At 71.6% G+C, this 55370-nt stretch carries 57 protein-coding genes (2 of these 57 running past the window's edge); 28 read left to right on the top strand and 29 right to left on the bottom strand.

Going from position 1 to position 55370, the window contains the following annotated elements; all coding sequences use genetic code 11:
* The 3 genes from AB0D85_RS16670 to AB0D85_RS16680 all read left to right on the top strand — a co-directional run.
* Nucleotides 1–558, top strand: the final stretch of a protein-coding gene (locus AB0D85_RS16670; protein WP_362320051.1) for a hypothetical protein. It extends 963 nt beyond the left edge of the window; the window shows 558 of its 1521 coding nt (coding positions 964–1521); the start codon falls outside the window, past its left edge; its stop codon occupies nt 556–558.
* 43 nt (nt 559–601) lie between these two features.
* Complete coding sequence (locus AB0D85_RS16675; RefSeq protein ID WP_362320053.1) at nt 602–2239, top strand: serine/threonine-protein kinase; 1638 nt, start codon at nt 602–604, stop codon at nt 2237–2239.
* Nucleotides 2240–2307: 68 nt separating this feature from the next.
* Entirely contained in the window at nt 2308–2742 is a 435-nt protein-coding gene (locus AB0D85_RS16680) for an amino acid transporter (RefSeq protein ID WP_362320056.1), read from the top strand.
* On the opposite strand, the gene AB0D85_RS16685 is transcribed toward AB0D85_RS16680, so the two are convergent.
* A complete protein-coding gene (locus tag AB0D85_RS16685; RefSeq protein ID WP_362320059.1) occupies nt 2714–3091 on the bottom strand; it encodes a VOC family protein in 378 nt (125 codons plus the stop codon). The genes AB0D85_RS16680 and AB0D85_RS16685 overlap by 29 nt on opposite strands.
* Nucleotides 3092–3484: 393 nt before the next feature.
* Here AB0D85_RS16685 and AB0D85_RS16690 point away from each other — a divergent pair, with 393 nt between their 5' ends.
* A complete protein-coding gene (locus tag AB0D85_RS16690; protein ID WP_362320062.1) occupies nt 3485–5089 on the top strand; it encodes an MFS transporter in 1605 nt (534 codons plus the stop codon).
* Between the two features lie 87 nt (nt 5090–5176).
* Here AB0D85_RS16690 and gap read toward each other — a convergent pair whose 3' ends face one another.
* From gap to AB0D85_RS16705, 3 genes are all read right to left on the bottom strand, one after another.
* The gene (gene gap, locus AB0D85_RS16695; protein WP_362320066.1) at nt 5177–6172 is read right to left on the bottom strand and encodes a type I glyceraldehyde-3-phosphate dehydrogenase; all 996 of its coding nucleotides are present in this window, start codon (nt 6170–6172) and stop codon (nt 5177–5179) included.
* A gap of 115 nt (nt 6173–6287) precedes the next feature.
* On the bottom strand, nt 6288–7244 hold the full coding sequence (locus AB0D85_RS16700; RefSeq protein WP_362320068.1) for a helix-turn-helix domain-containing protein: 957 nt from the start codon (nt 7242–7244) through the stop codon (nt 6288–6290).
* 245 nt (nt 7245–7489) lie between these two features.
* Nucleotides 7490–8224, bottom strand: a complete 735-nt coding sequence (locus tag AB0D85_RS16705; protein WP_362320070.1) for a class I SAM-dependent methyltransferase — start codon at nt 8222–8224, stop codon at nt 7490–7492.
* 345 nt (nt 8225–8569) lie between these two features.
* Here AB0D85_RS16705 and AB0D85_RS16710 point away from each other — a divergent pair, with 345 nt between their 5' ends.
* Nucleotides 8570–10135, top strand: a complete 1566-nt coding sequence (locus AB0D85_RS16710) for an FAD-dependent monooxygenase (protein WP_362320072.1) — start codon at nt 8570–8572, stop codon at nt 10133–10135.
* A gap of 32 nt (nt 10136–10167) precedes the next feature.
* Here AB0D85_RS16710 and AB0D85_RS16715 read toward each other — a convergent pair whose 3' ends face one another.
* A complete protein-coding gene (locus AB0D85_RS16715; RefSeq protein WP_362320384.1) occupies nt 10168–11172 on the bottom strand; it encodes a LacI family DNA-binding transcriptional regulator in 1005 nt (334 codons plus the stop codon).
* A 358-nt stretch (nt 11173–11530) separates the two neighbouring features.
* Between AB0D85_RS16715 and AB0D85_RS16720 the strand changes: the two genes are divergently transcribed.
* Nucleotides 11531–12589, top strand: a complete 1059-nt coding sequence (locus tag AB0D85_RS16720) for a cellulase family glycosylhydrolase (RefSeq protein ID WP_362320075.1) — start codon at nt 11531–11533, stop codon at nt 12587–12589.
* A 53-nt stretch (nt 12590–12642) separates the two neighbouring features.
* Here the strand turns inward: AB0D85_RS16720 and AB0D85_RS16725 are convergent, their stop codons facing one another.
* The 4 genes from AB0D85_RS16725 to paaI all read right to left on the bottom strand — a co-directional run bounded on the left by AB0D85_RS16725 (nt 12643) and on the right by paaI (nt 15834).
* Entirely contained in the window at nt 12643–13218 is a 576-nt protein-coding gene (locus tag AB0D85_RS16725) for a DUF5701 family protein (protein WP_362320078.1), read from the bottom strand.
* A 283-nt stretch (nt 13219–13501) separates the two neighbouring features.
* Entirely contained in the window at nt 13502–14017 is a 516-nt protein-coding gene (locus AB0D85_RS16730; RefSeq protein ID WP_362320081.1) for a GNAT family N-acetyltransferase, read from the bottom strand.
* A 42-nt stretch (nt 14018–14059) separates the two neighbouring features.
* Entirely contained in the window at nt 14060–15406 is a 1347-nt protein-coding gene (gene paaK, locus AB0D85_RS16735; RefSeq protein ID WP_362320084.1) for a phenylacetate--CoA ligase PaaK, read from the bottom strand.
* Nucleotides 15403–15834, bottom strand: coding sequence for a hydroxyphenylacetyl-CoA thioesterase PaaI (gene paaI, locus AB0D85_RS16740; RefSeq protein ID WP_362320087.1), 432 nt, complete (start codon nt 15832–15834; stop codon nt 15403–15405). The genes paaK and paaI overlap by 4 nt, the downstream gene beginning before the upstream one ends.
* Nucleotides 15835–16123: 289 nt before the next feature.
* Between paaI and paaA the strand changes: the two genes are divergently transcribed.
* The 6 genes from paaA (at nt 16124) to AB0D85_RS16770 (ending at nt 20669) form a co-directional block, all read left to right on the top strand.
* Nucleotides 16124–17095, top strand: a complete 972-nt coding sequence (paaA, locus tag AB0D85_RS16745) for a 1,2-phenylacetyl-CoA epoxidase subunit PaaA (RefSeq protein ID WP_362320090.1) — start codon at nt 16124–16126, stop codon at nt 17093–17095.
* Nucleotides 17092–17382 (top strand): 1,2-phenylacetyl-CoA epoxidase subunit PaaB, encoded by a 291-nt coding sequence (gene paaB / locus AB0D85_RS16750; RefSeq protein WP_362320093.1) that lies wholly within the window; start codon nt 17092–17094, stop codon nt 17380–17382. Before paaA ends, paaB begins: the two co-directional genes overlap by 4 nt.
* A gap of 9 nt (nt 17383–17391) precedes the next feature.
* The gene (gene paaC / locus AB0D85_RS16755) at nt 17392–18225 is read left to right on the top strand and encodes a 1,2-phenylacetyl-CoA epoxidase subunit PaaC (protein WP_362320096.1); all 834 of its coding nucleotides are present in this window, start codon (nt 17392–17394) and stop codon (nt 18223–18225) included.
* Nucleotides 18219–18737 carry a 1,2-phenylacetyl-CoA epoxidase subunit PaaD gene (gene paaD / locus AB0D85_RS16760; RefSeq protein ID WP_362320099.1) on the top strand — a complete coding sequence of 173 codons (519 nt, stop codon included), beginning with the start codon at nt 18219–18221 and terminating at the stop codon, nt 18735–18737. Before paaC ends, paaD begins: the two co-directional genes overlap by 7 nt.
* Before the next feature lie 11 nt (nt 18738–18748).
* Nucleotides 18749–19849 carry a 1,2-phenylacetyl-CoA epoxidase subunit PaaE gene (gene paaE, locus AB0D85_RS16765; RefSeq protein ID WP_362320386.1) on the top strand — a complete coding sequence of 367 codons (1101 nt, stop codon included), beginning with the start codon at nt 18749–18751 and terminating at the stop codon, nt 19847–19849.
* Between the two features lie 121 nt (nt 19850–19970).
* On the top strand, nt 19971–20669 hold the full coding sequence (locus tag AB0D85_RS16770) for a DinB family protein (protein ID WP_362320102.1): 699 nt from the start codon (nt 19971–19973) through the stop codon (nt 20667–20669).
* Here the strand turns inward: AB0D85_RS16770 and AB0D85_RS16775 are convergent.
* A complete protein-coding gene (locus tag AB0D85_RS16775; protein WP_362320106.1) occupies nt 20605–21603 on the bottom strand; it encodes an enoyl-CoA hydratase/isomerase family protein in 999 nt (332 codons plus the stop codon). The two genes, AB0D85_RS16770 and AB0D85_RS16775, sit on opposite strands and share 65 nt — an antisense overlap.
* A gap of 50 nt (nt 21604–21653) precedes the next feature.
* Between AB0D85_RS16775 and AB0D85_RS16780 the strand changes: the two genes are divergently transcribed.
* Together AB0D85_RS16780 and AB0D85_RS16785 are read left to right on the top strand one after the other, a co-directional pair.
* Complete coding sequence (locus AB0D85_RS16780) at nt 21654–22679, top strand: CoA transferase (RefSeq protein WP_362320108.1); 1026 nt, start codon at nt 21654–21656, stop codon at nt 22677–22679.
* Nucleotides 22673–23935 carry an amidohydrolase family protein gene (locus AB0D85_RS16785; protein WP_362320111.1) on the top strand — a complete coding sequence of 421 codons (1263 nt, stop codon included), beginning with the start codon at nt 22673–22675 and terminating at the stop codon, nt 23933–23935. The genes AB0D85_RS16780 and AB0D85_RS16785 overlap by 7 nt, the downstream gene beginning before the upstream one ends.
* A 10-nt stretch (nt 23936–23945) precedes the next feature.
* On the opposite strand, the gene AB0D85_RS16790 is transcribed toward AB0D85_RS16785, so the two are convergent.
* From AB0D85_RS16790 to AB0D85_RS16850, 13 genes are all read right to left on the bottom strand, one after another.
* Nucleotides 23946–24722 (bottom strand): SDR family oxidoreductase, encoded by a 777-nt coding sequence (locus tag AB0D85_RS16790; RefSeq protein WP_362320114.1) that lies wholly within the window; start codon nt 24720–24722, stop codon nt 23946–23948.
* Between the two features lie 3 nt (nt 24723–24725).
* Nucleotides 24726–25874, bottom strand: coding sequence for an acyl-CoA dehydrogenase family protein (locus tag AB0D85_RS16795; RefSeq protein ID WP_362320117.1), 1149 nt, complete (start codon nt 25872–25874; stop codon nt 24726–24728).
* A 15-nt stretch (nt 25875–25889) separates the two neighbouring features.
* Complete coding sequence (locus AB0D85_RS16800; protein WP_362320120.1) at nt 25890–27026, bottom strand: thiolase family protein; 1137 nt, start codon at nt 27024–27026, stop codon at nt 25890–25892.
* Nucleotides 27023–27823: an enoyl-CoA hydratase-related protein gene (locus AB0D85_RS16805; protein WP_362320123.1), complete on the bottom strand. Its 801-nt coding sequence runs from the start codon at nt 27821–27823 to the stop codon at nt 27023–27025. The genes AB0D85_RS16800 and AB0D85_RS16805 overlap by 4 nt, the downstream gene beginning before the upstream one ends.
* Nucleotides 27820–29004, bottom strand: coding sequence for a CaiB/BaiF CoA-transferase family protein (locus tag AB0D85_RS16810; RefSeq protein WP_362320126.1), 1185 nt, complete (start codon nt 29002–29004; stop codon nt 27820–27822). Before AB0D85_RS16810 ends, AB0D85_RS16805 begins: the two co-directional genes overlap by 4 nt.
* Nucleotide 29005: 1 nt before the next feature.
* Entirely contained in the window at nt 29006–30589 is a 1584-nt protein-coding gene (locus AB0D85_RS16815; RefSeq protein ID WP_362320129.1) for a FadD3 family acyl-CoA ligase, read from the bottom strand.
* A gap of 13 nt (nt 30590–30602) precedes the next feature.
* On the bottom strand, nt 30603–31751 hold the full coding sequence (locus AB0D85_RS16820; protein ID WP_362320131.1) for an acyl-CoA dehydrogenase family protein: 1149 nt from the start codon (nt 31749–31751) through the stop codon (nt 30603–30605).
* The gene (locus AB0D85_RS16825; RefSeq protein WP_362320134.1) at nt 31748–32713 is read right to left on the bottom strand and encodes an acyl-CoA dehydrogenase family protein; all 966 of its coding nucleotides are present in this window, start codon (nt 32711–32713) and stop codon (nt 31748–31750) included. The genes AB0D85_RS16820 and AB0D85_RS16825 overlap by 4 nt, the downstream gene beginning before the upstream one ends.
* 2 nt (nt 32714–32715) lie before the next feature.
* Entirely contained in the window at nt 32716–33516 is an 801-nt protein-coding gene (locus AB0D85_RS16830; RefSeq protein WP_362320138.1) for an enoyl-CoA hydratase/isomerase family protein, read from the bottom strand.
* Nucleotides 33517–33623: 107 nt separating this feature from the next.
* On the bottom strand, nt 33624–34391 hold the full coding sequence (locus AB0D85_RS16835) for an FCD domain-containing protein (RefSeq protein WP_362320142.1): 768 nt from the start codon (nt 34389–34391) through the stop codon (nt 33624–33626).
* Nucleotides 34392–34457: 66 nt separating this feature from the next.
* On the bottom strand, nt 34458–35225 hold the full coding sequence (locus AB0D85_RS16840) for an SDR family NAD(P)-dependent oxidoreductase (protein ID WP_362320145.1): 768 nt from the start codon (nt 35223–35225) through the stop codon (nt 34458–34460).
* A 10-nt stretch (nt 35226–35235) separates the two neighbouring features.
* Nucleotides 35236–36399 (bottom strand): acyl-CoA dehydrogenase family protein, encoded by a 1164-nt coding sequence (locus AB0D85_RS16845; protein ID WP_362320148.1) that lies wholly within the window; start codon nt 36397–36399, stop codon nt 35236–35238.
* A gap of 201 nt (nt 36400–36600) precedes the next feature.
* Complete coding sequence (locus tag AB0D85_RS16850) at nt 36601–37458, bottom strand: TetR/AcrR family transcriptional regulator (RefSeq protein WP_362320151.1); 858 nt, start codon at nt 37456–37458, stop codon at nt 36601–36603.
* 167 nt (nt 37459–37625) lie between these two features.
* Between AB0D85_RS16850 and AB0D85_RS16855 the strand changes: the two genes are divergently transcribed.
* Genes AB0D85_RS16855 through AB0D85_RS16865 form a run of 3 tightly spaced genes read left to right on the top strand, consistent with a single transcriptional unit; the run spans nt 37626 to nt 40438 of the window.
* Nucleotides 37626–38480 carry an acyl-CoA dehydrogenase family protein gene (locus AB0D85_RS16855; RefSeq protein ID WP_362320154.1) on the top strand — a complete coding sequence of 285 codons (855 nt, stop codon included), beginning with the start codon at nt 37626–37628 and terminating at the stop codon, nt 38478–38480.
* Nucleotides 38477–39634 (top strand): acyl-CoA dehydrogenase family protein, encoded by a 1158-nt coding sequence (locus tag AB0D85_RS16860; RefSeq protein ID WP_362320157.1) that lies wholly within the window; start codon nt 38477–38479, stop codon nt 39632–39634. Before AB0D85_RS16855 ends, AB0D85_RS16860 begins: the two co-directional genes overlap by 4 nt.
* Nucleotides 39635–39646: 12 nt before the next feature.
* Nucleotides 39647–40438: an enoyl-CoA hydratase gene (locus AB0D85_RS16865; RefSeq protein WP_362320160.1), complete on the top strand. Its 792-nt coding sequence runs from the start codon at nt 39647–39649 to the stop codon at nt 40436–40438.
* A gap of 200 nt (nt 40439–40638) precedes the next feature.
* Here AB0D85_RS16865 and AB0D85_RS16870 read toward each other — a convergent pair whose 3' ends face one another.
* Together AB0D85_RS16870 and AB0D85_RS16875 are read right to left on the bottom strand one after the other, a co-directional pair.
* Nucleotides 40639–40887: a hypothetical protein gene (locus tag AB0D85_RS16870; protein ID WP_362320164.1), complete on the bottom strand. Its 249-nt coding sequence runs from the start codon at nt 40885–40887 to the stop codon at nt 40639–40641.
* Between the two features lie 19 nt (nt 40888–40906).
* The gene (locus AB0D85_RS16875; protein ID WP_362320167.1) at nt 40907–41125 is read right to left on the bottom strand and encodes a hypothetical protein; all 219 of its coding nucleotides are present in this window, start codon (nt 41123–41125) and stop codon (nt 40907–40909) included.
* Nucleotides 41126–41283: 158 nt separating this feature from the next.
* Here AB0D85_RS16875 and AB0D85_RS16880 point away from each other — a divergent pair, with 158 nt between their 5' ends.
* From AB0D85_RS16880 to AB0D85_RS16900, 5 genes are all read left to right on the top strand, one after another.
* A complete protein-coding gene (locus AB0D85_RS16880) occupies nt 41284–41475 on the top strand; it encodes a hypothetical protein (protein WP_362320170.1) in 192 nt (63 codons plus the stop codon).
* Between the two features lie 344 nt (nt 41476–41819).
* A complete protein-coding gene (gene lanL, locus AB0D85_RS16885) occupies nt 41820–44492 on the top strand; it encodes a class IV lanthionine synthetase LanL (RefSeq protein WP_362320174.1) in 2673 nt (890 codons plus the stop codon).
* A gap of 46 nt (nt 44493–44538) precedes the next feature.
* A complete protein-coding gene (locus AB0D85_RS16890; protein WP_165939227.1) occupies nt 44539–44694 on the top strand; it encodes a VenA family class IV lanthipeptide in 156 nt (51 codons plus the stop codon).
* A gap of 107 nt (nt 44695–44801) precedes the next feature.
* Nucleotides 44802–45914 carry an ATP-binding cassette domain-containing protein gene (locus AB0D85_RS16895; RefSeq protein ID WP_362320177.1) on the top strand — a complete coding sequence of 371 codons (1113 nt, stop codon included), beginning with the start codon at nt 44802–44804 and terminating at the stop codon, nt 45912–45914.
* Nucleotides 45911–46801 carry an ABC transporter permease gene (locus AB0D85_RS16900; protein ID WP_362320180.1) on the top strand — a complete coding sequence of 297 codons (891 nt, stop codon included), beginning with the start codon at nt 45911–45913 and terminating at the stop codon, nt 46799–46801. The genes AB0D85_RS16895 and AB0D85_RS16900 overlap by 4 nt, the downstream gene beginning before the upstream one ends.
* A 61-nt stretch (nt 46802–46862) precedes the next feature.
* Here the strand turns inward: AB0D85_RS16900 and AB0D85_RS16905 are convergent, their stop codons facing one another.
* From AB0D85_RS16905 to AB0D85_RS16920, 4 genes are read right to left on the bottom strand one after another with little or no spacing between them, the layout of a single operon-like run.
* Nucleotides 46863–47924 carry a dihydrodipicolinate reductase gene (locus tag AB0D85_RS16905; protein ID WP_362320183.1) on the bottom strand — a complete coding sequence of 354 codons (1062 nt, stop codon included), beginning with the start codon at nt 47922–47924 and terminating at the stop codon, nt 46863–46865.
* Nucleotides 47921–48448, bottom strand: a complete 528-nt coding sequence (locus AB0D85_RS16910) for a carboxymuconolactone decarboxylase family protein (RefSeq protein WP_362320186.1) — start codon at nt 48446–48448, stop codon at nt 47921–47923. The genes AB0D85_RS16905 and AB0D85_RS16910 overlap by 4 nt, the downstream gene beginning before the upstream one ends.
* The gene (locus AB0D85_RS16915) at nt 48445–49173 is read right to left on the bottom strand and encodes an SDR family NAD(P)-dependent oxidoreductase (RefSeq protein WP_362320188.1); all 729 of its coding nucleotides are present in this window, start codon (nt 49171–49173) and stop codon (nt 48445–48447) included. The genes AB0D85_RS16910 and AB0D85_RS16915 overlap by 4 nt, the downstream gene beginning before the upstream one ends.
* Nucleotides 49170–49976 (bottom strand): TauD/TfdA family dioxygenase, encoded by an 807-nt coding sequence (locus tag AB0D85_RS16920; protein WP_362320191.1) that lies wholly within the window; start codon nt 49974–49976, stop codon nt 49170–49172. Before AB0D85_RS16920 ends, AB0D85_RS16915 begins: the two co-directional genes overlap by 4 nt.
* A 144-nt stretch (nt 49977–50120) precedes the next feature.
* Between AB0D85_RS16920 and AB0D85_RS16925 the strand changes: the two genes are divergently transcribed.
* The 6 genes in view from AB0D85_RS16925 to AB0D85_RS16950 are tightly spaced (at most 53 nt apart) and all read left to right on the top strand, a layout consistent with a single transcriptional unit that may run on beyond the window.
* Nucleotides 50121–50852: an SDR family oxidoreductase gene (locus AB0D85_RS16925; RefSeq protein ID WP_362320194.1), complete on the top strand. Its 732-nt coding sequence runs from the start codon at nt 50121–50123 to the stop codon at nt 50850–50852.
* The gene (locus tag AB0D85_RS16930) at nt 50849–52315 is read left to right on the top strand and encodes an aldehyde dehydrogenase family protein (RefSeq protein WP_362320196.1); all 1467 of its coding nucleotides are present in this window, start codon (nt 50849–50851) and stop codon (nt 52313–52315) included. The genes AB0D85_RS16925 and AB0D85_RS16930 overlap by 4 nt, the downstream gene beginning before the upstream one ends.
* The gene (locus AB0D85_RS16935) at nt 52312–53517 is read left to right on the top strand and encodes a CoA transferase (RefSeq protein ID WP_362320199.1); all 1206 of its coding nucleotides are present in this window, start codon (nt 52312–52314) and stop codon (nt 53515–53517) included. Before AB0D85_RS16930 ends, AB0D85_RS16935 begins: the two co-directional genes overlap by 4 nt.
* A 53-nt stretch (nt 53518–53570) precedes the next feature.
* Nucleotides 53571–54956, top strand: coding sequence for an ABC transporter substrate-binding protein (locus AB0D85_RS16940; RefSeq protein ID WP_362320202.1), 1386 nt, complete (start codon nt 53571–53573; stop codon nt 54954–54956).
* A gap of 17 nt (nt 54957–54973) precedes the next feature.
* A complete protein-coding gene (locus AB0D85_RS16945) occupies nt 54974–55165 on the top strand; it encodes a ferredoxin (protein WP_089104827.1) in 192 nt (63 codons plus the stop codon).
* Between the two features lie 33 nt (nt 55166–55198).
* A protein-coding gene (locus AB0D85_RS16950; protein WP_362320206.1) for a cytochrome P450 crosses the window boundary here: on the top strand, nt 55199–55370 show its start. Its footprint extends 1187 nt past the window's final position; 172 of the gene's 1359 nt are visible here — the first part of the coding sequence; its start codon is at nt 55199–55201; its stop codon lies off the right edge, out of view.

Below are 55370 nucleotides of genomic sequence, written 5' to 3' on the forward strand. Positions count from 1 at the left end.
GTCGCCGCCCGGGCCAACAGCAGCGGTGACGCGGGGGAGTACCAGTGCGGCGTCAAACAGTACAAGGACCGTGACTACGAGCAGGCCCAGCAGACCATGGAGCAGTTCGTCACCGACAACCCGCACGACAAGAACCGCGACCGCGCAGGGAAGATCGCCATCGGCGCCGAGGTCGCCCAGACCCTCCCCGACGCCGGGGACAAGCTGCCCACCACCGCGGGCGGCGGCGGCATCTCCGTGACCGTCAAGAACGACAGCCCCGACGACATCACCGTCCTCTACACCGGCCCGGTCACCGGCAGCTTCACCCTGAAGGCGTGCGGCAGTTGCAAGGCGTACTCGTTCGCCAGCTCGCTCATCCCCGGCTGGCAGCCGTGCAGCGACAGCAAGAACTACCCGCAGCGGACGATCAGCCTCCCGCCCGGCACCACGTACTTCGTGCACAAGCCGAAGACCGACACCACGGCCACCCCGGGCTCCGACACCGCCAAGTTGCGCTACGGCTACGTCTACACGGAGTGCGCGTACACGACGCAGTCGCTGGGGTCCACCTACTGAGCGGGACGCGAGGCTGTCAGCGCGGCCAACTAAGCTCCCGCGCATGAGCGACGAGGGCAGAGACAACCCCGCGAGACGGGTTGTCGACGGACGGTTCGAGCTGGTGGCCCGGCTCGGCGGCGGCGGTATGGGCATGGTCTGGCGGGCCACCGACCTGGTGCTGCACCGCAGTGTGGCCATCAAGGAGGTACGGCCGTCCGACCCGGGCCTCGGGGAGTACGACCCGGAGGCCGCGCGGCAGCTCCGGGAGCGGGTGCTGCGGGAGGCCCGCGCACTGGCCCGGGTCGACCATCCCAACGTGGTGACGATCCATCACATCGTCGACGGCGGCCCCGGAACCTACCCGTGGATCGTCATGGAACTCGTGACCGGCGGCTCTCTGGCCGACCGCCTCGCCCTCGGCCCGATGAACCCCGTCGAGGCCGCGCGCCTCGGCATCGAGGTGCTGGCCGCGCTCCGGGCCGCCCACGAGGCCGGCATCGAACACCGCGACGTGAAACCGGCCAACGTCCTGCTGCGCCCCGACGGCCGTCCGGTGCTCACCGACTTCGGCATCGCCGCCATCCGCGACGCCACCGCCCTCACCGCCACCGGCTCGGTCATCGGCACCCCCGACTACATGGCACCCGAGCGTGTCTCCGGCAAGGACGGCGGCGCGGCCTCCGACCTGTGGTCGCTCGCGATGATGCTGTACGTCGCCGTCGAGGGCCACCATCCGCTGCGCCGGGGGACGACGCTCGCGACGCTCGCCGCGGTCCTCACCGACGACATACCGCCGCCGGTCAAGGCCGGCCCCCTGACCGACGTCCTCGCCCGTGCCCTCCTCCGCGACCCCCAGGCCCGCCCGGACGTCTGGCAGCTGGAACGGATGCTGGCCGACGCGGGCCGGCAGCCGCCGGCCGAGTCCCCCACGTCCTTCCCCCTGCAACCGCCCGCCGCGCCGGCCCAGTTCACCCCACCGCAGGAAATCCCGCCGACCGCCCCGGTGGCGGTGCCGGGGCCCGCCGGTCGCCGCCGCTGGAGGCTGTTCGTCCTCCCCACCGCCGGAGTGGCCCTCGCGGGCGTCCTGGTGTGGACCCAGCTACCGGGATCGGGTACGCACGCCTCCGGGTCCACGGGCGCCGGTTCCACGGGCTCGGGGTCCACGGCGTCCACGACATCGCCCTCGGCCGGATCCACCGCGTCCCCCACCACCTCTCCCACGGCCACGGAACAGACCGCCACGACCGACCTGCTGACCCCTCGGGGCATCCGCACCGCGATCGCGGCGATCGAGAAGGAGACCGGCCGCGACCGGTTCGGCGACTTCACGGTGTACCCCGGCTACGTCACGGCCGAGGTGATGGTGAAGGGCAGCGACAGCGCGTACGACACGTACACCTACCGCACCGGGGAGGGCGTGCAGAAGGGCATCATCTCAAGCTCGCTCCCCACCACCTGGAGGCCCGTCCGCCTCGACGACTTCGCCTGGGACAAGGTCCCCTTCCTGCTGTCCCAGGCCAAGAAGAAGCTCAAAGTGCCCAACGCGAACACCCGCTACCTGTCCGTGGACATCCCGGACACCGCCTTCGACTCGCCCGCCGGGATGTCCGTCTACCTCGACAACGACCACAACCAGAGCGGCTATGTGCAGGCGGACACGAAGGGCAAGGTCACCAGGGTGGTCCCGGCCGACACCTGAGCCACGCGACGCACCCGCCGGAAAAGAGTTCGCCGTCCTGCGGCATCGCTTCTAGCCTGCGTCGAGTGATGACGGCTGACGATGTGCTGTCCGTGCTGGCCCTGCTGTGGCGGGCGGAGGTCGATGTCTGGGTCGGCGGTGGCTGGGGGATCGACGCGCTGGTCGGTGAGCAGACGCGGGAGCATCGCGACCTGGATCTGATGCATCGGCTGGACCAGGAGGACGCCGCGGTGCGGGCGCTCGCCGGTGTCGGGTTCGCGGAGAGCCTCGACCAGCGGCCCGTGCGGTTCGTGGTCACGGCCGCGGACGGGCGGGAGATCGACCTGCACCCCCTGGACTTCGCGGACGACGGGTCCGCGCTCCAGGCGTCGTTCGAGCCGGACCGGCCGTTCCGGTACCCCGCCTCGTGCTTCGTCACCGGCAGGATCGGCGGCACGGCCGTCCCGTGTCTTCGGCATCGGCACGCACTTCTGATCACGGTCGGGCGTCCTGGTACAGGTTGACGATGTTGCCGTCCGGGTCACGCAGCCACACCGAACGGCGTCCCCATGCCTGGGTCGTCGGCGGCTTGAGAACGGGAACGCCCTGGGACAGCAGCTGTTCGTGGCGGGCGTCCACGTCGGTGACCCGGAACTCCAGGGTGAAGCCTCCGTGCGCGCCGGCGGACGCCGACCCGGGCACCATCGACTCCATCCCCTGCGCGGAGAAGAACGACAGCACGGCACCGGGGACCGCCACCCGTGCGAAGGGGTCGCCGCCCTCGACGTCCGCGTCGAGGAGCGCCGCGTAGAAGGCGGCGAGGGCCGGTACGTCGTCGGTGATCAGGCAGGTACCGGTGAAGTGGGGCTGCATGCGGGCATCGTAGGGGGAGGGTCCGACAACCGGATCACAGGGCGCGGTCGGCGGCGTGTGCGCCCGAGGTGCCGGCGCGCTCCGGGCCGGCGGGGCAGGTGTCAGCGGCGTTCAGCTTAGGTTGCAGGTCCAAGGGCATCTCCGCAGGCGGCACGTCGGTATACGGTCCGTAGCGCTCGCCCCGACAGAACTGGCTCACGTCAATGGAGATTCCGGCCGAACACGCCGCGCAGGCGCCGCGCGGTGACCGGGCGGGATCGACATGACGGGGTCCTCGCTGTCGGCCCGGCGGTAGACCCGCGGCGGACCCGTCGATCGGGAGTCGACGGGGTCGTCGACCACCGCCGCAGCACGTCGCCCTGTCACTCCACTGCTTCGAGGTGCCCTGTGGCCTTGCCTTCTCCTGCCTCGCCCCCGTCCGCGTCGCCCGACACCGGCACCCGGCACACCACGGCCACCATCGTGCTGGCCTGCCTGGGTGTGTTCGTCTCCTACCTGCCGGTCGTCGGTGTCTCCGTCGCGCTTCCGGTCATGCAACAGGCACTCGACGCCTCCACCGCCGGACTCCAGTGGATCACCGACGCCTTCATCCTGCCGACCGCGGCACTGCTGCTGACCTGCGGCATGGTGGGGGACCTGTACGGCCGCAAGAAGACGTACCTGGCCGGGCTGGCGCTGTTCTGCCTCGGCTGCCTCGTGTGCCTGACCGCCGGCAGCGTCGTCCAGGTCTGTGTGGGGCAGGCGCTCACCGGCCTCGGCACCGCCGCGCTGCTGCCCTCCACGCTCGCCCTGATCGGCCATGTCTGCCCGGACCCCCGCACCCGCGCCCGGGCGATAGCCCTGTGGACGGCCGCCCTGGGCCTCGGACTGACCCTCGGCCCGGTGATCAACGGCGTGATCGTGGCGCACGCGAGCTGGCGGTGGATCTTCCTGCCCTCGCTCGTCCTCGGCGTGGTGACGGCCGTGATCGGCGCCGTCGTACTGGCCGACTCCCGCGCGGAGCGCGAGCGTCACCTGGACATCCCGGGCCAGCTCCTGGCCGCCGTCGCCATCACCGGACTCGTCTACGGCGTCATCGAGGGCGGCAGCGCCGGCTGGTCCTCGGCCCAGGTCGTGATCGCCTTCGTGGCCGCCGCGGTCGGCTCGGTCGGCTTCGTGCTCGTGGAACTGCGCTCGCCCTGCCCGATGCTGGACATGCGCCTGTTCCGGTCCTCGGCGTTCTCGGGGGCGGCGCTGGTCATGGCCGTGACCCTGTTCGCCCAGGTCGGCCTGGTCTTCGCGCTGAGCGAGTACTTCGGGCTCGTCCACCACGCCTCGACGCTCGACATCGGCATCCGGCTCATCGCCATCAACGGCTTCACGGTGGTGCTCGGCCCGCTGGTCGGCCGCCTGATGGACCGCGTCACGCCGGGGCTGTTGCTCGTCACCGGCCTCGTGATCGGCGGGATCGGCGCCCTGCTCATGAACGTCTTCCAGGCCGGCACCGGCACCGGCGAGGCCGCTCTGGTCATCGGGGTGCTCGGCATCGGCATCGCGCTCGCCATGGCACCGATCACCACCATCGCCATGAACGCCCTGCCGCACCGTCACGGGGGCACCGCCGCCGCGGCCAACAGCGCGCTCCGCCAGATCGGCAGCGCCCTCGGCCCCGCCGTGTTCGGTGTCGTCCTCACCCACCGCACCCTGGCCACCCTGCCCGGACACCTCGCCGCGTCCGGCCTGAGCCCCGCCGACCAGGGGCAGGTGAGCGGCCTGGTGTCCAACGTCGGTATCCAGGCCGGTGCCTTCCTGCACCTGAAGACCCCCGAGAGCACCGGCCAGGCGCAGGCCGCGTACGGCGCGAGTTTCACCGACGCCCTGCACACCTGTGCCCTGATCGGCGGCATCGGCATGCTGGCGGCCGCGGTGATCGCCGTGGCCCTGATCGGGATCCGCCCTGCGCGGGCCCAGCAGGCGACGGCGGACACGGCGGCGCATCCCGCCGGGGCCGCGAGCTGAGACACGCGGAAGAGCCGAAGAACCGAAGACGGTCGGCCGTAGAAATGACGGCCGACCGCTCCGGCCGCCAAACTGCGGCTCCGCCCGCTACCGTGCGAGCAGTTCGAGCGTGTCGATCACCCGGTTGGAGAAGCCCCACTCGTTGTCGTACCAGGCGACGACCTTGATGTGGCGGCCGTCGACCCGGGTGAGGGCCGAGTCGAAGATCGCCGAGGCCGGGTTGCCCGTGATGTCCGAGGAGACCAGCGGGTCGTCCGAGTATTCGAGGACGCCCGCGAGCGGGCCCTCGGCCGCGGCGCGGTACGCCGCCAGCACCTCGTCCCGCGTCACGTCACGGGACACCGTCGTGTTGAGCTCGACGATCGAACCCACCGGCACCGGTACCCGGATCGAGTCGCCCGACAGCTTCCCGTCGAGGTTCGGCAGCACCAGGCCGATCGCCTTGGCGGCACCCGTCGTGGTCGGCACGATGTTGACCCCGGCGGCACGGGCGCGCCGCGGGTCGCGATGCGGACCGTCCTGCAGGTTCTGCTCCTGGGTGTACGCGTGCACCGTCGTCATGAACCCGTGCTCGATACCCGCGAGTTGGTCGAGGACCGAGGCCAGCGGGGCGAGCGCGTTCGTCGTGCAGGAGGCGTTGGAGACGATCGTGTGCACGTCCGGGTCGTACGCGTCGGTGTTCACGCCGTACGCGAGCGTGACGTCGGCACCGTCCGACGGTGCGCTGACCAGCACCTTCTTCGCGCCCGCGTCGAGGTGGGCGCGGGCGGCCTTCGCCGACGTGAAGCGGCCGGTCGACTCCAGCACGATGTCCACGCCGAGGTCCGCCCACGGCAGCTGGGCCGGCTCGCGCTCGGCGGTCACCTTGATACGCCGGCCGTCGACCACGAGGACGTCCCCGTCGACGCCCACCGGACGCCCGAGGCGTCCCGCCGTCGAGTCGAAGGCGAGCAGCCGTGCGAGCGCGGTGGGTTCCGTGAGGTCGTTGACGGCGACGACCTCCAGTCCGCTGTCCCGCTCCAGCAGCGCGCGCAGCACATTGCGTCCGATGCGGCCGAATCCGTTGATGGCGATACGAGTCATGAGTGGCGTCCCTTCGCTACGCCACCAGGTTCGCGGGCCGCGCCCGCCCCCGACAGCGGCGAGAACGCCACTGTTCAAAAGGATCTCGCCAAGGCGTCGGTTCTTCGGCCGGAGGTCACTCGCCCTTGGTGAAGGTCCGCCGGTAGTCGCTCGGGGTCGTACCGAGAATCCGCTGGAAGTGCAGCCGCAGATTCGCCCCGGTGCCCAGGCCGACGTCGTCGGCGATCTGCTCGACACTCCGCTCCGACCGCTCCAGCAGCTCCCGGGCCAGGTCGATCCGCGCCCGCATCACCCACTGCATCGGCGTGTACCCGGTGTCCTCGACGAACCGCCGCGAGAACGTCCGCGCCGACACTCCCGCATGCCGGGCGAGCGCATCCAGGGTGAGCGGCTCGGCGAGCCGGTGCAGCGCCCACTCCCGGGTCGCGGCGAACCGCTCGCCGAGCGGTTCGGGCACACTGCGCGGCACGTACTGGGCCTGACCGCCGCTGCGGTAGGGGGCCGCGACCAGCCGCCGGGCCGCGTGGTTGGACGCGGCCACCCCGAGGTCACCGCGCAGGATGTGCAGGCACAGGTCGATACCCGAGGCGGCACCGGCCGACGTCAGCACACTGCCCTCGTCGACGAACAGCACGTTCTCGTCGACCTTGACCAGCGGATGCTTCTCGGCGAGCGCCCGCGTGTAGTGCCAGTGCGTGGTGGCCCGCCGCCCGTCCAGCAGTCCGGTCGCGGCGAGCGCGAAGGCGCCGGTCGAGATGGCGGCCAGCCGCGCGCCCCGCTCGTGCGCGGCCAGCAGCGCGTCCACGACGGACCGCGGCGGATCCTCCCGGTCCGGGAACCGGTACCCGGGCACGAACACGATCTCCGCCCACTCCAGCGCGTCGAGACCATGGGCGACGTGGTACGACAGCCCGTCCCCGCCGGCGACCAGACCGGGGGCCGCGCCGCACACCCGTACCTCGTACGGCATGCTCGCCCGGGTCGTGAACACCTGCGCGGGGATCCCGACGTCGAGGGGTTTCGCCCCCTCCAGCACAAGGACGGCGACGCGATGCAGACGGGTGGGAGGCACGTCGGACAGCGTACGAGGTCACGACCGGCGCCCCCCGTGGACCGCGCGCCGGCGCCAGAGCTCTCCTTCCGTCCGGATCACCTTGCGCAGCTCGTCGGCAGCCTGCGCGGGGCGCTCGATCGAACCAGTCCCGGCCGTTGCGGGACCGCTCGGCGGGATGCGTCATGGACATGGGTGCCTCGGCCTCTGACCTTCCGTGTCCGAGCCGACTGCGGTTCACCGCAGTTGGCGCCCGACCGCGGCCCTTACTCGCTCGCCGGGCGTCGCGCCAGGAACACGAACTCCCGGCCCGGGCGGTCGGGCGCGTCCCGGACCTCGTCGAGTACGAACCCCTCCGCGACCAGATCCGCCTCGACCTCGTCCCGCGCCCGGAACCGCAACGTCGAGTCCGACGTCAGCACCTGCCCGTCCGAGGCGAACACATAGGTCCACCGGAACGTCACCAGTGGTACCGACACCTCGGTCACCTGGACCCAGCTCTCGACCGTCCCGACCCCCGGGATCTCCGCCACCTGGTACGTCGCCTCCCGCTCCCACTCCTCCCAGGCCCGCCGCGCCGGATCCCGTGTCTCGAAGACCAGCCGCCCGCCCGGCCGCAGTGCCGTGTGCGCACCGCGCAGGGTCTCCCGCCAGGTCCCCGGAGCGGCGATGGCCTGGGCGACGTTCCCCGTCATGGTCGCCAGGTCGACCTGGAGCGGCGGCAGTGCCGTCACCTCGCCGCAGATCCAGCGCACCCGCTCGGCTCCCGGCTTGCCCCGGGCCACCTCCACGGACGCGGCCGCGGGGTCGACCCCGACCACCTCGATGCCCCGGTCGGCGAGGAGCAGGGCGAACACGCCCGTCCCGCAGCCGATGTCCAGCACCCGGCGAGTCCCGAACTCCTCCGCCAGCCGGATGTACGCGCCGAGGTCGGCGCGGTCGGCGTCGAGCGCGTCGTAGATCGCGGCGAGCCGCGGTTCCCGGAAACATTCGTCAGCCATGTCGTCCCCCTCGCTTTCGTGTCGAAAGAGCGGATACCCGAGGACCAGGCCGCGGCGAGTGTGTCCGCGGCGGTGTCGTCGTCGACCGCGCCGAAGAGTCCGCCGAGCGGCCCACCGCCGAAGCCCGGCGCCGACACTCGACCGTGCTCTGCCAGAGCCGAGCCATCCGCATCCGGCAAGCCCTCCCCGTCCGGCGACACCGACCGACGCACCAGTCTCACGGCGAAGCCACGCCGCTCCAACTCCTTTTCCGCCGGCCGTAGGCGGAGGGCGGGCGGCAACTCGTTCGGGTGCACTCCGACGTGCGGTGATCGCTACGGCTGGTCGCGACCGGATGATTGATGCATGCCGGGAGCGGACGCCGAGGTGGCGGTACTGATCGTCGGCGGTGGGCCGGTCGGGCTCACCGCCCGCGCGCTGCTGGCGCGCTGGGGTGTGCCGACCCTGCTGGTCGAGAAACACACCGCGTTGTCCCCCTTCCCCCGCTCCCGCCTGGTCAACGTGCGCTCGATGGAGATCTTCCGCCAGCTCGGGCTCGCCACCAGGATCGAGGCGAACGCCTTCGCACCCGAGTACGGCCGGGTCCGCTTCCGGGACACCCTGTACGACCCCGACTTCGCCACGGCCGGGATGGTCGGGGTCGACGCACCGGTCCCCGAGAGCCCCGTGGTCGGCGTGGTCACCTCGCAGGACCGGCTGGAGCCCACGCTGCTCGCCGCCGCCGACGCGGAGCTGCGGTTCGGCGTCGAGCTCGTCGACCTGACCGAGGAGGCGGAGGGCGTCACCGCCGTGCTCGTCGACCGGCGGTGCGGTGAGAAGAGCCGCGTCCGTGCCCGGTACGTGCTCGCCGCCGACGGTGCGAACTCCACCGTGCGGGAGCGGCTCGGCATCGGCACGACCGGCCCGGGAGTCCTCGCCGGCTTCACCACCGTCGTGTTCGACGCCGACCTCGGCCGCTGGTGCGCCGACCGGCCCGCCGGGGTCTACTTCACCCCGCACGGCACCTTCGGCCCGGTCCACCCGGAGGGCGGCTGGGTCTGGTTCCACACCACACCCGAGGGCGCCGAGGACACCGAGGACGCGGACTGGGCAGGCGTGGTGTCCACTGCCCTGGGCTCCGGCGCCGACGTCCGGGTCGACGTCGCCCGGGTGCAGCAGTGGTCGATGACCGCGTACGTCGCCGACCGCCTGCGCCGCGGCCGTGTCCTGCTGGCCGGCGACGCCGCGCACGCCGTACCCCCGATCGGCGGCCTCGGTATGAACACCGGCGTCGCCGATGCGCACAACCTGTGCTGGAAACTGGCCGGTGTGCTCCAAGGGTGGGCGGGGCCGGGCCTGTTGGACAGTTACCAGGCCGAACGGCATCCGGTGGCCCGCGAGACTCTCCGCCAGGCGGTCGCCAACAGCCGGCTCCTGCTCCAGGTGCTGAACCTGCGCAGCGAACAGCTCCGGACCGGCGCGGCGGCCTCGACCCCGGTCGAACTCCCGTGGTCGGAACGGTACTTCGCCCAACTGGGCCTGGTGCTGGGCATGACGTACCGCTCCGACGCCGTCCTCACGGACCACGGCGACCCTCCCGGGCCGTCCGGCACCGAGTACATCCCCACGGCGGAGCCGGGCCGCCGTATGCCCCATCTCTGGCTCACCCCCGACCGCTCCACGCTCGACGCCGTCGGCGAGTGGTTCACCCTGCTCACACCGGAACCCGCCCGCTGGCGGCAACAGGCCGCGCCCCCTTGGCCGTTGCGCATCGAGACCCTGCCCGACGAACCCGCCGTGCTCCACCGCCTCGGCCCGCACGGCGGCGCACTCCTCGTCCGTCCCGACGGCCATGTCGCCGCCCGCTGGGACGGGCCTCCGGCGAGCGGCGCCACCCTCCGGGACGCCCTCACCGCCGTCACCTCACGCTGAGCGGCCGACCGGGACCCCGGCACAACGGCGGGCTATCCGGGGCTCGTTGAGCTGCGCGGCGGCGCGGTGCTGCCCCTGGTCACCAGACGGGTCGGGACGAGGTCGGTGCCGGGGCGGGAGTCGTCGCGGGTGCGGATCTGGCGGAGGACGCCCTGGACGCAGCGGCGCCCCACCTCGGCGAAGTCCTGGTGGACGGTGGTGAGGGGCGGGATGAAGAAGGCCGCGTCGGGAGTGTCGTCGAAGCCGACGACACTGATGTCCGCGGGCACGGACAGGCCCCGTTCGTGGAAGGCGCGCAGCACACCCAGGGCCATCTGGTCGTTCGACGCGAACACGGCCGTACAGTCCGGCTCTTCGGCGAGCGCGAGCCCGGCCGTGTACCCGGACTCCGCCGACCAGTCACCCCGCAGCGGCGCCGGAACAGGCCGGCCGGCCGCCTCCAGCACGGTCCGCCATGCCTGGGTGCGGCGCTGGCCCGCGTACGAGGTCTCGGGACCGGTCACATGCCACACGGTCCGGTGCCCCAGGTCCAGCAGATGCCGTACGGCCTTGCGCGCACCGTCGGCCTGGTCGGTGTCGACCACGCTGTAGCGGTCCCCGGCGTCCGAGTCCACGACCACCACATGCACGCCGGGCGGCAGTTGCACGGTGCCGGTGTCGAGCAGATGGATCTCCATGATGACGATGACGGCGTCCACCGCCAGCTCGCCCATCCGCGTGAAGGCCCCCAACACGTTGTCCTGCGTCGCCACGTCGATGGGAATGAGGGTGATCGCGTAGCCCTCGGCCGCGGCATGCGTGGCGATCGCCTCCACCGTGCGGCTGTTGCCCGTGGAGGAGAGGCTGAACAGGATCACGCCGATGGTGTTGAACCGGCCGTAACGCAGCGCGCGCGCCGCGCTGTTGGGCCGGTAGCCCAGCTCCCGCATCGCGGCGAGCACCTGCTCCCGCGTGGAACTGATCACCCCGGCATGGCCGTTGGAGACCCGCGAGACCGTCTGCGACGAGACCCCGGCGAGCTTGGCGACATCGGCCATGGAAACGCGCTGCTTTCGGCGCCCGCCGGGCACCCCGGAACCGCCCCGCCGCGCACCGCCCGCGGCCGGTGCGACCGGCTGCTCCGGCTCGTTCAGGACCATCGCCCCACCCCTCAAATCTCCTTCATGCACGGGAAGTCGGGACCGGGAATCTTGACGGCCGCAGGAGCGGGTGCCACGATTCCGACGCTTTCGAGTTTACGTAAACATCGCCCCGTGACCAGCCCCGGCGGAGATCCCGCGGGCATGGTCGCGGAGGGGATGTTCACGTGAACATGCCGCGTCGATGTTTACGTAAACACGCGGTCGGGCCCGCGGGCCCCTGCGTCGAGCCGCCGTCTTCCGAAAGGGCACGTTGATGCGCAAGACCCCCGCCAGAACCCGTGTCACCCCCCGTACCCGCGCCGCCCTCGCGGCCGTCGCGATCGCCGCCGTGGGCGCCACGACCCTCACCGGCAGCCCCGCCTCCGCCGCCGTACCGGGCCACGGCACCAGCCAGTTCAAGGGCGTCAACTGGGCCGACCCGCGCGACAACTACGCCGACGACCCCGTGGTCCTCTCCGGCCTGTCGCTCTCCGACACCTACGCCCAGACCTACGCCAAGGCGACCCGGGTGATCGCGGCGTTCCGCGCCAACCTCGGGGCCAACACCGTACGGCTGCCCATCAACCCGTACACGGTGAACGGCTCCTACTGGAAGTCGTACCGCGGGGTCATCGACGCGGCCTCCGCCCAGGGCTTCAAGGTGATCGTGTCCTACTGGGAGGGCACCGGCGCCAACAAGGACGGTTTCATCGACGACGAGGCCACCTACTGGCCCATGTGGGACACCGTCGTGAACGCCTACCGGCACGACCCGCACGTCTACTTCGAGCCGATGAACGAGCCGCACGGCTACACCGACGCCGAATGGGCCGACATCGCCGCGAAGTGGCTGGCGACCTACCCGTCCGTCCCGCGCAACCGGGTCTTCGTCAGCGGCGCCGGCTACAACGACCACGTCACCTCCGTCTGCGCCGACCCGCGTCTGAAGGGCACCTACCTCTCCCTGCACCACTACGGCTTCTGGAAGAGCTACGCGACCTACGACCAGTGGGCGGCCGACCTGAAGGAGCGCATCGGAGACTGCGCGAACCGGACGGTCATCGACGAGTTCGGGGCTCCCATGACCACGGGCCTCGACTACAACCACCCGGCGCCTGACGACAACTACGTCAACTTCATCCAGTCCGAGACCGACACCGCCCGCAAGCTCGGCATGGGTTCGGTGTACTGGCCCGGGCTGCGCACCGACGACACGTACTCGATCCAGAAGCTGGTCGGCGACGCGTCCCGGCCCTGGCTGGCCACCACCAACCAGTCCGGCGCCGACCGCCTCGCCTGGGCGTGGGGCCGCGGCAGGCCGGTGAGCGGCTGACCGACTCCGGGAGGGCCGCGGTGCGTTACGGGCACCGCGGCCCGGCCGCACGTCTACAGGCCCCGGCGGTCCAGCGCCGAGGCGAAGCCCAGCCAGGTGTGCTGGTTGCCCGCCCAGCACCAGCCCACCTTCGGGGCGTTGCGGCGCTCACGGCCGTCCCGCCCGGTGCCGTTGCTGATCCAGACCGCCGGAGTACGGGAGTCCAGGGCGCCGTCGGGCTTGCGCGGCCGCGAACCGATCGTCATGAAGCAGTGGTTGCGCTCCAGCACACCCGGCTGCTGCAGCACCCAGTGGATGCCCTCGCTGAGCAGCAGCGGCGTGCGGTCCTCCGCCCCGAGGGCGGGAAGCGCCTCGTTCGGACTCCAGCCGGCCATCCGGTCACCCCGGTCGACGCCGGTGAGGACGTAGAGCGGGGCGTCGGGCAGCTCGATCGTGTCGAGCGGCGCGAAGAGGTCGACGTCGGTCATGTCGGTGACGACGAACCCCGGACTGCCGTCGTGCCGCAGCAGCGGCGCGAGCGCGGAGGCGGGGGCGCGTTCCGGGTGTACGGCGAGCAGGGCGCCGTCATCGGCGGCGGCCGCGGCGAAGGCACGGACCTCGGCCGCGGACAGTCCGGCGATGTCGTGCACTCCCCACTAGATGAGCTGCTCGGCCTGCCTGCCGAGGGAGGGGAGTGCGGGAAGGGCGGTGGAGACGGCGGTCGTGGATTCGGGCACGATACTCCCAGGGATACCGACGAGGGCGGGCCCAGCCCCAACGAAGCGGCACAGCGGAATGTTCCCGCGAGGGCGACCACTTGGCGGGTTTGGCCGCCGGCCGACACCTGTGCGAGCCTGCTGCCTCTCATCCGAAAGGGAGCCCGCGCGCCCGGGAGAACGCCCACCGCCTGAACAGCCCGTCGGCAGGTGCCCGTTATCCGGGCGTCTGCCGGCGGCGGACGGCGAAGTCCTCAAGCGGGCGCAGGAATGTGAGACCGGGGTGGCCCGAGAGCCGTGTCTCACCGGTGACGGTGAAACCCGTACGGGCCAGCACGGTACGGGACGCCGCGTTGTCGACTCTCGCGGCGGCTCGCAGGGTGGTCAATCCGTAGACGGTGGCGGCGAGTTCGCACACCTCCCGCACGGCCGAGGTGGCCAGCCCCCGCCCCGCCGCCCGCTCCGCGATCCGGTACCCCAGGTCCGCGCCGCCGTTCGCCACGTCCACCAGATTGACCCGCCCCAGCACCTCGCCCGAGGCGCCCACGAGCACATGGAAGTAGCAGATCCCGGCCTCCTGTTCGGCCAGCAGCGCACGGTGCCGCTCGTCGAACCGGGCGAAGTAGTCGTCGCCGCGGTCGGGGATGGACGCCGCGAAGTAGGCACGGTTCTCCCGCTCGAAGGCGAGGACCGCCGGGGCGTGGTCCGGACGGAGCAACTGCAGCTCGGGCATGGGCAGGACAGTAGGCACCCCGGCCGTTCGCCTGCCAGCGAATTAGGCCTTGCGCAGGTCCCTGACCCGGCGGAGTTTGCCCAGCGAGCGCTCCAATGTCTCCGGGTCGACGACGGCGACCTCCACGGTGACCCCGACGCCGTCCTTGATGCCCTGGGCGATGGTCTTCGCGGCGGCCTCACGGTCGGCGGGACCGGCGTCGGGCCGTGCCTCCACCCGGACGGTCATATGGTCCATCCGTCCCCGCCGGCTGAGCTGGATCTGGAAGTGCGGGGCCACGCCCGGCGTCCGCAGCACGATCTCCTCGACCTGGCTGGGGAAGACGTTCACCCCACGCAGGATGATCATGTCGTCGCAGCGGCCGGTGATCTTCTCGATACGGCGCAGTCCGGGGCGCGCGGTGCCGGGCAGCAGGCGCGTCAGGTCCTGGGTGCGGTACCGCACGACGGGTAGCGCTTCCTTCGTGAGCGAGGTGAAGACGAGTTCGCCGCTCTCGCCCTCGGCCAGCACCTCGTCGGTCAGCGGGTCCACGACCTCGGGGAAGAAGTGGTCCTCCCAGACGTGCAGCCCGTCCTTGGTCTCCACGCACTCCTGCGCGACACCGGGGCCGATGACCTCGGACAGCCCGTAGATGTCGACCGCGTGGATGTCCAGACGCTCCTCGATCTCGCGGCGCATCTCCTCCGTCCACGGCTCGGCGCCGAAGATGCCGACCTGGAGGGAGGTGGAGCGGGGATCGATGCCCTGGCGCTCGAACTCGTCGAGAAGGGTGAGCATGTAGGACGGCGTGACCATGATGATCTCGGGCCGGAAGTCCTGGATGATCTGCACCTGGCGCGCCGTCATCCCACCGGAGGCGGGGATCACGGTGCAGCCGGCGCGTTCGGCGCCGTAGTGGGCGCCCAGGCCGCCGGTGAACAGGCCGTAGCCGTAGGAGATGTGCACCTTGTGCCCCGGACGGCCGCCGGCGGCCCGGATGGAGCGGGCGACGACGTCCGCCCACATGGACAGGTCGTTCTCGGTGTAGCCGACGACGGTCGGGCGGCCGGTGGTGCCGCTGGAGGCGTGCACGCGCCGCACCTCGGACATCGGCACGGCGAACATGCCGAAGGGGTAGGTGTCCCGCAGGTCCGCCTTGGTCGTGAAGGGGAAACGGGAGAGATCGGCGAGGGTGCGGCAGTCGTCGGGGCCCACGCCGGCCGCGTCGAACTTCTTCCGGTACAGCTCCACGTGGTCGTACGCGTGCCGCAGCGTCGCACGCAGCCTGGTGAGCTGGAGCGCCCGGAGCTCCTCGCGGGACATCCGCTCGGCGTCGTCCAGCAGCGCCTCGGGAACTGGCTCGCCCCGGCGGGTGCTCCTGGGCTCCGGGGCGATCACCTTGCTGCTCATTGCGGCTCCTCGTTCTGCGTGCGGAGGGTGCGACTGCGGCCGCGGAACTCCGCGATCACCTCGTCACCGCGCAGGACACTCACGTCGTAGACACCGCTGCGGCCGAACCGGACCCGCTCCCGCGCGGTGGCCACCAGCACATCGCCCTCGTAGGCGGGTGCGATGAAGTCGATGTCGGCTCCGGCGGCGACGGTCACGGCGCCGTGGCTGTTGCAGGCACAGGCGAACGCCGAGTCGGCGAGGAGGAACACATGGCCGCCATGGGCGATCCGGTGTCCATTGACCTGCGAGGCGGCCACAGTCATCCGCAGCACGGCGGTCCCTTCGCCGTGCTCCAGCAGCTCGATGCCGAGCCGTCGCGACGCCTCGTCCGCGGCGAACATCGTCTCGACCGGGCCCGGCCTCGTGTCAGGTGCCTGGGTCGTCATCTCCACCACCTTGGGAACCGACCGAACATTCGGTTAGCGTGCGGCGTGGTCCAGTAATCCAGCAAGGCCCCTGCATGTCAAGAGGCGGACCGCATGCCGACCGGGCGGACGGCGGAGGGCGTCGAAAGCCGTGCGCACCGGCCCCTGCACTCTGAGTCACCGGGTGCTTCCCGGGCCGGGGAGGCTGTCTGATGCCCCTGTGGGCCCTGATCGGGCGCTGCCCTTGCCAGATCGGGTGGGGAGCACCGTATGATGAACCGAACGAATGGTCGGTAGGGAGTTGGTGGAGATGACCGAAGCGGCCGGGAGGGACGCCGGGCCGGACCTGGAGTCCCACTTCGAGGCGACGATCTCGCGGGACCAGCGGATCGAGCCCCGGGACTGGATGCCGGAGGGTTACCGCAGGACGCTGATCCGGCAGATCGCCCAGCACGCGCACTCGGAGATCATCGGCATGCAGCCGGAGGGCGAGTGGATCACCAGGGCGCCGTCGCTGCGCCGCAAGGCGATCCTGTTCGCCAAGGTCCAGGACGAGGCCGGCCACGGCCTGTACCTGTACTCGGCCGCCGAGACCCTGGGCGCCGACCGCGCGGACCTCACCGAGCGCCTCCTCGAAGGCCGCCAGAAGTACTCGTCCATCTTCAACTACCCGACGCTCAGCTTCGCGGACGTCGGTGTCATCGGCTGGTTCGTCGACGGCGCGGCCATCTGCAACCAGGTCCCCCTGTGCCGCAGCTCCTACGGACCCTACGCCCGCGCGATGGTGCGGATCTGCAAGGAGGAGTCCTTCCACCAGCGGCAGGGCTACGAACTCCTGTTGACCATGATGCGCGGCACCGCCGCCCAGCGGGAGATGGTGCAGGACGCGGTGGACCGCTGGTGGTGGCCGTCCCTGATGATGTTCGGCCCGCCCGACGACGACTCGCCCAACTCCGCTCAGTCGATGGCCTGGAAGATCAAGCGGCACAGCAACGACGAACTGCGCCGGCGCTTCGTCGACATGACCGTGCCCCAGGCGGCCAAGCTCGGGGTGACCCTGCCCGACCCCGAACTGCGCTGGAACGAGGAGCGCGGCCACCACGACTTCGGCACCCCCCACTTCGCCGAGCTCAAGGAAGTCATCAGCGGCAACGGCCCCTGCAACGCACAGCGCATGGAACGCCGTCGGACCGCCCACGAGGAAGGCGCCTGGGTGCGTGCGGCCGCCACCGCGCACGCCGCCAAGCAGGCCGCCCGGGCGCGCAAGGAGGCCGTGGCATGAGCGACTCGGAGAACTGGCCGCTGTACGAGATCTTCATCCGCGGCAAGCGTGGCCTCAACCACGTCCACGTCGGCTCGCTGCACGCGGCGGACGACCAGATGGCCCTCACCCACGCCCGCGACCTGTACACCCGGCGCAACGAAGGCGTGAGCATCTGGGCCGTGCGCTCGGAGCACATCGCCGCCTCCACGCGCGACGAGAAGGACTCCTTCTTCGCCCCCAGCGCCGACAAGGTCTACCGGCACCCGACGTTCTACGACATCCCCGACGACGTCCCGCACATCTAGGAGCCGGTGATGAGCGACGACCACGTCTACCTGAGCCTGGCCGAGGGACACGACGACGGCAGCGACGCCCGCTGGGCGTTCGGCACCGGCTTCGAGGACCCCCTGCACGGCGTCGACACCGCCGTGCCCGAGAGCGTCGACGCCGCCGGACTGGCCGCCCAATGCCTGGCACTCGGCGACGACGCCCTGGTCCTGGCCCAGCGGCTCGCCGAATGGATCACCCTCGCCCCCGAGTTGGAGGAGGAGGTGGCGCTGGCCAACATCGGGCTCGACCTGCTGGGCCAGGCCCGCCTGCTGTACGCGCGCTGCGGCCAGGCGGACGGCACGAGTCGTACGGAGGACGCCTACGCCTACTTCCGCGACGCCGACGACTTCCGCAACGTACGCCTCGTCGAACTCCCCAACGGGGACTTCGCCTTCTCCGTGCTGCGGCTGCTCGTGTTCGCCTGCTGGCGCCTCGCCCACTTCACCGAACTGGCCACCTCACCCGACCCGGTGCTCGCCGCCATCGCGGCCAAGGGCGTGAACGAGCTCGCCTACCACCGCCAGTACGCCGCCGAGTGGGTCGTACGCCTCGGCGACGGCACGGAGGAGTCGCACGCGCGCATGCTGACGGCGCTGGAATCGCAGGCCCCTTACTGGGAGGAACTGTTCGCCGCCGAGGACGTGCGCGACGCGGTCCGGGCCGATCTCCGGCAGGTACTCGACGCGGCCGGACTCCCCGTGCCGCACACCGCGCCCCTGCCCGGCGACGGCCGCGACGGTGAGCACACCGAGTATCTCGCCCCGCTGCTGGCCGAGTTGCAGAGCGTGGCCCGCGCGCACCCGGAGGCGACATGGTGACCACCGTCCTGTCCGACGTCCGACGGGCCCGGCACATCGCCGAGGGGGTCCCGGACCCCGAACTGCCCATGCTCACCCTGGCCGACCTCGGTGTGCTGCGGGGTGTGACGATCCTGGCCGACGGCACGGTGGTCGCCGACCTCACCCCCACGTATTCGGGCTGCCCCGCCATGGCCGAGATGCGGGCCGGCGTGGACGCACGCCTGCGGGACGCCGGCTTCGACCGCGTGGAGATCCGTACGGTGCTGGACCCGCCGTGGACCAGCGACTGGATCACCCCCGAGGGACGGCGCAAACTCGCCGAACACGGCATCGCACCGCCGCTGGCGGCGCCGCCGCGCCCCGCGGGTCCCGTCCCCCTGACCCTGTCGCCGACCCGGCGCACCGTTCCGTGCCCGCGCTGCGCCTCGGTCGACACCGAGGAGACCTCCCGCTTCGCGGCCACCTCCTGCAAGGCGCTGTGGCGGTGCCTGACCTGCCATGAGCCGTTCGAGTACGTCAAGGAGATCTGATGGCAGAGCTGATGGCACCGACCGCCGGTGCCCCCGCGACGACAGCACGCCGGCGCCGGCCAGCCTTCCATCCCCTGCGCGTCGCCGCGGTCCAGCGCCTGTGCGAGGACGCCGTGGCGGTCACGTTCGACATCCCCGGCGCCCTGGCGGAGGAGTTCGCCTTCGGCCCCGGCCAGTCGCTCACCCTGCGCCGCGAGATCGACGGGCGCGACGAGCGGCGCTCCTACTCGATCTGCTCGCCCGCCGGCGCCCCGCCCCGCATCGGCGTCCGCGAGGTGCCCGGCGGCCTCTTCTCCTCCTGGCTGGTCCACGAGGTGCGGCCGGGCGACACGATCCAGGTGATGGCCCCCACCGGAGCCTTCACCCCCGACCTCACCGTGCCCGGCCACCATGTGCTGGTCGCGGCGGGCTCGGGCATCACGCCCATGATGTCCATCGCCGAGTCGGTCCTGGCGGCCGACGACCGCTCGAAGGTCACGCTGTTCTACGGCAACCGACGCACCGACACCGTGATGTTCGCCGACGAACTGGCCGACCTGAAGGACGAGTACCGCACCCGCTTCCACCTCGCCCACGTCCTCTCCCGTGAACCCCGCGAAGCGGAACTCCTCTCCGGCCGGCTGGACGGCGACCGCCTCGGTGCGCTCATCGAGGGACTGATCGACGTTCCGTCCGCCGATCACTGGTGGCTGTGCGGCCCGCACGGCATGGTGCTCGACGCGCGGCAGGTGCTCGCCGACCTCGATGTGCCCGAAGAGCGCGTCCATCAGGAGCTGTTCTTCGCCGACGAGCCGATCGAACCCCTCCGCCACGAGGAGGCGGCGGCGACGGGCCCGGCCAGCGAGGTCACCGTCACCCTGGACGGCCGTTCCACCACCGCCCGGCTCCCGCGCGGGGCCACGCTTCTGGACGCCGCGTCACGCATCCGCCCGGATCTGCCCTTCGCGTGCAAGGGAGGGGTGTGCGGCACGTGCCGGGCGCGCATCACGGACGGCGAGGCGGACATGCGCCGCAACTACGCCCTGGAACCGGCCGAGGTCGAAGCCGGTTACGTCCTGACCTGCCAGTCGTATCCGGTCTCCGAGAAACTGACGGTCGACTTCGACAGCTGACCGGCCATGGCCGACCGGCCACCAGGGGCGCGAAATTGCGTCGCGTCCCGTCCCGGCGAGCCGTTAGCCTCCGCCTGAGTGTGGCGGGGTGGGTGACCGGAGACCGCGAGGGGAGCCAGACATGGGGACCGGCCGTCTGGGCGTGCTGCTCGACCAGTTCGACTGGGCCAGGGAACGCGCCCAGGTGCGGCTGGCGGGGCTCGGCGACGCGGAGTACCTGTGGGAGCCGGTACCCGGCAGCTGGTCGATCCGCCGCCGGGACGAGGCGACGACGCCCAGGGCGTTCGGGCCGGGCGACTGGGTGCTCGACAAGGGCGCCCCGGACATCCCGGCGGGTGAGTACGCCGAGGTCGCCCGGCAGGCCGCCGCCGGGATGAGCGTCGCCAAGATCGCCGACGACTGGGGCGTGAGCGTCGAGCGGGTCGAGCAGGTCCTCGGCCACACCGGCCCGCCGGAGCCCGACCAGACCGTTCTCACCACGATCGCCTGGCGGCTCGGTCATCTGCACTCGGGCTTCGCGGGCGGCTGGGAGTGGACCTTCGGCGACCGGCGGCAGGACCCGCACCAGTTGGTCGACTTCACGCCCAGCTCGGCCCTGGCCCTGGACCGGTTCTGGGCGACGGTGGACCGCTGGCGCGACAGCGTCGCCACCGTGACCGACGAACAGCTCGACACCGTCGGCTTCTCGCAGTACCCGTACGGCTCCGACCCCGACGACCCGTTCATCGACGTGCTGTCGGGGACCAACCTCGAATTCATCCACCACATGGCCGAGATCGCACTGCTCCGCGACCTGTGGCGGGCTCACTCCGGCCGGTGAGGTCAGGGCAGCGCGGACACAGGGTGTCGATCAGTCCCCAGCGCAGTGCTTGCGTGGCGTTCGTCGGGGTGCCCGACAACGCCAGATAGGCGGTGCGTTCGCGGCCGATACGGGCGGGGAGGCCGGCGGTGCCGCCCGCTCCGGGGATCAGGCCCATGCCGATCTCGGGGAGTCGGATCACCGTGTCCGGGGTGGCGGTCACCGATCCCGCGAAGGCAGCCAGTTCGATGCCGGCGCCGACGCAGGCGCCGTGCAGGTGCGCGGTGACTTTGGGCGCGCAGCGCTGGAGCAGTGCGGCGGGACTGCGGTGGACGCGGACGCGGTGTGCCTCGGCGGGGTCGCGCGCCGTACCGAACTCCGACAGGTCGCCCCCGCTGCAGAAGGCGGGGCCGTTGCCGTACAGGTCGACCCGGGTGACCGTCGGGTCCGCGACGGCGACCTCCAGTGCCTCGCACAGGGCGTCCCTCGTGGTCGCGTCGAAGGCGTTGCGCACCCAGGGGCGGTCCAGCGTGAGCGTCAGGCGCTCGCCGACGCGGTCGACCCGGACGGGCTCGGCGGCGGGGCGCGGGGTGCGGGAGCGGGCCGAGGCCAGCCAGCCGCGGAAGTCCCCGCCCGCCAGGAGCGCGGAGTAGGCCAGCGATTCGAGAACCAGCCGGTCGGGCGGGGGCAGCACGGCACCCATCCGGAGCACCTGGACGAGAGCGACACAGGCCGCCGGATGCCGGTTCACGATGCTCCGCAGCAGCTCCGCGGTGGCGTAGGGGTCGGCACAGCCCACCCACGGTCGCGGGGGATCGGGGGCAGCCGTGAGGAGCACGTCGAACTCCGCGGTCGGATCGCGTGGTTCGAGCGCCACCGCGACCGTCACCCGGTCCCTCGCGACCGGTGGCGGGGCCGTGCGGTCCAGGTCGACGAGAGTGAAAGGCGGCTCCACGATCCCGGAGTGTAATCTGGCGTCTCCGGTGGGAGAAGGGTGTTCGCGCCATGGAGAATGTCGTTCTCGACCGTTGGATGGCCGGCGTCGAACCCTGCCTCGGTCCGCTCGTCGCCCTCGCGGACGACTTCACCCGGTTCACCGGGGTGCCCGTGGACCTGCCCGCCGCGCTGTTCCGCCGCGCCGAACTCGCCGGATTCGACCTACCGTCAGGGCGGACGTCGGCAGGCGGCTCGTGCCGTCTCCTGCCCACCGCGGACGGCTGGGCGGCGATCAACCTGGCCCGCCCGGACGACCGGGTGTCCCTCCCCGCCCTGCTCGCACTCCTCGGCACGCCCGGAACCGACCTGGACACCGCCGCACCGCGCACGCCGGCCACCGAACTCGCCCGCAACGCCCAGCTGCTCGGGATCGCCGCGGCGGCACATGGGGAGGCCAGGAGCGGCCGGGCACCGATACACGCCGAACGCCACGGCCCACCCTCACCCGCTGCCCGCGGCCTCGCGGATCTGCGGATCGTCGACCTGTCCGCGCTGTGGGCGGGGCCGCTGTGCGCCCGGCTGCTGGGGCTGGCCGGAGCCCACGTCGTGAAGGTGGAGAGCGCCGGTCGGCCGGACGGGGCGCGCCGCGGGCATCCCGAGTTCTACCGCTGGCTGCACGACGGCCACGACAGCCTGGTGCTGGACTTCGCCTCCGGCGCTCTCGCGGATGTCGTCGCCCGTGCCGACGTGGTCATCGAGGCGTCCCGGCCGCGGGCCCTGCGGCGGCTCGGCGTGCATGCCGAGGAGTTCCTGGCCGCCCGCCCCGGCCGGGTCTGGGTCTCCATCACCGGATACGGACGGGACGACGGCCGTATCGCCTTCGGCGACGACGCGGCGGTCGCCGCCGGACTGACCGGCCGGGACGCGTACGGCGATCCGGTGTTCCTCGGCGACGCGCTCGCCGATCCGGTCACCGGCCTCTACGCCGCCCACGCCGTCGCGTGCTCCCTGGCTGCGGGCGGCGGCGAGCTGTTGTGCGTGTCCATGGCCGCCTGCTCCGCCGCCCTGGCCGCGAGCCGGACAGCACCGTGCTGATCAGGGACGTGGCGGTCGAGGGGCACGGCCGGGTCGATGTGCGGGTCGGCGCGGACGGCCGGATCGCGGAGCTCGGCCCCCGGCTCACCGGCCCCGCCGACCTGGACGGACACGGCGCGGCACTGCTGCCCGGACTGCACGACCACCATGTGCATCTCACGGCACTGGCCGCCGCGGCCGCCTCCGTACAGGTCGGGCCCGCCGAGGTGCGCGGCCGTGCCGGGCTCGCGGCGGCACTCGGCGCGGGGGAGCCGGGTCAGTGGGTGCGGGCGGTCGGCTACCACGAGAGCGTCGCCGGGGCGCTGGACCGGCGGGTGCTGGACGCGATCGTGCTCGACCGGCCGGTCCGGGTGCAGCATCGCAGCGGCGCCATGTGGTTTCTCAACAGCGCCGCACTGCGGGCCGTCGGCCTGGACGACACCCCGGAATTCCACGACGGGCGGCTGTGGCGGGAGGACGCGCGGCTGCGCCGGCTCGTTCCTCCGGTACGGCTGGATCTGGCCGGGCTCGGCCGGCGCGCCGCCCTACTCGGTGTCACGGGGTTCACCAACGCCGATCCGCACCCGGCGCCCGGCCTCGCACAGACGCTCGCCGTGCTGCCGCAACGGGTGGCCGTCATGGGCGTGGACGCCCCCGTCAAGATCATGCTCGACGACCCGAGCCTGCCCACGCCCCCCGACCTCGCGGCCACGGTCGCCGCAGCGCGGCCCCGCCCGGTCGCCGTCCACTGCGTCACCCGGGTGCAGTTGCTGGTGACCCTGCTCGCCCTGGAAGAGGCCGGACCGGTCGCGGGCGACCGCATCGAGCACGGCGCGCTGATCCCGGCGGAGACCATCCCGTGGCTGCGGCGGCTCGGCGTGACGGTCGTGACCCAGCCGCACTTCCCCGTCGAGCGCGGACGCGAGTACGCCACCGACGTCCGCCCCGACGACCGGCCGCACCTCTACCGCTGCCGCAGCCTGGCCGAGGCGGGCATCCCGGTCGCCGCCGGAACCGACGCACCGTACGGCACCCCCGACCCGTGGGCGGTGATGCGGGCCGCCGTGACCCGGGACGACGGGGAGGCCGTCACCCCGGAGGCGGCCCTGCGGCTCTTCCTCGGCACCCCCGAACGTCCCGCCCGCGCACGGAGGTTGTCGGTGGGAGCGGTCGCCGACCTGTGCCTGCTCCACGTCCCGCCGCGCGAGGCCCTCCACACCCTGACCGCCGACCTCGTGCGGGCCGCCTACGTCGGCGGCCGGGAGATCACTTCCTGAGCCCGGCTGCTCAGACGCTGTACCCGCCGTCCACCCCCAGCGCCTGCCCGGTGATGAACCCGGCCCGGTCCGAGGCGAGGAAGCAGACCGCCTCCGCGATGTCCTGCGCCTGCCCGAACCGGTGCATCGGGATGTTGCGCCGGGTGAGTGCGAGGGTGTCCGCGTCGAGTTCACCGGTGTCGATCAGCCGACCGGCGATGCCGTCGTTGAGCATCCCGGGAGCCACGCAGTTGACCCGGACGCCGTACCGGCCCTCCTCCGCGGCCAGCGCACGGGCGACCGCCTCGACGGCGCCCTTGACACCCGAGGACAGCCCGTCGCGGACCGGGAAGCGCCGCGTCGCGACGGTGGTGACGGCGACGACACTGCCCCCGCTCGCCCGCAGCAACGGAAGTGCCGGATGGACGAGATTGAAGAACCCCCCGGCATCGACCTCCAGTTGGGCACGGTACCGGGCGGGTGCGACCAGGCTCAGATGGGTCATGGGTACGTGCGGTCCGGCGGCGTACACGAGTGTGTGCAGGCCACCGGACATCTCGGCGGCCTCGGTGACGGCTCGGGCCGTCGCCGCCTCGTCGGTCAGATCGAGCCGGATGGACCGGACTTGCCGATCGTGTGCCTTCACATCGTCGACGAGGGCCGCCGCGGCCTCGTGACTGCTCCGGTAGGTGAACGCGACATCGCTGCCGTGTTCCGCCAGGGTCCGTACGACAGCCGAGCCGATGGCCCCCGTGCCGCCGGCGACGAACGCGATGCCGGGCCGGCCGGCGAAGTCCTCCACGGACATGGTTCACAACCCCAGTGACTTGGCGATGATGACCTTCATGACCTCACTCGTCCCCGCGTAGATCCGCGTGATGCGGGCGTCCGCGTACAGCCGGGCGATCGGATACTCCAGCATGTAGCCGTATCCGCCGAAGAGTTGAAGACATCGGTCCACGGCCCGCGCCTGCATCTCGGTGCAGAACAGCTTCACCTTCGCCGCGTCGGCACCGGAGAGCCGGCCGTCGACCAGCTCCAGGACGGCCCGGTCCAGCAGGGCCTGCGCCGCCTCGATCTCGGTGGCGACGGCGGCCAGTTCGAACTTGGTGTTCTGGAAGGCGGCGACCGGCGAGCCGAACACCCTGCGTTCCTTCACGTAGGCGACGGTCGCGTCCAGCGCGGCCCGTGCCTGGGCCACCGAGCCGACCGCGACCGTCATCCGCTCCTGGGGGAGGTTGTGGCCCAGGTACCCGAAGGCCGCGCCCTCCTCGCCGAGCCGGTTGGCCACCGGCACCCGCACACCGTCGAAGGCCAGCTCGACCGTGTCCTGCACCTTGATGCCCATCTTGTCCAGCGTCCGGCCGCGCGTGAACCCGGCCATGCCGTCCTCCACGACCAGTAGCGTCAGCCCCGCCCGCCGGTCGCCCGGATCGGCCGCCGTACGCGCCACCACGATCACCAGGTCGGCCAGCAGCCCGCCGGTGATGAAGGTCTTGGCACCGTTGAGGACGTAGGTGTCGCCGTCGAGCACGGCGGTCGTCCGGATGCCGGCGAGGTCGGAGCCCGTGCCCGGCTCGGTCATCGCGATGGCGGTGAGCAGCCGCCCGGACGCCAGGCCGGGGAACCAGCGCTCCCGCTGCTCCTCGTTCGCGTAGGCGAGGAAGTAGGGGAGTACGACGTCGAGTTGGGTGCGGACGGTGCCCAGCGTGACCAGGGCGGCGGCCGCCTCCTCCTGGAGGACGACGTTGTAGCGGTAGTCGGGCTGTCCGCCCCCGCCGTACCGCTCCGGGATCGCCATGCCCAGCAGGCCCAGCGAACCGAGCGTCGTGAAGAAGTCGCGCGGTAGCCGTCCCGCCTTCTCCCACGCGCCGTAGTGCGGCACCACCTCCTTCGCCACGACCTCCCGCACCAGTCCCCGAAACGCCTCGTGGTCCTCGGTGAAGACATCCCGTCGCATGCCGGCCGCCCCCTGTCAGTCCGCGAGTTCGACGAGGGTGGCGTTGGCCGTGCCGCCGCCCTCGCACATGGTCTGCAGGCCGTAGCGGAGCCCGTGCGCGCGCATGTGATGGATCATGCGCGTCATCAGGACCGCCCCCGACGCGCCCAGCGGATGCCCGAGCGCGATCGCACCGCCGAGCGGGTTGAGGCGCTCGGGGTCGGCGCCGGTCTCGGCGAGCCAGGCCAGCGGGACGGGCGCGAACGCCTCGTTCACCTCGAACACCCCGACCTCCGGCAGCGCCACCCCGGCCTTCCGCAGCACCTTCTCGGTCGCCGGGACGGGCCCGGTCAGCATCAGCACCGGATCGGAGCCGACGACCACCCCCGCCCGGTACCGCACCAGAGGTGTCAGACCCAGCTCACGGGCCCGCTCCGGTGTGGTGATCAGCAGGGCCGCCGCGCCGTCGGAGATCTGCGAGGCGTTCCCCGCGTGAATGACACCGTCCTCCTGGAAGGAGGGCTTGAGCCGCGCCAGCGACTCCACACTGGTGCCCCGCCGGATGCCCTCGTCGGCCGCGATCCCGGCCATGGGCACGATCTGCTCGTCGAAGGCCCCGCCGTCCTGCGCGGCCGCCGCCCGCTCGTGCGACAGCGCGGCGTACGCGTCGAGCCGCTCCCGCGTGAGACCCCACTTCTGCGCGATCAGCTCCGCGGAGACGCCCTGGTTGAAGGAGAAGTCCTCGTATCGGGCGATGACTTGGGGGCCGTACGGCATTCCGCCCGCCTTCGCCGAGCCCAGCGGCACCCGGCTCATCACCTCGACGCCGCCCGCCACGACCACGTCCTGCTGCCCCGACAGGACCGCCTGGACGGCGAACTCCAGTGCCTGCTGACTCGACCCGCAGGCCCGGTTGACCGTCGTCCCCGGGATGCTCTCGGGCCAGCCGGCGGCCAGCACCGCATAGCGGCCGATGTTGCTCGACTGGTCGCCGACCTGGGACACACACCCCCAGATCACGTCGTCGACGACCGCCGGATCGAGACCCGACCGTTCGGCCAGCGCGTTCAGCACCGCCCCGGACAGGTCGGCCGGGTGGACGCCGGCCAGGCCGCCGTTCCGTCTGCCGACGGCCGTACGGACCGCCGCCGCGATCACCGCTTCCCGCGTCATGTGTCGCTCTCCGTTCGTCTCGGCACCACCCAGCGGCCGGTGAACTGCGGTTCGCGCTTGTCGGCGAACGCGGAATACGCCTCCCACACGTCCGCGGTGGCGAAGTTGACCGCCTGCGCCCGTGCCTCGTTCGCCAGCGCGTCCCGCAGGGTGCGGTCCGCGCCCTCGTCCAGCAGCGCCTTGATCTGCGCGAGCGCGACCGGCGCACCGGACGCCAGCCGCGCGGTCAGGTCGTCGACGAAGGCGTCCACCTTGTCGGCGGCCACGACCCAGGTCACCAGGTTCAGCGCCCGCGCCTCCTCGGCGTCGAGCGTCTCCGCCAGCAGGGCGAGCCGCTTGGCCTGCTGGAGTCCGACGAGCTTCGGCAGCAGCCACGAGCCGCCGCAGTCCAGCGACAGGCCACGGCGCGCGAAGATCTGCGAGAACCTCGCCTCGGGCGTGGCCACCACCAGATCGCAGCCGAGCGCCAGGTTCCAGCCCGCGCCCACCGCAACCCCCGTCACCTTGGCGATGGTGGGGAAGGGCAACTCGTGCAGCAGCAGGGTCACTTCGGTGAGCGTCCGCATCCGGTGCAGCGGATGCCGGTCGACGACCGGCCGGGAGATGTCGGCACCGGAACAGAACGCGCCCCCCGCCCCGGTGAGGACGAGCGCCCGTACGGTGCCGTCCTCGCCCGCCTCCCTCAGGGCCGCCGCCAGCGCCTCCCACAGCTCGGGGTCGATGGCGTTCCTGCGGTGAGGCCGGTTGAGGGTCAGCGTGCGCACCCCACCCGCGTCGCTCGTCAGCAGCACGCTCACCGGACCGCTCCCTGCGCGCGCAGCGCGTCGATGTCCCGCTCATCGAGGCCCAGTTCGGCCAGTACGGCGTCCGTGTGTTCCCCCAGCGCGGGCACCGCGCCCATCGGCGGGTCGTAGCCGGCGATGACGGGCGGTGGCAGCAGCGCCGGCACCGGACCCGACGGCGTGCCGATCTCCCGCCAGCGGCCGCGGGCGGTCAACTGCTCGTGGGCCAGGACGTCCTTCGGCGTGTTGTAGCGGGCGTTGCCGATCCCGGCGGCGTCCGCGCGGTCCTGGACGTACGCCAGGTCGTGCCCCGCGCACCAGGCACCGATCGCGGCGTCCAACGGCGCACGGTGCTCGACCCGGCCGGCGTTCGTACGGAACCGCTCGTCGTCCGCCAGATCCGGCCGGCCCAGCAACTCCCTTGCCAGACGCTGCCATTCGGCGTCGTTGGTGGTCCCCAGGACGACGGTCTGCGCGTCGGCGGTGGGGTAGGCGCCGTACGGCGCGACGGCGGGCGAGCTCATGCCGAGCGGTTGCTTCTCGATCCCCGAGTGCAGGGTGTACGTCAGCGGATACCCCATCAGCTCGGCCATGGTGTCGAACATGCTGACCGCCACCGACGGCGCCGGACCGCCGCGGCCCCGGCCGTACAGGAGCGCCATGACCGACAGCGCCGCGTACAGCCCGCTGCACACGTCCGCCACGGGCGGGCCCGGTTTCGCCGGGGCGCCGGGCAGGCCGGTCACCGAGCAGGCGCCCGACTCCGCCTGGACCAGCATGTCGTAGGCGCGCTTGTGGGAGAGCGGGCCGCCGGGGCCGTACCCGTCGATCTCGACGGCGATCAGCTCCGGGTGCCGTACCTCCAGATCGGCGGGGGACAGGCCGAGCTTGGCCGTGGTGCCTGGGGTGAGGTTGGAGACGAGCACGTCGGCGCGCTCCAGCAGCCGGTGCAGGACCGCCAGACCGGCCTCCGACTTCAGGTTCAGGGCCACCGACTCCTTGCCTCGGTTGGCCCACACGAAATGGGCCGCCAGTCCGCCCACCACGTCGTCGTAGTGGCGGGCGAAGTCACCGCCCTTCGGGTTCTCCACCTTGATGACACGGGCGCCGAAGTCACCGAGCGTGCGGGTGCACATGGGAGCCGAGACGGCCTGCTCCAGGGTCACGACCGTGACGCCGGTCAGCGGACCGCCCATCTCAGTGCTCTCCGAGCAGGGCGCGCAGCTCGTGCTTGAGGACCTTCTGGCTCGCGTTGCGCGGGAGTCCGTCCACGAAGCGGACCCGGCGGGGGACCTTGAAGTTGGCCATGTGCTCCCTGGCCCAGGCGATGACCTCACGCTCGGTGGTGTCCGCCCCGGGCCTCGGCACGACGAACGCGCAGCCGACCTCGCCGAGCCGTTCGTCGGGGACACCGACCACCGCGACCTGCGCGATCGCCTCGCAGCCCAGCAGCAGCTTCTCGATCTCGGCGGGGTAGGCGTTGAAGCCGCCGACGATGAACATCTCCTTCTTGCGGTCGACCACGGCCAGGTTGCCGTCCGCGTCGAGCCGGCCGATGTCACCGGTGTGCAGCCAGCCCTCGGGGTCGATGGCGGCGGCGGTGGCCCCGGGGTCGTCCCAGTAGCCGCGGGTGACGTTGTAGCCGCGCACCAGGATCTCCCCGTCCGCGCCGGGCCGGACGGCCCCTCCGGTGTCGTCGGCGATCCGGACCTCGACGTCGGGGATGGACCGGCCGGTGGTGCGGGCCACCGTCTCCTCCGGGTCACCGACGCGGGTGCTGGTCACCAGCGCGCTCGACTCGGTCAGCCCGTAGGCGCTGAGCACGATGTCGAAGGTCAGCTCCTTCTTCATGGCACGGATCAGCGCCTCGGGGATCGTGGTGCCGCCCGTCATGGACACCCGCAGGGACGAGAGGTCGTACGCGCTCCGGTCGGGGTGGTTGAGGAGGTCGTGGAAGATGGTGGGCGGGCCGAGGAGGATGCTGACCCGCTCCTCCGCGATGATCCGCAGGGCCCGTCCCGCGTCGAACACGGCCATGGGGATCACCGTCACTCCGTGCATCAGGGAGGCGAGCCAGCCCGCCTTGTAGCCGAAGCAGTGGAAGAACGGCGGGATCACCAGGAACGTGTCGGAGGCCTCGAAGGTGTACTCCGTGGACATCCAGCCGTACGCGCGCAGGGACTGCCCGTGGGTGAGCGTCACGCCCTTGGGGTGGCCGGTGGTGCCCGAGGTGAACATCACGTCGGACAGGTCGTCCGGGGCGACCCGGTCGATCGAGGCGTGCGCCGCCGAGGGCGCGGTCCCGGCTCCCGCGTCGAGGAACTCCTGCCAGCCCAGGGTGGCCTCCGACGGCGGCCCGAGGAGCGATACGGCCGTGGCCAGGGCGGGCAGTCCGGGATCGGCCCGGCACAGGTCGGCGATGTAGTCCGTGCCGAGGAAGGAGGCGGCCGCGAAGAGGGCCCTGGCACCGGACTTGCGCAGGATGTAGGAGATCTCCTGCGCCTTGAAACGGGTGTTCAGGGGGACGACCACACCTCCCGCGCCCTGGATGCCGAGGGCCGCGACGATCCACTCCGCGCAGTTCGGCGCGCACAGGCCCACCCGGTCGCCGGGACCGATGCCCAGCGCGAGCGCCCCGCGCACCGCCTGGACCATCCGCTCCTCCAGCTCACGGAAGGTCAGGCGCACCGCGCCGTCGACGAGGGCCGGGGCATCGCCGAACCGACGCGCGGCGACCCGGATCACGTTCGGGATGCTGAGGAACTCCTGGTCGTGTCGCATCGGCGGGCTCCGTTCAGACGCGGTCGTCGGCCGGCAGGCGCAGCAGCCGCTTGGCGATGATGTTGCGCTGGATCTGGGACGTCCCGCCGTAGACGGACGCGGCCCGGGAGTAGAGGTAGTCGGCGAAGACCTCGCCGCCCTCCGTGCGGAGTTCGTCCGGGAACACCAACAGGGCCGTCTCGTAGAGCCGTTGCTCGGCATGGGTCATCAACAGCTTGTCGACGGACGAGTCCGGCCCGGCGGCCCGGCCGGCGAGCCGCTGTGCGGTACGGCGCCGGGCGTGCGCGACGAGGACCTGGTAATCGACGACACACCGGCCGATCTGCGTGAGGAGGCCGTCGGGCAGGCTCTCGCGGCGCTCGTGCGCGGTGCGGCGCAGCCGCTCGACGAGCAGCCCGTACTTCGACAGGTGCCCGGTGTCGAGCGCGTTGCGTTCGTACGACACCGTCGTCATCGCCAACGGCCAGCCGTCGCCCTCCGCGCCGACCCGCTCGGACTCCTCAAGGCGGACGTCGTCGAGGAACAGCTCGCAGAACTCCTCGTCGCCGTTGGCCGCGCGCAGCGGGCGTACGGTCACGCCGGGACGGTCGAGCGGCAGCACGAACGCCGAGATCGAGGTGTGCGCGGGCGCGGTGCGGTCGGTGCGGGCCAGGAGGAGACAGAGGGAGGAGTACTGGGCGTAACTCGTCCACAGTTTCTGCCCGTTGACGAGGTACCCGCCGTCGGGCTGCCGCTCCGCGCGAGTGCTCATACCGGCCAGGTCCGATCCCGCGCCCGGCTCGCTGAAGCCCTGGCACCAGACGTCGTCGCCGGAGAGCATGCGCGGCAGCAGCCGGCGGCGCTGCTTCTCGTCGCCGAACTCCAGTAGGGCGTGGGCGAGATAGCCGATCCGGGGCACACCGGGGGCGCCGCGTGCGCCCAACTCGTCGCTGACGGCGACCTGGTGGAGCGGAGTCAGGCCACGGCCGCCGTACTCCTCGGGCACGTCGAGGCCGACCCAGCCGCCGGAGTGCAGGATGCGGTGCCAGCGGTGCAGGAATTCGGGGACCGGTTCGTCCGGGCGCCGCTCGGGCAGGGGATGGGCGGCCAGCCAGGCGCGGAAGTCCCGCCGCAGCCGTTCCAGGTCCGCCGGGTCGCCGAAGTCGAGGGGGCCGTCGGTCATCGGGTCGCCTCCGGTGCGGCGAGGGCGGGCAGCAGGTCGGCGGTGGTCGCCAGCACGGTGGCGCCCACGAGAACCCTGCGGAGGTACAGATGGGCCGTGTGCTCCCAGGTCTGGGCGATACCGCCGAACACCTGCATCCCGGCGTACACCGCCTCGACGGCCGAGGTGTTGACCTCCGCCTTGGCCACGCGGGCCGCCACCAGCGCCCGGTCGGGCGGCTCGTGGTCCAGGCACCAGGCCGCGTACCGGGTGGCGCTGGTGCAGGCCTCGACCAGGACGGTCGCGTCGGCGAGCAGATGCTGGACGGCCTGGAAGGAGCCGATGGGGCGACCGTACTGCCGGCGGTCGCGGGCGTACTCCACGCTCCGTTCGACGAACTCGCCTGCCGCGCCCACCAGTTCACTCGCCACGAGCACCAGTGCGTATGCCTCCCAGCGCTGCCGGTCCTGCGCGGTGAGCCGGCCGACGGGCGCGCCGACGGCGGAAGCCCGACGCACACCGCGCAGCAGGTCCACGGTCGGTGCGGGCGCGCCGAGTTCGGCGCGGGTCACGGTCCCCTCGGGGCCGACGTACAGCGCTGCCTCGGCTCCGTCGCAGTCCCAGGCACGGAGATCGACCGGGTCCGGGCCGGGAAGGCGGAGGTCGCCGGCGAGGGCGACCGTGAGCCGTGTGCCGGGCTCGTCCGTACCGAGGAGCCGCAGCAGCTCCGGGGCCAGCAGGACGGTGCCGAGCAGCGAGCTGGTCAGCGGCAGGCGGCCGTGCTCCTCGGCCAGCAGTCCGCACTCCTGGACGGTGGCGGCGGGCGGGGTGGCACGGCGGAGCTCGGCGAGTCCGAGCCCGTCGAGGGCCTCCTGCGCCGCCGCCCGGGTCTTGGCCGTGATGTCGTCGGCCGAGCCGACGGCGTGATGGCTCGCGAACGTGCGGACCATGTCCCGGACCAGCGTGAACTCCTCGGGCTGCACGCTCAGTCCTCCTCGGGTGCGGTCGGGCGCCGACGGGCCCTGGACGCGAGGTCCTCGACGATGCGGATGTGGTCCGGGCTGGTCATCGTGGACCGCTCCGCGAGGAGCGCCGCCTCCATGCCGCCGCGCGAGACCTGCTCGACCACCGCCGCCAGCGCCGCCTTCGTCGCGCGCAGCGCCTCCGCGGGCTGCGCGGCCAGCCGGTGCGCCAGCGCGAGGGCCTCGGGCATCAGGTCCGCGGCGGGCACGACCCGGTTGGCGAGGCCGAGTCCGACCGCGGTGGCGGCGGGGATACGGTCCCCGGTGAACAGGTACTCCTTCACCCGGAGCAGGCTCGTCAGCAGCGGCCACAGGGTCACCCCGCCGTCGCCCGCCACCAGGCCGACCGAGATGTGCGGGTCGGCGAGGTAGGCGTCCTCGGCCATCAGGACGAGGTCGCAGCCGAGGGCCAGGGAGCAACCCAGCCCGACCGCGGGGCCGTTGACGGCCGCGATGACGGGCAGCGGGAAGCGGATCATCTCCGTCTGGATGGTCCGGTCGAGCCGGATGGAGCGCTCGCGCAGTTCGGGATCGACATGATGGCGGCGCAGATGGTCGAAGTCGCCGCCCGCGCTGAACGCCCGGCCCGCGCCGGTCAGGACGACGGCCCGCGCCTTGGGGTCGTCGGCGAGCTCGCGCCACACCTCGGACAGCCTGCGGTGCAGTTCCTCGGAGACGCCGTTGAGGCGCTCGGGACGGTTCAGGGTGACGATACGGACGTCGCCGTCGGCGGCCACGGTCAGTGCGGGACTCACCTCGCTCATGGCAGCGATGTTATGGAAGGTCAGGCCGTAACTGTCAATGGTGTTGCGCGAAAATGAGAATGAGATTCTCGCGTGGCGTGGATGCGCCCAGGTCCGCGCGGGGTCCGTCAGCCTTCGGTGTCCGTCAGTTCCACGCGCTCCCGCGCGTCCACCTCCGCCGCCGCCCGCGCGAACCCGCACACGTGCCGGGACATCCGCCGCATCGCCGCCGCCTCGTCGCCGGAACGGATCGCGTCGGTGATCCGGGTGTGCGCCCGCGCGGTGACCTCCCGGGTGCCGGCCGCCGTGAACGGCTCCAGGTTCGTGGCCGCGTGGATCGACTGCGAGAGCGCGCTCATGAACCCGATGAGCAGCTCGTTGTCGCCCGCCCGCGCCACCGCGTTGTGCCAGCGCACGTTCGCCCGCAGGAAGCGCTGGGCGTCGTCCCCGGCCTCCTTCAACTCAGCGTTCGCCGCGTCCAGTTCGGCGAGGTCGTGGTCCGTCCGCCGCCTCGCGGCCAGTGCGGCGCAGGCGGGCTCGATCGCCTCCCGGGTCTCGTGCAGCGCCTCCAGCCGGATCCGCTGGCCGCGGATCACCAACCGCACGGTGTTCGCCAGGGATTCCCGCCCGGGCCGGTGCACGAAGGCCCCGCCGCCGCGCCCCGGCCTGATCTCCACGAGCCGCTCGACCTCCAGGATCCGCAGCGCCTCGCGTACGGTGGCCCGGCTCAGCCCCGTCTGCTCGACCAGCTGGCGCTCCGGCGGCAGCGCCGTGCCCTCGCCGATCTCCCCGGACAGGATCCGCTCGCGGACCTCCGCCGCCAGGACGTCCGACGCCTTGGGCACGGTCAGCGTGGCGAAGCTCGGGGTGCGGGGGGAGGGCTCGGCGCTGGGCACGGGTTCAGGCCTCTCGTCGGACGTCCGTTTCGGCTGAACCATTCAACACAGGGACGTCCGGGGCTGTCACATCACCGTGCCTCCGTCGACCGGCAGCACCTGACCGGTGATGAAGGAAGCCGCGTCGGAGGCGAGGAAGACGAACGCCCCGGCGACCTCCGCCGGTTCCGCCCACCGCCCGAGCGGGATCCGGGCGAGCATCTGGGCGGCGAACTTCTCGTTCGTCCGGATGGTCTCCGTCATCGGGGTCGCGGCCAGCGGGGCGAGGGCGTTCACGAGGATGTTCCTGCGGGCCAGTTCGCGTGCCAGCGACTTGGTGAGGCCGATGATGCCGGCCTTGGCGGCGGAGTAGTTGACCTGTCCGAGCGTGCCGACGATCCCGGCGGACGAGGTGACGTTGATGATGCGGCCGCGCCCGTCGTCCGGGAGGTGGGGCAGCGCGGCCTGGGCGCAGTGGAAGGTGCCCAGGACGTGGATGTCCAGCAGCCGCCGGAAGGCTTCCTCCTCCAGTTTGCCGAACATGGCCGGCGCGGTGACCCCGGCGTTGTTGACCAGGATGTGCAGGGTGCCGCCGGCGAGCGCGGCGGCGCGGGACACCGCCGCGTCGGCGCTCGCCCGGTCGGTCACGTCGAGTGCGGTACTGTCGGCGGTCAGTCCGGCGGCGGAGATCTTCCCGGCGACGGCCGCCGCGGCCGCCTCGTCGACGTCGGTCACGAGCACCGCCGCCCCGGCCCGGGCCAGTGCCTCGGCCACCGCCGAGCCGATACCGCCCGCGGCACCGGTCACCAGCGCCGAGCGTCCCGTGAGGTCGAACAGATCCGTACGGTCGGTCATCCCCAACTCCTCAGTAGCTCCTGGGCAGTCCCAGCGTGTGCGAGCCCAGATAGTTCAGGACCATCTCCTGGCTGACGGGCGCGATCCGCATCAACCGCGCCTCGCGGAAGTAGCGGGCGACCGGGTACTCCTCGGAGTAGCCCATGCCGCCGTGTGTCTGCAGCGCCCGGTCCGCCGCGGTGAAACCGGCGTCCGCGCAAAGGTACTTGGCGGTGTTCGCCTCGCGGCCGCAAGGCCGGCCGTGGTCGTAGAGCCAGGTCGCCTTGCGCAGCACCAGCTCGGCCGCGTCGAGCCGGGCGAGGGAGTCGGCGAGCGGGAACTGGATCCCCTGGTTCATGCCGATCGGCCTGCCGAAGACCTCCCGCTCCTTCCCGTACTGCACCGCCCGGTCCAGGGACACCCGGCCGATGCCGAGCGCCTCGGCGGCGATCAGCATCCGCTCCGGGTTGAGGCCGTCGAGGAGGTAGCGGAAGCCCTGGCCCTCCTCGCCGACCCGGTCGGCGACCGGGACGCGCAGCTCGTCGATGAACAGCTCGTTCGACGTGACGGCGTTGCGGCCCATCTTCGGGATCGGGCGGATGTCGACATGGTCGCGGTCGAGATCGGTGAGGAACAGCGTCATGCCGTCTGTGCGCTTCTCGACCTCGTCGACCTTGGAGGTGCGCGTCAGCAGCAGGATCTTCTCGGACTCCATCGCCTTGGAGATCCACACCTTGCGGCCGCTGACGACGTAGTGGTTGCCGTCCCGGCGGGCGTACGTCGTGATGCGCGACGTGTCCAGACCCGCGCCCGGTTCGGTCACACCGAAGCAGACGTGCAGGTCACCGTCCGCGATCCGGGGCAGCGTGCGCCGCTTGAGTTCCTCGGCGCCGTGCACGACGACGGGATGCATGCCGAAGATCGACATATGGATGGCGCTGGCCGCGTTCATCCCGCCGCAGCGGGCGACCTCTTCCAGGAGCAGGGTCGCCTCGGTGATGCCGAGGCCGTGGCCGCCGTACGCCTCCGGGATCGTCAGGCCCAGCCAGCCGCCACCCGCGACGGCGTCGTAGAACTCCTGGGGGAATTCATGATCACGGTCCTTCTCCATCCAGTACCGGTCGTCGAAGTCGCGCAGGAGGCCGGTCACGGCCTTGCGGATCGTTTCCTGGTCCTCGGTCAGCTCAAAGTCCACGGCGGGGAACCCCTCTGCCGGCGGCTGATAGCGGAACATATCAAAGGTCAGACCGAAGTATCCGTCAAGCCCTTGCATCCCGAAGGCCGTACAACCTCAAGGCCCCACTCCGATGGGGGAGATGGCGGGGAGCCGTTGGCCGCCGGACGGCGAAGGGCCTCCACGGAACCGGCCGTGGAGGCCCTTCGCCGGACGGCGGGGTCACGCCTGGGAGCGGGTCGCCTTCGTGGCGGCGGCCTTCTTCGCCGGAGCGGCCTTCTTCGTGGTGGCCGCCCGCTTCTGCGGCGCCGCCGTGGCCTTCTTCGCCGGGGCCGTCCTGCGTGTCGCGGCGGTCGCCTTCGTCGCGGGCGCGTCCGCTGCCGGTGCGGTCGCGGCCGGGCCCTGCGCGGTGCCGGGCCCGGTGAGTCCGCCCAGGCAGAACGCCCACACCTCCTCGGCCGTGATGGGGGAGGGATGTGCCCCGACCGGTGCCGCGGGGGCCTGGGCCGTGAACATCGCCGTCTGCATGATCAGGGACGCGGTGCGCCGGGGCTTCGCGGCCACCGCCTGTCCGGCCCCGACCGCCTCCTCCACCAGCTCCGTGAAGTAGGCGAGCAGGGGCAGGTGGGCGGTGGCCACCTGGTCCGGGTGGGTGACCAGCAGCTGGATCGCGAAGTCGGTGAAGAGCGGGGACTGCTGGCCCTTGCGGGGTGTGGAGGAGGCGTACAGCAGGTCGACCGCGATCTTCAGCCGCTCCAGCGGGTCCCGCCCCGCGGCGGACTTCTCCCGGATCTCGGCGGCCGAGGTGGAGAGGGCGTCCTCGAAGAGGGCGAGCAGCAGCTCGTGTTTGCCGTCGAAGTGCTGGTAGAAGCTGCGCAACGACTGCCGGGAGCGCTCCACGACCTCCTGCACGGTGAAGTCGGTGGTGCCCTTGTCGGCGATCAGCTCCTGGGCGGCGTCGAGGAACCGCTGGACGCGCTGTTCGGCGCGCAGCTTCGCGGCCCGGGTGGAGCGCTCGACGGCGCGCTGTCGCCAGGCGGGCTCGGGGGTCTCGACCGGTTCTGCGGGGACGGCACTCATGGGTAGAACGGTACTCCACGCATGTGAAAAGAGAGGGTACTCCCCCTACCGAATCGCACTCTGTAGGAAACAAGAGCATTACTTTCATGTAGCGAGAATGCTATTCTCGCCCGACCCGGGCTCGCGCCCGGTGTGCGGCCACCGGTACGGACAGGGCGGAGGCAGGCGTGGAGTTCGAACTCGACGAGGACCAACAGCTGCTGCGGCGCACGGTGCGCGAGACGGTCGCCAAGGTCCGCGGCCGGCCCGAGGAGCAGCAGTGGAGCACTTACCGGCGGCTCGGCTGGCTGGAGGCGCCTCCGCTGGAACTCGCCCTCATCCTGGAGGAGTTGGGCTACGCCGCCGACCCGACCCCGTTCCTGGCCACCGCCACCTGGTTCGCCCCGCTGACCGGCCGCCTCCCCGAGGGCAGCGGCACGGCGGTCTTCGACGGCACCGGGCGGTACGTCCTGGACGCCGACCGGGCCGACGAGGTCGCTCTGCTCACCCCGGACGGCGTGGTCGTCGTACCCGGAGCCGAGCTGGCGGCGCGCCGGGTCCCCGTGCTCGACCCGAACCTGCACGTGGCGGAGGTCGAGGCCGGGGCCCTCGCCGAGGGCGTGCCCGACCTGGCGCTGACGGGGCTCGCGGCCACCGCGGTCGGCGCCTGCCGCCGGATCCTCGACCTGACCCTGGACCATGTGCAGCGGCGGGTGCAGTTCGGCCGCCCGCTCGGCTCCTTCCAGGCCGTCAAGCACAAGGCCGCCGACATGTATGTGGCGATCGAACGCGCCCGTGCCCTCACCCACTTCTCCGCCCTGACCATCGCCGAGGAGGACCCGCGGCGTACCCGGGCCGCCCACATGGCCAAGGCCGCGGCGGGGGAGTGCCAGCGACTGGTCTTCCGGCACGGGCTGCAGCTCTTCGGCGCCATGGGCTTCACCTGGGAGAACGAGCTCCAGTACCACCTGAAACGAGCCCAGGCCTGCGACCTGCTCCTCGGCACCGCGGCCGCGCATCGGAAGGCACTGCTGGCCCCATGAGACTCGCCGACGATCCCGAAGTGGCGGACTTCCGCGCCGAGTTCTCCGCCTTCCTGGACGCTAACCTGCCCGCCGAGCACGAGGCGCGGGACCGCTCCCGCTCCAGCGCCCACGTCCCCGACTGGGCACGCCGCTGGCAGCGCACCCTGTTCGACGCGGGCTGGCTGCTGCCCGGCCAGCCCGCGGAGTACGGCGGCCGCGGTGCCACGCTGCCGCAACAGCTCGCGCATCTGGAGGAGTTGGCCCGCCGCCGGATCTACCACAGCTTCAACCCGCAGGGCCTCGGCATCATCGCCGCGTCCCTGATCACCTTCGGCACCGAGGAGCAGAAGCGCCGCTGGGCGGTGCCGATCCTGCGCGCCGAGACCACCGCGGCCCTCGGCATGAGCGAGCCGGAAGCAGGCTCGGACCTGGCCTCCCTGCGCACCCGGGCGGTGCTGGACGGCGACACCTTCACCGTCAACGGCCAGAAGATCTGGACCTCCGGCGCCCACGACGCCGACGTCCTCCTCGCCTTCGTCCGCACGGATCCCGACGCACCCAAGCACAAGGGCATCAGCGCCCTGCTGATCCCCACGGCCACCGAGGGCGTCGTACGGCGTCCCTTCGGCTCGATGGCCGCCGAGGACGACCTCGACTTCAACGAGGTGTTCCTCACCGACGTCCGGGTGCCGCGGGAGAACCTCGTCGGGCCGCTGAACGAGGGCTGGCGGGTGGCCAACGGCTCCCTGGGGCACGAACGCACCCTGCTGTGGCTGTCGTTCGCCGAACGTCTGGAGGACCTGGTGCACGACGCCGCCGACGTCGGCGCAGGCCAGGACTGGTACGCCACGCTCCTGATGGACCTCCAGGCGCTACGGCTGCTCGGCTACCGGCAACTCGGCCCGGACCGCAAGGACTCCGAGCTCTCCGTGCTGAAACTGCTCGGCTCCGAGGCCGTCCAGTCCGCCTCCCTGCACGCCCTGGAGGCCCACGGCGCCGACGCCCTGCCGCACCCCGCGCGCACCGGGCCGTACCACCACATGAACAACGAGGCCTTCATCTCCAGCTGGTTCGAGCGGTACGCGCGCAGTTTCGCCGGCACCATCGCGGGCGGCACCAGTGAGATCCAGCGCAACATCGTCGCCGAGCGCATCCTCGGCCTGCCGCGATAGAGGACACCCGCCATGGACCAGATCCTGTACGACGCCGAGGACGGCATCGCGACGATCACCCTCAACCGCCCCGAGGCCGCGAACGCCCAGACCATGGCCCTCCTCGACGACCTGGACGCCGCCTGGACCCGTGCGGCCCGGGACGAGGAGGTCCGGGTCGTCGTGCTGCGCGCCAACGGCCGGCACTTCTCCGCCGGCCACGACCTGAAGGACCGCTGGCCCGGACCCGGCGAGATCACCCTGGAGTGGATCTACGACGCCGAGACCCGCCGGTACCTCGAGTACTCGCTGAAGTGGCGCAACATCCCGAAGCCCACCATCGCGGCGGTGCAGGGCAAGTGCATCGCGGCCGGGCTGATGCTGTGCTGGCCGTGCGACCTGATCGTGGCCGCGGAGAACGCCGAGTTCTCCGACCCGGTGGTCCACATGGGCATCGGCGGGGTCGAGTACCACGGCCACACCTGGGAGCTGGGACCCCGCAAGGCCAAGGAGATCCTCTTCACCGGCCGCCCCCTGACCGCGCACGAGGCCGAACAGGTCGGCATGGTCAACAAGGTCGTCCCGCTCGCCGAACTCGGCACCGCGACGGACGAGTTGGCGCGGCGCATCGCACAGATGCCGCCCTTCGGCCTCCGCCAGGCCAAGCGCGCCGTGAACCAGACCCTCGACGTTCAGGGCTTCTACGCCGCCCTCCAGTCGGTCTTCGACATCCACCAGACCGGTCACGGCAACGCCCTGAGCGTGGACGGCTATCCGATCCTGACCCGGCTGGACGAGATGAAGGACCGCCTGAAGCGGGGCTGAGGCGCTCCAGGAGTCCCCGGCTTCGACGAGCGGCCCGGCTTGTCGGCCACGGCATCAGGTCAGCCGCGGTGCCACCTCGGCCGTGACCGGCAGCCACAGGGTGCAGGCGGTGAGTCCTGCCTCGGCGAGCTGCCGGAGGTCGTCGACGACGCTCGCCGCGGGGACACCGGGGGGAGTGAGGAACGCGGCCGAGGCGAGCGTCAGGCGGTCGGCGTTCTCGATTCCGGCGAGGTCACGCAGGCGGCGCCGGACATCGGTGACCTCCGCGGCGTCGACGCCGGTGCCGTACCAGCCGTCGCCGAACCGCCGGCCGTGACCGGAGGCACTCCCAGGTGCGCGGCGCGCAGAGTCGTGAACGGCCCGTCGAAGTCCGCGGGCCGCCGGGCCCACAGGGCCTTGGCGGCGGCGAGGTGGTCGTCGGTGCGCGCACCGCGTTCACGGGCAGGCACACCGACGGCATCGAACTCGTCAGGATTCCAGCGCGACGAGTACGGACGTCAGCAGCCGCAGGCGCGTCGTCGCCCCGGCGACGGCCGACAGCAGAACAAGCGGGTCCGTGTCGAGGCCGAATCCGCTGTCCAGCAGACGGTTGCCGACCGCAACGTCGTCGAAGCGCGAGACGCCGAGGCGCAGCAGGGACATGCGGTTGCCTTTCGGTGGCAGGCCGATGGCCGACACGACGGTCACCGGGGCCCCGCAGCAACGCGCTGTGCAACTCGAACAGCGCGTCGGTCCGCATGGTCGGACACACGTAAAATTCCGCTCGAAAGCGTGACACTTTCGTTCCGCGTCGACTGAACTACGAAAAGGGCCAATCAAGTTCGAAATGCGTTCGACGCCGGACCGTGGGCGTCATCGAATTTGGTTCGATCGATGTATATGGCCTGTGTTCGATAGGTTCAGATTCGGCCTTTTCGGTGGGTTCGGATTCGGCCTTCCGTGAGTTTGGCCGGCGTTCCGCCCGCTGGGCGCGCGTGACGGGAATTCATCTGTGGGTGTTCGAGGTGAAGTTCGTGGGGATAGTTTTTGGTGGTTGAGCTGTGGGCGCGTGTTCCAGGTGCGATGGTGGGTGTGGTGGATTGGACGTGAGGGTTTGCTGTAGGGATCGGGGGAAGTAGTCCCGAATCCTTGTCGCCAGGCCTTTGTTCGCGACGAATCGACTCGGGCTGTTTGCATTTTCCGAGTACGGGCGGCCGCGTTGTCGAACGGGTGGAGTATTTCCGAATCGGTGGCGCCCGCGCGCCTCTATTCGCGCCGGACTGCGCCGTCAGCCGTCGTAACAACACCGTGCGCTCACTGAAAAGTGCGACTCGGTATTGTGCATTTCTTCCTACTGAAGGCATATTCCATTCAGCGGTTCTCGCCGTCGGGAGGGATATGCATGACGAGCAACGCAACCGAAGTCGACCTCGAAAGTCTGCTCGGTCGAGCGCTACAGGCCACCGGTACGGGTGAGCATTGGACGACCCACGCGGACGAGATGTGGTGCCGCCTCGTACGCCAGTCCGGTGTGCAACGCCGGCAGGGCTGGAAGCTGCACGTGTCCGCGACGGCCGCATCCGCACCGGAAGTCCTCCTGAAGGCCCTGGATGTGCTGCTGCGTGAGGAGTCGGCATTCAAGTTCGTCCGGTCGCTCGAACAGGTGAGCGCGCTCAACTCCCGTGCCACGCCCCGGGGAAGCTCCGGCAAGTTCATCACCGTGTACCCGACCTCCGACGGCGACGCGGCCCGAATAGCACTGCAGCTGCACAAGGCCACGGCGGGACTGGCCGGCCCCCGGATCCTGTCCGACCAGCCGTACGCCCCGCACAGTCTGGTGCACTACCGCTACGGCGCCTTCGCCGGCCGGCGGCGGCTGTCGGACCAGGGACTGCTGGTGTGGTACATCGAGGACCCCGACGGCAACCCCGTGGAGGACAAGCGCACCGGACAGTACTCTCCGCCCCCTTGGGCGGTCAGCCCCTTCCCCGCCGCGGTGCCGCAGCCGCCGCAACAGCAGAAGGCGGCGCGCAGGCCGGTGGTGCTCGGCGGCCGGTTCTCGGTACGGGAAGCGATCCGGCACACCAACAAGGGCGGCGTCTACCGGGGCACCGACATCACCACGGGCGCACCCGTGGTGATCAAGGAGACCCGTCCGCACGTCGAGGGCGACGCGTCCGGCTCCGACATCCGCGACTGGCTGCGGGCCGAGGCGAGGACGCTGGAGAAGCTCAAGGGCACGGGACTTGCTCCGGAGCCGCTCGCGATGTTCGAGACGGGCGGGCACCTGTTCCTCGCCCAGGAGGAAGTACCGGGCGTGCCCCTGCGCAACTGGGTCGCCGAGCGCTTCCGTGACGTCGGAAGCGAAAGCTACCGGGCGGACGCGCTCGCCCAGGTCGGACGCCTGGTGGAGCTGGTCGCGGCGGCGCACGCCCGCGGCTGTGTACTGAGGGACTTCACGCCCGGCAACGTCATGGTCCGCCCCGACGGAGAACTGCGCCTCATCGACCTGGAGCTCGCCGTCCTGGAGGACGACGTCCCGCTCCCGACCAAAGTGGGGACCCCCGGCTTCAGCGCCCCCGAGCGCCTGCTGGACGCTCCGGTCTCCCCGACGGCCGACTACTACAGCCTCGGTGCCACCGTGTGCTTCGTGCTCTGCGGGAAGGTACCGAACCTGCTGCCCGAGGAGCCGGACACCAGGCCCGTGGAGCAGCGGTTCGCCGAGTGGCTGACCGCCTGTGCCGGAACGTTGCACCTGCCGGACGGCCTGCCGGAGTTGATCCTCGGGCTGATGAAGGACGATCCCGGCGAGCGCTGGGACCTGGCCAGGGCGCGTGCGGCTCTCCGCGAGACGAACCCGGCGCGGCCGCGGCACCCCGCCGCCGGACCGGCCCGGACGGACGAGCCGGACGCCGTGACACAGGCCGCGGTCACCGGGATGGTGAACCACCTCGTCGATTCCATGACCCCGGCCGACGACCGGCGGCTGTGGCCCGTGTCCACCCTGGCCGGGGAGACCGACCCCTGCACCGTGCAGCAGGGCGCGGCAGGTGTACTGGCAGTCCTGACACGGTACTTCGAGCTCACCGGCGACCCGCGCCTGCCGGAACTGATCTCCAGCGCGGGCAACTGGATCGCCGCCCGTACCGACACCCGCTCCATCCGTCCGGGCCTGCACTTCGGCGGCCGCGGAATCGCGTGGGCACTGTACGACGCCGGACGTGCCGTCGACGACCGCGCGCTCACGGACCACGCCCTGGCCCTGGCAACGGCCCCGCTGGAGTCGACGCTCAGTCACGACATCACCCACGGCTCCGCGGGCAGCGGACTCGCCGCCGCCCACCTGTGGCACCGTACCGGTGACCCACGCCTGGCCGAACTGGTCGTCGACGCGGCCGACCGGCTGGCCGCCGCCGCACAGCCCGAGCCGTCCGGCGTGAGCTGGCCCGTCCCCGCGGAAGCCGTTTCCGAAGAGGCCGGCAAACGCTATCTGGGCTTCGCGCACGGAACGGCAGGCATCGGCTGCTTCCTCCTCACCGCCGCGGCCGTCTCCGGCCGGCCGGAACACATGGACCTGGCCATGGCGGCGGGAGAGCACCTGGTGGCCAACGCCGTGATGGTCGGCCAAGCCGCCCAGTGGCCGGCCCAGGCCACGGACGTGCCCACGGCACCGTACTGGTGCCACGGTTCGGCGGGCATCGGCTCCTTCCTGGTCCGGCTCTGGCAGCGGACCGGGGACAAACGATTCGGCGATCTTGCCCACGGCGCCACGCACGCCGTCGTGGAGCGCGCGTCCCGCGCCGCCGTCGCCCAGTGCCACGGGCTGGCGGGCAACGGTGACTTCCTCCTCGACATGGCCGACGCCACCGGGGATCCCGCCTACCGCGCGATGGCCGAGGACCATGCCCGCCTCATCGTCTCCGAACGCGCCCACCGCGACAGCCACGTCGTCTTCCCCAACGAGTACGGGGACGTCTCGACGAGCTGGAGCGACGGGTCCGCAGGAATCCTGGCGTTCCTCCTGAGGACCCGCCACACAGACTCCCGGCACTGGACTGTCCAGCAGCCGGGCTGAGCGACAGGAAATCCCCTGTCGTAACCGCTCACAGAAGGAGAATGTCATGGAGAACCAGGCGCTTGAGCTGCTGGCCGAGCTGCACGCCCTGCCGGAGACCGACCCGGTCGACTTCGACGGAGCGTCGTTCAGCGGTACGTGCGCGTGCGTCGGCCTGCTGACGCTGCTCAACACCGTCTGCGTGGGCATCAGCTGCGCCTAACCTAGATACTCCGGCCGGTGGCGCCCCCGGGCCGCCACCGGCCGGAGCCAGGCCCGGTGCGGCCGGCAGGCCTGCGGAAGACACCCCCCGTGGACGAGGACCCGACCATGCAGCCACATGCCGGTGACGACGCTCGCACCCGAGCAACCCCCCCGAACACCGCCCTCACGCACCCGGATGCCGCCCAGCTCGGCGCCCAGCCCGTGTACGCCATCAGCACACGCGGTCTGGTCAAGAGCTACCCGGGCCCGGACGGGACCACCACCCACGCCGTTCGCGGCCTGGACCTGGACGTGCTCCAAGGCGAGACCTTCGCCTTCCTCGGCCCCAACGGCGCGGGGAAGTCCACCACCCTCGCCCTGCTGTGCGCCCTGGCCCGCCCCACCGCCGGACAGGCCACCGTGGCGGGCGCCGACGTGCTCACCCGGCCGGACCAGGTACGGCGATCGGTCGGGATGCTCTTCCAGCACAGCGCCCTGGACCCGGACCTGACAGCCGAACAGAACCTGCACATCCACGCACGCCTCTACGGACTGCGCCGCCGCCACGCCCGCCTGCGCACCGCCGAGATGCTCGAAACGGTCGGACTGACCGACCGGCGGCGTTCCCCGGTACGCACCCTGTCCGGAGGCATGCGCCGCCGTCTGGAGCTCGCCCGTGGCCTGCTGCACGCACCCAAGGTGCTGTTCCTCGACGAGCCGACCACCGGACTCGACCCGCACGCCCGTGCCCAGATCTGGGAACACCTGCGCGCACTGCGCGACCAGCACGGCAGCACGCTCTTCGTCACCACCCACTACCTGGAGGAGGCGGAGAACTGCGACCGCCTCGGCATTCTCGACCACGGCCGACTCGTGGCCCAGGACACGCCCCTCGCCCTGAAGGCCGCGATCGGGGCGGACCGGGTGGTGCTGCGCACCAGCGACGACACGGAAGCACGACAGGTCGTGGGCCGGACCGTGCCGTCGGGCCTCACCGTCACCCTGGACCACGAGGGCGTGTCCCTGCGGGTGCCCGACGGCAGCGCCTGGATTCCGCGGCTGTGCGCGGCACTGGAAGCCCACGGCATCGCGGTGCGGGCCGCGTCCGCGACCCCGCCCACGCTCGACGACGTCTTCTTCCACCACACCGGCCGCAGCATCCACGCCCCCCGCTCCCACCGGACACCGGCCGCCCCGGTTCCGGACGGCACCACGGCAGTGGCCGAGGAGGCCCCATGACCGCACCCGCTCTCCCGGCCTCGGACGCCTCCGGTACCCCCGACGACCCGGGCGCCCCCGGCCGCGCCGGCCGTGAGCCGAGGCCCCCCGTGCGCCACGAACTGCGCGCGGTCCACGCCCTGGTCCACCGCGATCTGCTGCGCCTTGCGTCCCAGCCCGTCCACACCGCCCTGATGCTGATCCAGCCGGTGCTCTACCTCTTCGTCCTCGGGGGAGGTCTGGCCGCCCTGATCCCGAACTCCTCGCTGGGTGTCGGTTACCAGACCTACCTCTTCCCGGGCATGCTGATGATGACGGTCCAGGCGCCGGCCATCATCGTGGGAATCCGCCTGATCACCGACCGGCAGAGCGGCTACCTGCGCGAACTCCTGATGGCCCCGGTCAGCCGGCCCACCCTGCTGCTCGGCAGCTGCGCCGGCGGCACCATCGTCTCCACGGTCCAGGGCGCCGTCCTCCTCGGCCTGGCAGGGGCCGTCGGCCTGCCGTACGACCCGCTCCTCCTGGTGCTGCTCCTCGCCGGCATGATCCTGGCCTCCTTCACCGTCACGGCCCTGTCCCTGCTGCTGGCCGTGAGCCTCAACCGGCCCGAGGTCTTCCAGATGCTGCTCGGTCTGGTGATGATGCCGCTGCTGTTCCTCTCCGGCGGCTTCTTCCCGCTGGAGAACCTGCCGGGCTGGGCCCATGCGCTGGCCGCCGTGAATCCGCTCGCCTACGGAGTGGACCTGCTCCGCCGCGGCATCGCGCTACGGGTACCGGACCAGGCGACCACCGTGGGCATCGAGTGGTCCGGGTGGCAGCCTCCCCTGCTCCTGGAAGGCGCCCTCCTGCTGGCCGCCGGAGTCATGGCCCTGCTCTGGGCCGCCCGCCGCTTCGGCCGCCCCGAATGACACCCGGGACACCCGCAAGAGCCGAGTGGGAGGGGGCTGTGACCCCCTCCCGTGCCCGGCCTCAGCCGAGATCCGCGGTGAACAGGGGGAGGTCCACGGTCGTGCGGATGCCGGGGGCCGCCGCGCACACGGCGGGGACGGCGTTGACCGCCCGGTGCGCGGTGTAGCCGGGTGACACGGCGGCCAGCCGCTCCAGCGGCACCGGGAACCGCATGTCGATGTCCAGCGGGGTGTCGCCGTCGACCGTCAGATGCCAGCCGGTGGGACGCAGGTCCCAGTCCGTGTCCAGCTCCGTGGTGCAGTACCAGGTCGCGTTGAACTCCAGCAGCGTACGGCCGTCGTGGCGACCGGACAGCGTGATCCGCTGCGCGGCCACCGTCCCCGCACGCAGGACACCGGCGGCGATGGCGGTCGTACGCGCGGCGGTGGCGACCCGGCCCCGGGCCTCGACGGATTCGAGGGGCAGGCCCAGGGCGTCGGCGACCAGTCGCAGGGACGGCCCGAAACCCGACCGGACGTGCGCCAGGCGGCCTTCGTCGAACGTGCCGTCCGGTGCCCCGCCGAAGCCCATCACGTCGAACAGCAGCCCCGGCGAGTCCCGCCGGGACAGATCGGCGTACTCATGGATCGTCAGCTTCTCCAGCCGCCGCTGCACGGAGGCCAGGACGAGCGGTACCGCCTCGGTGATGAAGCCCGGGCTGCTCCCCGTGGCGTACAGCGACGTGCCGCCCCGCCCGCAGGCCGCCTCGACCCTGCTCCTGAGGGCGGGATCCAGGCCGGCCGGGTGGTGGAAACCGCCCGCCGTGGTCACCACGTTCGTGCCGGAGGCCAGCAGGGCGCACAGCTCGTCGTGGTCGGTCGCCCGGGGCATGTACAGCACGCAGTCGGCGCGCAGCCGGAGTATCTCGTCGGGGTCGGTGGTGGTGACGACGCCCGTCGGGCCGGTCCCGCAGAGTTCGCCGGCGTCGCGCCCGGCCTTGTCCGCACCGGTGACGTACACACCGGCCAGCGTCATGCGCGGATGGTCGAGTACGGCGCGGAGCGAGCGTGTACCGATGTTTCCCGTGGCCCACTGAACGACCCGAAGGGGCCGGCCGGGGTGCGGGGGACGCTGTGTGCTCACCCTTCCGCGTCCATCCCTCCGTCGTCCATGTCCGCATCGGGCTCGACGCCGAAGGTGTTGTAGGCCATGGCCTGCATGCGGTACGCGCCGACGGTGAACACGAACTCCATCAGCTGCCGCTCGTCCAGTTCCTTCGCCAGTTCCGCGTACAGCCCGTCGGAGAGCGACGAGGTGGTGTCGAGCTCGTCCACCGCCCTGTTCACCAGGGTGTCCGCGCCCCGCCGCACCTCTTCCACCTCCTCGTCCGTGACACCGGCCTCCCGGGCCATCAGGACGTGATGCGCCCACTCGTACCGGCAGCGGTTGCGCCAGGCGACCCGCAGGACCGTCAGCTCGCGCAGTCTGTCCGGCAGCGTGCCGCGGTAGACCAGTTGGGTGCTGAACGTCAGGAACGCCTTGGCCAGGCGCGGATGGTTCAGCAGCAGGCCGAGGGCGTTGGACGGGGGGATGGTGCGGCCGCCCGTGAGCGGCCGCAGGACCTCGGCGTCCCATTCCTCGTACGGTATCGGCGCCAGCCTCGTCACGTGTTGCGGCCCCCGTTCACACCGATGATCTGGCCGGTGATGTAACCGGCCTCCTCGCTCACCAGGAAGGAGCAGGTCGCCGCGATGTCCTCGGGCCGGCCCACCCGGCGCACGGGGGTGCGCGCGATGTGCTCCTCGATGGTGCCGCCCAGGCGCTGCAGGCGCTCGGCGCTGCGCAGCATCGGGGTGTCGACGAAGCCCGGCGGGATCGCGTTGACGGTGATGCCGCGCGGTCCCAGCTCCAGCGCGAGGGACTTGGTCAGTCCGTTCACCGCGGACTTGGCGGCGACGTAGTGGGCCATGAAGGGCTGGCCGGAGTGGGTGCTGGAGGAGGAGATGTTCACGATCCGGCCCCAGCGGCCCTGCCACATGTCCGGCAGCGCCGACTGGACGCAGTGGAAGACGCCGTTGAGATTGATGTCCACGACCCGCTGCCAGTCCGCGAACGACAGGTCGCCGAAGCGCGTGAAGCCGTCCTTGCCGGCCGCGTTGACCAGCACGGAGACGGGCCCCAGGCGCTCGCGCACCGCGTCCATCGCCTTGTCGACCTGGCCGCGGTCGGTGACGTCGACGGTGAGCGCATAGCCCTCCGGGGCGGGCACGAGGTCCAGTACGGCGACCTTCATCCCGTCGGCGGCGAGCCGGCGGGCGACCGCCAGGCCGATGCCGGAGGCGCCGCCCGTGACGACCGCCGTCCGGGCCGGGACGGCTGCGGCCCCGGTCATGCGAAGGCCTCGTCACCGACGACGGTGGTCCGGTGCAGCAGCCGCTCGGAGCTCTCGTCGTACGGCAGCGCCCGGTGCAGGATCCCGGTGTTGTCCCACACGACCAGGTCGCCGACCTCCCAGTCGTGGGTGTAGCGGAACCGTTCCTGGGTGGTCCAGTCGAGCAGGTCGTCGAGCAGGGCGCGGCTCTCCTCGGCGTCCATGCCGACGACGTGGTCGGCGGTGGCACCGGCGACGAGGGAGCGGCGGCCGTCCCGGCGCCGCCACACCAGGGACATCTCGTGGGCGGGCTGGGTGCGCCAGCCGGCCAGCTCCTCCGGGGTGGGGTCCGGGGTCACCAGCCGCTGCGCGGCCTCGAAGGTGTGCACCACCCGCAGACTCTCGTACCGTTCGCGTTCCTTGACCGGCAGGTTCTCGTACGCGGCGTAGGTGCTGGCGAAGTCGGTGCCGCCGCCGACCGTGGCCACGTGCCGGGCGGTGAGCGTGGTCGCCTTGACCGGCACGTCGTCGCTGGTGCCGTCGAGGTGCCAGAAGAAGGCGCCCTTGAGGTACTTGGCGCTCGAACTCCTGGCCGGGTTGATCGAGATGGGGAAGATCTCCTGGCCGCGCAGCGCGACCACCTCGCCGAGCCTGCGGCTGAACGCCAGCTGCTGCTCGTCGTCGAGGTGCAGCCCGCGCACGACCAGCACGCCCCGCCATTTGAGCGCCTCGACGCAGCGGTGCACGAAGGTGTCGTCGAGCGGGTCCGTGACGCCCGTGAACTCCACGCCGAGCGACGGGCTCACGGCCTTCGAGTCGATCATGGAAACTCCCCTTTCGTTTGTGAGAACCTTATTCTCCAAGTGGTTGGGGCGGGAAGTGCAAGAGCATCAGATTCTCGTGTGCGAGTGCTTGATTCGCCGAAAATGAGAATGTAGTTTCCAGCCCAACCGAGCAAGGAGGCTGGGATGCGGTTGCAGAACAAGGTGGTGATCGTCACCGGGGCCGGCCAGGGCATCGGTGAGGGATACGCCCGGGCACTGGCCGCCGAGGGCGCGCGGGTCGTGGTGGCGGAGCTCAACGAGGAGCAGGGCAAGCGCGTCGCCAAGGACATCGGCGACGCGCTCTTCGTCGGGGTCGACGTCGCCGACCCCACCTCCGCCGAACACCTCGCCGCCACCGTGATGGCCGAGTACGGAAGGATCGACCACCTCGTCAACAACGCGGCGATCTTCCACGGGATGCGGCGCGAGGGCATCGTCACCGTCGACTACGACTACCTGGACCGGTTCCTCAAGGTGAACCTGCTCGGCGCGCTGCACGTCACCCGCGCCGTGCTGCCCCACCTGAAGGAGGGCGCGGCGATCGTCAACCAGTCCTCCACCGCCGCCTGGCAGGCCACCGGCTTCTACGGACTCGCCAAGGCAGGCGTCAACCACCTCACCATCTCGCTGGCCGCCGAACTCGGCCCGCGCGGCATCCGGGTCAACGCCATCGCGCCCGGGCCGACGGACACCGAGGCGGCCCGCAGCATCATCCCGGAGGCACACCGCACGGCGATGGTGCAGTCCTTCCCCCTCAAGCGCATGGGGACCCCCGCGGACCAGGCGGGCGCGCTGGTGTTCCTGCTCTCCGAGGACGCGGCGTGGGTCACCGGCCAGGTGCTCGCCGTGGACGGCGGATCGCTGGTGCGGCTGTGAGCGCGCCCGCGAGCAGGTCCCAGCTGATCGACGGCAAGCTCCTCACCGCCGACACCACGTTCCCCACCCACAACCCCGCCACCGGCGAACTCCTCGGCCACGCCCCCGACGGCACCACGGCCAACGCCGAAGCGGCCGTCGCCGCCGCCCGCCGCGCGTTCGACACCACCGGCTGGTCCACGGACCGCGACCTGCGGGTGCGCTGCCTGCGCGGGCTCCACCGGGCGCTCGACGAGCACCGCGAGGAACTGCGCGAGCTGACCATCGCCGAGGTCGGCGCCCCCCGCCAGCTCACCCACGGACCGCAGCTCGACGACCCCATCGGCATCGTGAAGTACTACGCCGACCTGCTGGAGTCCTACGAGTTCACCGAGGACCTCGGCGAGATCGAGTCGCGCGGCCAGCGCCACCACCGCTGGGTGGAGAAGGAGGCGGCCGGCGTCGTCGCCGCGATCCTGCCGTACAACTACCCCAACCAGCTCGCCCTCGCCAAGATCGCCCCCGCCCTCGCCGCGGGCTGCACGGTCGTCCTCAAGGGCGCCCCGCAGACCCCGCTCACCACCCTCGCGCTCGGTGAACTCATCGCCGAGCACACCGATCTGCCTCCTGGCGTGATCAACGTGCTCAGCTCCGCCCGCCCCGAGGTCGGCGAGCTGCTCACCACCCATCCCGACGTCGACGTGGTCACCTTCACCGGCGCCACCACCACCGGCCGCCGGATCATGGCCGCCGCCGCGGACTCCGTGAAGCGGGTCTTCCTCGAACTCGGCGGCAAGTCCGCGATGATCGTCCTGGAGGACGCCGACTTCGTGAAGGCCGGCATGTTCGCCGCTTTCACCATCTGCTCCCACTCCGGGCAGGGCTGCGCCCTCACCTCCCGGCTGCTCGTACCGCGCGAACACCAGGACCAGATCGTGCAGTTGGTGGCGGCGGGCATGGCACGCGTCACCGTCGGCGACCCGGCCGACCCCAAGACCACCATGGGCCCGCTGATCAGCGAACAGCAGCGCGACAAGGTCGACGGCATGGTGCGGCGGGCCGTGGCGGCGGGCGCGACCCTCGTCCGGGGCGGCAACCGGATCGAACCGGGCTACTTCTACGAACCCACCCTCCTGGCCGACGTCGACCCGGACAGTGAGATCGCCCAGGAGGAGGTCTTCGGACCCGTCCTCGCGGTGATCCCCTTCGACGACGAGGAGGACGCGGTCCGGATCGCCAACAACTCCCGCTACGGCCTGTCCGGCGCCGTGCACAGCGCCGACGAGGAGCGCGCGATCCGCGTCGCCCGCCGCATCCGAACCGGAACCTTCTCCATCAACGGCGGCAACTACTTCGGCGCCGACGTGCCCTTCGGCGGCTACAAGCAGTCCGGCGTCGGCCGCGAGAGCGGGCGTTCCGGATTCGAGGAGTTCCTGGAGGAGAAGTCCTTCGCCCGGGTCGTCGTACCCCTGGAGCGGGCATGAGGCCACTGGAGGGCATCCGGGTCCTCGAAGTCGCGATGTACGGCTTCGTGCCCTCGGCCGGAGCCGTGCTCGCCGACTGGGGCGCGGACGTCGTCAAGGTCGAGCACGCCGTCAACGGCGACCCGCAGCGCGGACTGCGCCAGACCGGCACCTTCAGGGTCGAGGGCGACCCCAACCCCAACGTCGCCCACGCCAACCGCGGCAAGCGGTCCATCGGCCTCGACGTCGCCCGGCCCGAGGGCCGCGAGGTGCTGTACGAACTGGCCAAGGACGCCGACGTGTTCCTCACCAGCTTCATGCCCGCCTCCCGCGCCCGCCTCGGCATCGACGTCGACGACATCCGCGCCGTCAACCCCCGGGTCGTGTACGCCCGGGGCAGCGCCCTCGGCCCCCGCGGCCCCGAGGCGGACAAGGGCGGCTACGACATGACCGCCTTCTGGGCCCGCGCCGGCACCGCCGCCAGCATCACCCCGCCCGGCACCGAGGGCCTCATCAGCCCGCCCGGACCCGCCTACGGCGACACCATCTCCGGCACCAACCTGGCCGGCGGCATCGCGGCCGCCCTGCTGCGCCGCGAGCGCACCGGCGAGGCCGCGGTGGTGGACGTCTCCCTGTTCGGCAGCGGCCTGTGGGCCATGGGCCACGCCATCGGGCTCTCCCTGCACCTGGAGCGCGCCTGGGAAGGCGTACGGCCCAGCGCCCACGGCTCGCCCCACAACCCGCTCTCCGGCCTCTACCGGACCGCCGACGACCGCTACATCTCCTTCGTCATGCTCCAGCCGGTCAGGTTCTGGCCGAGCGTCTGCCGGTGCCTGGGCCGGCCGGACCTCGCCGAGGACCCCCGGTTCGCGACCGGCGAGGCCATCGTCGAGCACACGGAGGAGGCGGTGAAGATCCTCCGGGAGATCATCGCGAGCGGCACCCTCGCCGAGTGGTCCGAGCGGTTCGCCGCCCTGGACGGGCCCTGGGCCCCCGTCCAGGACACCCTCCAGGCCGCCGCCGACACCCAGGCCCGCGCCAACGGCTACCTCGGACAGGCCGGTGACCTCGAACTCGTCGCCAGCCCCGTCCAGTTCGACGTCGAGGACACCCGCCTCGGCCCCGCACCGGAGTTCGCCGCGCAGACCGAGGAGATCCTCGCCGAGCTCGGCTACGACTGGGACCGCATCCTCGCCCTGAAGGCGAGCGGCGCGGTCACCTGAATCCCGCTGTTCCTCGCCCGGACGACGGCGTCCGGGCTTTCCGGGGAGGCATCTTGCGCAGGCTGCTCATCGGCTCGGTCACCGTTCTCACGGTGCTGCTGGCCGGCTGCTCCACCAGATCGGACAACGCCGGTTCCGGCGCGGCGGGAGGCGGGAACTCCGCCAGTGCGTCGGCCCGGCCCAGTGCCGATTTCGGCACCCTCAAGGACGTGTGCGGTTCCGGCACCGTCAAGTCCTCGTCGGACCAGGGCGTCACCGACAAGAGCATCCAGGTCGGTGTGATGACCGACATCGGCTACACCAAGAACTCCGAGTTCCCCGATGCCGCGAAGGTGTTCACCTCCTGGTGCAACGACGCCGGCGGCATCAACGGCCGCAAGATCGTCGCCGTCACCCGCGACAGCAGGCTCATGCAGGTCCGGCAGGCGGTCCTGGCGGCCTGCAAGTCCGACTTCGCGCTGGTGGGCGGCGGCTCCGCGCTGGACGCCCTCGGCGTGCAGGACCGCCTGAAGTGCCTGCTGCCCGCCTTTCCCGCCCAGTCCAGCCAGATCGGTGCCATCGGCTCCGACCTCCAGGTCCTCTCCGGCGGCGCGGCCCCCGGCTACTTCCAGTACGCCGGCTACTACACCTGGCTGCTGAAGGAGAAGTATCCCGACTCCGCGCAGAAGGTCGGCATCATCTCCGGCGACGCCCCCGTGACCAAGGTGATGTCCGCGCAGTTCGAGGAGTCCGTCGCCGGCCTCGGCGGGAAGGTCTCCTACAACGACCTCTACCCGGCGGCCGGCGTCTCCGACTGGACCCCGTACGCCCAGTCCATCAAGAACAAGGGAGTCAAGGGCCTCGTCTTCCTCGGGGACTTCGCGAGCCTCGCCAAGCTGGAGCAGGCGCTCACCGACATCGGCTACAAGCCCGACTGGATCGACGCCAACAGCAACGCCTACGGCCCCGCCTTCCTGCAACTCGCCGGACCCGCCCTGGCCGCCCAGCACAACTACGCCGAACTCTTCGCCACCGCACCGCTGGAGAGCGCCGCCGACAACCCGGCCACCCAGCAGGTGATCGACCTGTTCAAGAAGTACGCGCCGGGCAAGCAGGTCACCTATCCGGTGCTGCGCGCCTTCTCCGCCTGGCTCCTGTTCGCCACCGCCGCCAAGGACTGCGCCGAACTCACCCGGAAGTGCGTGTACGACAACGCGGTGAAGCAGACCGCGTGGACCGGCGGCGGCCTCCAGGCCCCGGCCGATCTGAGCAGGCAGGACGTCCCCTCTAAGTGCTACACGATCGTCGAGGCGACCGCGAAGGGCTGGCAGCTCGCCGACTTCAAGCCGACCACCGGCGGCGTCTACCGCTGCGACGCCCCCACCTACAAGTACAAGGCCGACTACGGCAAGCCGGCCACCCTCGCGAGCGTCGGCAAGTCGATGGCCGACCTGAAGTGAAAGCAGAGGTGGGACACGTGAAGGTACGCGTCGACCCGGAGCGCTGCCAGGGCCACACCTTGTGCGCCATGCGGGCGCCGAAGGTCTTCGAACTGAGCGAGATCGACGGGCATTCCTCACCGGTCACCGAGGACGTCCCCGCCGACCAGGAGGACGCCGTGGTCGAGGCCGTCCGCTCCTGCCCCGAACGCGCCATCAGCGTGTTCTGAGCCGCACCCGGCGGACCGAGAGGAAGCCACGCCATGACCGCACAGGACGACGAGGCCCGCAAAGAGCCGCGGGTCCACTTCGACCGGCACGCCCCCGAGTACCGGCAGCGCTTCGAGGAACAGACCCGGGAGTTCCACACCGGCTGCCCGCTGGCCTGGACCGACACCTACGGCGGTCACTGGGTGGCCGCCGGCAACCGCGAAC

The organism is Streptomyces sp. NPDC048277, from assembly GCF_040652235.1.
Classification (GTDB): domain Bacteria; phylum Actinomycetota; class Actinomycetes; order Streptomycetales; family Streptomycetaceae; genus Streptomyces.

Bases quoted from the DNA above. Each gene is read 5' to 3' on its own strand.
- AB0D85_RS16675 (WP_362320053.1), top strand. From the start codon at position 602: ATGAGCGACGAGGGCAGAGACAACCCCGCGAGACGGGTTGTCGACGGA.
- AB0D85_RS16680 (WP_362320056.1), top strand. From the start codon at position 2,308: ATGACGGCTGACGATGTGCTGTCCGTGCTGGCCCTGCTGTGGCGGGCG.
- AB0D85_RS16685 (WP_362320059.1), bottom strand. From the start codon at position 3,091: ATGCAGCCCCACTTCACCGGTACCTGCCTGATCACCGACGACGTACCG.
- gap (WP_362320066.1), bottom strand. From the start codon at position 6,172: ATGACTCGTATCGCCATCAACGGATTCGGCCGCATCGGACGCAATGTG.
- AB0D85_RS16705 (WP_362320070.1), bottom strand. From the start codon at position 8,224: ATGGCTGACGAATGTTTCCGGGAACCGCGGCTCGCCGCGATCTACGAC.
- AB0D85_RS16710 (WP_362320072.1), top strand. From the start codon at position 8,570: ATGCCGGGAGCGGACGCCGAGGTGGCGGTACTGATCGTCGGCGGTGGG.
- AB0D85_RS16715 (WP_362320384.1), bottom strand. From the start codon at position 11,172: ATGGCCGATGTCGCCAAGCTCGCCGGGGTCTCGTCGCAGACGGTCTCG.
- AB0D85_RS16720 (WP_362320075.1), top strand. From the start codon at position 11,531: ATGCGCAAGACCCCCGCCAGAACCCGTGTCACCCCCCGTACCCGCGCC.
- AB0D85_RS16730 (WP_362320081.1), bottom strand. From the start codon at position 14,017: ATGCCCGAGCTGCAGTTGCTCCGTCCGGACCACGCCCCGGCGGTCCTC.
- paaK (WP_362320084.1), bottom strand. From the start codon at position 15,406: ATGAGCAGCAAGGTGATCGCCCCGGAGCCCAGGAGCACCCGCCGGGGC.
- paaI (WP_362320087.1), bottom strand. From the start codon at position 15,834: ATGACGACCCAGGCACCTGACACGAGGCCGGGCCCGGTCGAGACGATG.
- paaA (WP_362320090.1), top strand. From the start codon at position 16,124: ATGACCGAAGCGGCCGGGAGGGACGCCGGGCCGGACCTGGAGTCCCAC.
- paaB (WP_362320093.1), top strand. From the start codon at position 17,092: ATGAGCGACTCGGAGAACTGGCCGCTGTACGAGATCTTCATCCGCGGC.
- paaC (WP_362320096.1), top strand. From the start codon at position 17,392: ATGAGCGACGACCACGTCTACCTGAGCCTGGCCGAGGGACACGACGAC.
- paaD (WP_362320099.1), top strand. From the start codon at position 18,219: ATGGTGACCACCGTCCTGTCCGACGTCCGACGGGCCCGGCACATCGCC.
- paaE (WP_362320386.1), top strand. From the start codon at position 18,749: ATGGCACCGACCGCCGGTGCCCCCGCGACGACAGCACGCCGGCGCCGG.
- AB0D85_RS16770 (WP_362320102.1), top strand. From the start codon at position 19,971: ATGGGGACCGGCCGTCTGGGCGTGCTGCTCGACCAGTTCGACTGGGCC.
- AB0D85_RS16780 (WP_362320108.1), top strand. From the start codon at position 21,654: ATGGAGAATGTCGTTCTCGACCGTTGGATGGCCGGCGTCGAACCCTGC.
- AB0D85_RS16790 (WP_362320114.1), bottom strand. From the start codon at position 24,722: ATGTCCGTGGAGGACTTCGCCGGCCGGCCCGGCATCGCGTTCGTCGCC.
- AB0D85_RS16795 (WP_362320117.1), bottom strand. From the start codon at position 25,874: ATGCGACGGGATGTCTTCACCGAGGACCACGAGGCGTTTCGGGGACTG.
- AB0D85_RS16800 (WP_362320120.1), bottom strand. From the start codon at position 27,026: ATGACGCGGGAAGCGGTGATCGCGGCGGCGGTCCGTACGGCCGTCGGC.
- AB0D85_RS16810 (WP_362320126.1), bottom strand. From the start codon at position 29,004: ATGGGCGGTCCGCTGACCGGCGTCACGGTCGTGACCCTGGAGCAGGCC.
- AB0D85_RS16815 (WP_362320129.1), bottom strand. From the start codon at position 30,589: ATGCGACACGACCAGGAGTTCCTCAGCATCCCGAACGTGATCCGGGTC.
- AB0D85_RS16820 (WP_362320131.1), bottom strand. From the start codon at position 31,751: ATGACCGACGGCCCCCTCGACTTCGGCGACCCGGCGGACCTGGAACGG.
- AB0D85_RS16830 (WP_362320138.1), bottom strand. From the start codon at position 33,516: ATGAGCGAGGTGAGTCCCGCACTGACCGTGGCCGCCGACGGCGACGTC.
- AB0D85_RS16840 (WP_362320145.1), bottom strand. From the start codon at position 35,225: ATGACCGACCGTACGGATCTGTTCGACCTCACGGGACGCTCGGCGCTG.
- AB0D85_RS16850 (WP_362320151.1), bottom strand. From the start codon at position 37,458: ATGAGTGCCGTCCCCGCAGAACCGGTCGAGACCCCCGAGCCCGCCTGG.
- AB0D85_RS16860 (WP_362320157.1), top strand. From the start codon at position 38,477: ATGAGACTCGCCGACGATCCCGAAGTGGCGGACTTCCGCGCCGAGTTC.
- AB0D85_RS16865 (WP_362320160.1), top strand. From the start codon at position 39,647: ATGGACCAGATCCTGTACGACGCCGAGGACGGCATCGCGACGATCACC.
- lanL (WP_362320174.1), top strand. From the start codon at position 41,820: ATGACGAGCAACGCAACCGAAGTCGACCTCGAAAGTCTGCTCGGTCGA.
- AB0D85_RS16890 (WP_165939227.1), top strand. From the start codon at position 44,539: ATGGAGAACCAGGCGCTTGAGCTGCTGGCCGAGCTGCACGCCCTGCCG.
- AB0D85_RS16895 (WP_362320177.1), top strand. From the start codon at position 44,802: ATGCAGCCACATGCCGGTGACGACGCTCGCACCCGAGCAACCCCCCCG.
- AB0D85_RS16900 (WP_362320180.1), top strand. From the start codon at position 45,911: ATGACCGCACCCGCTCTCCCGGCCTCGGACGCCTCCGGTACCCCCGAC.
- AB0D85_RS16915 (WP_362320188.1), bottom strand. From the start codon at position 49,173: ATGACCGGGGCCGCAGCCGTCCCGGCCCGGACGGCGGTCGTCACGGGC.
- AB0D85_RS16920 (WP_362320191.1), bottom strand. From the start codon at position 49,976: ATGATCGACTCGAAGGCCGTGAGCCCGTCGCTCGGCGTGGAGTTCACG.
- AB0D85_RS16925 (WP_362320194.1), top strand. From the start codon at position 50,121: ATGCGGTTGCAGAACAAGGTGGTGATCGTCACCGGGGCCGGCCAGGGC.
- AB0D85_RS16935 (WP_362320199.1), top strand. From the start codon at position 52,312: ATGAGGCCACTGGAGGGCATCCGGGTCCTCGAAGTCGCGATGTACGGC.